Below are 57,671 nucleotides of genomic sequence, written 5' to 3' on the forward strand. Positions count from 1 at the left end.
CACAATAAATCAAGGTTATAACGAAGATTTGATCTGACAGATACCTTTATATCGGTGTCTGTCATATCGATTCAAAACTAATTCGGATAAAATTTTTTGAAAGAATTTAATAATAATTGCTATTGCTGGAATTAAACTTTCTAAAATTGTGTTTTTTGTTCACTGGGTTCCCACAATAGTAAAAGGGTAAAACGGTATCATGACGTGAATTTACGATTTATTAAAACAACCATAATTACGGTTAAAAAAATACCTACAAATGTTGTAAAAAAAACGATGCTTATGGAAAAAAAATAAGATATTGCGGAACCTATCAAAGGGCCAATAAACATGGAAAAACCAACAGAAATTGACGTTAAGCCAAATATTTTAGCCGAGTTATCATTAGTTGCGAATTTCTGCATATAAATGGTAACAATAATATTATTCATCGACGATCCTACTCCTATTATTGCCATTGCTAAAAATATAAAAAATAAATTGATTTTATCAGGAAATAAATTGTTAAATTGATTTGTTATTCCTATTAAAAGATACCCCGTTCCCCACAAAAAGAATGAAAATAACATAATATTTAAAGATATGTTAATTCTATACTTTCCAAATACTAAACCAATTAAAACACCTGAAACACCAGAAAGACACATAGCAAAACTATAATGACTGCCATTTAATCCCTGCTCCATAAAGCTAAGAGCTATTAAGCTATCTGATAGATAGCCAAAACAAGTTAAAGTGGAAATAACAATAAATGAAAACAATATTTTATTGTCTTTCATTATATTAAAGTAATTAATTAGTGATATCTTGTTTTTTTTGCGATTAACATTGATCAACGGTTCTGAAACAAAAATATATAAGACTGCTGAAATAAAATAAAGGATTGATATTAAAATAAGAATCTGTTTTGTTGAGTAATAAATGAGAACAAAACCTAAAAATAACGGGGCCAACATTTTATATATTTGAAATAAAACCTGCCAATAACTAAAGTTTTTTTCAAATTGATTGGTTGATATGTTTTTTAATATTTTAAAATTAGAAGGTCCTAAAAATAAACGAAGGATGTTTTTAATAAAAGAATAAAGAATATATATATTAATGTCATCAATATTGTATTGAAAAGTGGTAATAACACCGCAAAGTACCGTCGTTTTGGCAATACGAGCAGGCCCTAATAAAGGTATGGTTCTGGCCTTTGCAGAAACATTCAATAATCTGGGGATTTTGTGCTTAGTGCCATTAGCCACTATCGGGTTAGTCGCAGGAAGTTCAAGCACAGCAATGGCCGTGCTATTCGTCGGATTGGTCATCGGTCTTACATTGACAATATTAGATTGCTGGCTGACGCGCTCGGCAAATCCTTCTCTATGAATCTTCGCCCTCTGGCTTTATTTCCCCACCATATATTTGATGGGGATATTGAATAGTTATTGTATCCAGAGGGACATGAGTAAATTTTCAGTTACAGCCAGAATAACCAAGCAAACAGAGAGATGATAGCGATACTGGCAATATTCAGCACTATACCCACTCTGACCATTTCAGTCTGTTTAATATGACCGGAGCTGAAAACAATCGCATTAGGTGGTGTGGCAACCGGCAACATAAAAGCACAGGATGCCCCAAATCCGATAATAAGCGTCAGCGTCATTACCGGCATCCCCAACGCTTCCGCAACGGTTGCGAATATCGGTACTAGCAAAGCAGCGCTGGCTGTATTACTGGTAAATTCAGTCAGGAAGATAATAAACGCAGCTACCGCAACAATAATCACAAACCAGTGGCTTGCGCCAAAAGTAGCGGCATACCATTCGCCATGATTTCACTAGCACCTGAGTTTTTCAAAATAGCGCTTAAAGTCAGACCACCGCCAAACAGTATCAACACACCCCACTCGGTATTATTCTGAATCTGCGACCAACTCGCCCCCCCCGTTATACCAATCAGAACAGCAGCACTGACAGCAATAATGGTATCCAGATCTTTCACTCCCCCTAAGGCAGAACTGATAACCGAGCTAAATATCCAGCAAAATACGGTTAATAGGAAGATCAGCATGGTCATCAGACGCTTGCCAGTCCAATCCAGTTTTTCCAGCTTCATGTCGAATTTATGATTCAAATTCGGGCGCAGCATCAGATACATAACACCCACCATCATTGGCAGCAGAATAACCACCAACGGAACCCCAAACTTCATCCAATTGAAGAAATCGATACCCAGTTGCGCCGCTGCAATCGCGTTTGGCGGGCTTCCCACCAAAGTACCTAAGCCACCGATACTTGCACTATAAGCTACACCCAACAGCACAAATACAAACGTATGGCGTTCAGAACGTGCATCCAGATTAGACAAAATACCCAAGACTAATGGCAGCATCATCGCGGCAGTCGCTGTGTTACTGATCCACATGGAAAGGCCCGCCGTCACACCAAACAACAACATCACCGCTACAGACAAACGTCCACGGGCAATCATCAGCAGACGGTTAGCAATCAGTCTGTCCAATCCTTGGATGTGGAGTGCAGTTGCCAGAGCAAAGCCACCAAAAAACAGGAAGATGATGGGATTAGCAAAAGATTTCAGCGCATCTCCCGTATTCATCAATCCCATACCAACGGCCAGAATTGGAATACATAATGCAGTAATAGTGACGTGAATAGCTTCGGTAAGCCACAGCACGCCAACAAATACCATTAGTGCTAAACCTGCATTAGCTTTTTCACCAAACGGTAACGTATTAAGTAGAATAAATAGTAATGCGATATCAGCAGCCAGAATAATTAAGCCTTTTTTATTCGAAAAATTTGGCCTTATAGCTGTGGTTAAAGATTCAGAAACATCCATGGTGACTCCATTAGCGCCGGTGATATCTGATCCACCATTGCTACAATTGTTAAAAAAATACAAGGCGTGTGAATATAAGAAGTCTTCTCTGGGAAGCAAATGCAGTTCTTTAAATTTTGGGATCTAAAGCGCGATAACTAGCCGATTAAATCATAACAGATGGCATTTTATACAAATTTTTGTTGTTACATCACATTATTACATCTTTATAGGTATAGGAAATCGCTATGTTTTATGAAAGTTTTTTGGGCACAAAAACAGGAGAACTTTCCCTCTTCCAAGCTATTGACAAACCCATTTAAAAAACTAGGGGGATGTTTTCGAATCAACGATGATTAAAAATCTGGCGAATTAATTTACCAGAAAGGTTATAGATTTGACGGGTATTTAAACATTAACAAGGCTATTTTTTTCATTTTTCACCGATAGCTTTATGATGGTAGGTTTTAAATTGTTATTAAAAGCTACTATTTAAATTTCTGGTTTTAATCGTACAAAGTTTTAACCGTTTTTTAAAACCCAATGGTCTTTTTCGTTTCCTGAATAATATTTAATTTAACCGTTTTCATTAAACTAACACTTAGTTTTTCCTTCTTATATTTTTAGATTTAAAACTAAAGAGGGTAACAGGTATGCTAACGATTTTAAAACACCCCTCATTCCTTTAATCATTTCTAATGTGATTAAATAAAATTTTTTATTCCTTTTTTCGCAGCTAATCGGGTTAACCCTGTTAAATGTTTTGACTTCTGTTATTAGATTAATGCTGTCTATACCCGTTATCTTTCAAATGGCACTAAAAGCGATCATCCACATTATTTAACCTAAGAGAATAGGACCACGAGCTATAAAATTATTTTACTGCTCGGTTATAAACAAGAGCGAAAATCAATACACACGTCAGATTTTCACACTTAATTAAACCAATTACATGAACAGCGAATTTTTTCACATTCCATATTGTAATTCTTCATTAAAAAAATAATTACTCATTGCGTCGTAAAAGTGATAACCTTACATCGAAGTTTTTACAGTTTTACAGTTTTACAGTTTTACAGTTTTACAGTTTTACAGTTTTACAGTTTTACAGTTTTACAGTTTTACAGTTTTACAGTTTAATCATGATGGGTGAAATTATGAAAGATAAAACTATGAGTTTCTCTGTGAATAAAGATCTGGATGTTCATTCAAAAAGCTTTGATGCCTTCATCTCATATATGGAAAACAGCAACGATTTTTGGGCTATAAAAGACAACGAACATCGATTCGTCTATGCCAATGATACTATGCTTTATTACAGCGGTCTTCCTAAGGGTTTTAGCATAGAAGGGAGGCTTGTTAGTGAGTGTCCAGCTCCGTGGTCTGAGCTTGAAGATATTGTACATGCTAGTGATGGCAATGTAATGACGACTCAAAAGACTATTCCGGTATTAAACACCTTCACTTACGGCGGGAGAGAAAAAATAATCCAACCATTTTTGGTCGATGTTACACCACTAATGAAGGATGGAGAATGTATTGGGGTTGTGGGGCACGGTAGAAAACTTGAAATTTATTCCATGTATCATTTTGAAAACAACAGGCATCCTGAATCATTATCATTTGGCAACCCAACTGAGATTTTTACAGATAGAGAATTCGATATAGTATTTTTTGCTTTGCAATCATTAAGCGCTAAAGATATAGCGAGAAAATTAAGTATTACCTATAGAACGGTACAAAGCAGGCTACATGTCATTTACCAGAAAATAGGGATAAATTCATTAAGCCAGTTAAAAGAATATTGCAGGGGTAAAGGATATAATAACTATGCTCCTACCCGATTTATTAACCCTAATCCCTTTATACCTCTGGCATAACAATGAACCACATCGTTATTATCACTATGCCATTAGGGTTCTGCCAAGCAGAACCTTATGCTCCTGCCAAAACTCACTCAGCAGCGCGAAGGGTGATTTTACGGGATACCTCACATGGAGGTTATCACAGTTTTACAGTTCAATTATAATAGGTGAAATTATGAAAGATAACACTATGAGTTTCTCTGTAAACAAAGATTTGGATGTTCATTCAAAAAGCTTTGACGCCTTCATTTCATACATGGAAAACAGCAACGACTTTTGGATCATAAAAGACAACGAATCTCGATTCGTCTATGCGAATGATATTATGCTTTATTACAGCGGCCTCCCTAAGGGTTTTAACATAGAAGGCAAGCTTGATAGTGAATGTCCAGCACCGTGGGCTGAGTTTGAAGATGTTATACAAGCTAATGATAAAAACGTAATGACGAGTCAAAAAACCATTCCGGTACTAAACACTTTCACTTATGGCGGAAGACAAAAAATAATCCAGCCATTCATGCTCAATGTGACCCCCTTAATAAAGGATGGAAAATGTATTGGAGTTGTCGGTCACGGTAAAAAACTTGAAATTTATTCCATGTATCACTTTGAAAACAACATTCACCCTGACTCATTAACTTTTGGCAAACCAACTGATTTATTTACCGACAGAGAGTTCGATATAGTATTTTTTGCATTGCAATCGCTAAGCGCTAAAGACATAGCTAGAAAATTAGGTATCACCTATAGAACGGTACAAAGTAGGTTACAATTTATTTACCAAAAAATAGGGATAAATTCATTAAGCCAGTTAAAAGAATATTGCAGGGGTAAGGGATATGATAACTACGCTCCTACCCGATTTATTAACCCTAATCCCTATATACCTCTAGTATAACAATGAACCACACCGTTATCGTCATTATGCTATTAGGGTTCTGCTTGGCAGAACCTTAAGCCTTGTTTCTCTCACATTCCATCCAGCATATTGCAATTATTCATTAAGAACATAATTACTAATAAAAATTTTACACAATATAGAATATTAGCATATTGAAGGTGATTATAGAAACTGCTCCTCTGTAAAATCATCCGCACCAAATAGGTGCCAAAAACTCATAAATATAATTATCCATTGTGTTGTAAAAGTGATAATTTTACATGGGAGTTTTTACAATTTAATCATATAGGTGAAATTATGAAAGATAACACGATGAGTTTCTCTGTAAACAAGGATCTGGATGTTCATTCAAAAAGCTTTGACGCCTTTATATCATATATGGAAAACAGCAATGATATTTGGGCTATAAAAGACAAGGAACATCGATTCATCTATGCCAATGATACAATGATTTATTACAGCGGTCTTCCTAAAGGTTTTAATATAGAAGGGAGGCTTGATGGTGAGTGTCCAGCACCGTGGTCTGAGTTTGAAAATATTATACAAGCTAGTTGTGATGTTGTAATGACGAGTCAAAAAACCATTCCAGTATTAAACACCTTGACTTATGGTGGGAAACAAAAAATGATCCAACCATTTCTGACCAATGTTACACCGCTAATGAAGGATGGAGAATGCATTGGCATTGTTGGACACGGCAAAAAACTTGAAATTTACTCCATGTATCATTTTGAAAATAACATTCATCCAGAGTCATTAACTTTTGGCAAACCAACTGATTTATTTACCGACAGAGAGTTCGATATAGTATTTTTTGCATTACAATCACTAAGCGCTAAAGATATTGCCAGAAAATTAAGTATTACCTATAGAACGGTACAAAGCAGGCTACATATCATTTATCAGAAAATAGGGATAAATTCATTAAGCCAGTTAAAAGAATATTGCAGGGGTAAGGGGTATGATAACTATGCTCCTACCCGATTTATTAACACGAATCCCTATATAACTCTGGCATAACAATGAACCACTCCGTCACTGTTCCATTAGGGTTCTGCCAAGCAGAATCCTACCCACTTCCAAAAAAATTTTTGGTTTACCCGCTTTTGTAATATTACGCCTATCTGGCGATCCGTGAAATCAACAGAAATATAGAGAGGAATGTCAGCACAGTACAAAAGATTAAATAATTTATACAGAAAAATTAATTATGACAAACATCAAGGCAGGGAGTTAATCACTCCATTTTAATCATACCTGAAACTTTCCACAAAACACTAGAAAAGTTTCAGGTACTTAATCTCTTCTCATTGACTTTTTTTCGAGAAGTTTATTTTAATTCATTTTGAATATCTGCTTGGCCATATTTCAAAAGGCTCACAATTTAGAGCGGTAGCAATGAGTTTCTCACCTTTAGGCCACGGACGATGCAAAGCATTTGATAAAGTGGATGATGCAAGCCCCGCATCCCTTGAAACAGCAGCTAACGACGTTCCCCGTTTTTTAAGCCCTGCAATAATATCAGCCGGGTGCCAGTCGTTTTTTACAATCATTCCTTATTCTCCTTTCAGTTTGGTTATTCAAGGTGCTATATTCATACTTTCTTCAAATTTATATTTTTATACCCGTTATCTTTCAAGTTGCCTCTTTGTTGGCTGCACTCGCTCACCCCGGTCACATAGTTATCTATGCTCCCGGGGATTCGCTCCCTTGCCGTCGCGATGTATCTTGAAATCCATAGGGTATATATTGTTACAGCTTTTCCCCTGAGTCCGCACTGGTGCGGAATACTAAAAAATAACTGTACTAAAACGTTAAATCCCGCTAAGTACAGCCAAATATTCTCCGAATAAGAAAATATTATATCTAACGATTAAAAGTCATAAATGAATTTTAATCGTTAATAAATGTTCTTTTATGAATACTCGAATATTTAAAAAGTTTAGTTATTTTGGGAAATGTTGGAAGCTGCATTAAATACATTAATGAATGCCCTAAAAAAGCGCTTCAATTACGAGGAATAACACCCATTAAATACTTTATGTCCATCGAAAAGTTACTTGTGCAACGGCAAATCAGCCAGTCGATAATTATCGACTGGCTGAATGACTGTTAACGTGCTTCATTCTGTGCCGTTAACCTATCCTTAATGCGGCAAAACCATCTCCCTCCCAATAACGCCACCCCAAGTTCAAGAGAAGCTATTGCAGCTAGAGTGAGGATAAACAAGGTCTTGCCCGCACCCACTAATATCCATCCACCTATTGCAGGAAATCCAAATATCCCCACAAAGTAGGCGACAACGAACCAAGTGAGGGCAGCGTGACGATTCTCAAGCGCAGAATCGTTTACTGCCCATGTTTGAATAACGGGATACACCAATCCATAGCCTATTCCCGTTAACATGGCCGCCAAAACCTGGAACATGGGGTTAACTGGTATGCCTAACAGGGCCAGAATGCCCATGATTAAGAATAACATCAGCGCGATGACCAATGGGATACGGGGCATCATCGATAAACGCCGGGCTAACAAAAGCCGCGACACAACCACAGTCGCTGCATGTACAGCAAAGAATGTACTTGCATTTGCTTGAGTCCCTTCAACCAACGAACTTTGGAACGACATCATTCCAGAGAATACGCAGCCTCCCAGACCTACCATCACAATAGGACGGATCGCACTGCTGGCAGCAATCTTGGTTATTTTTCTCACCCAAGGTCTCAGTGATAACTCCCGTTGACCATGCGGTTCCCTGATCCCAAAGGTCGCCAGAAGTAGTGAGGCGAGGATGCCAATGACGCCAACAAAGAGAAACGTTGTTTGTATGGGCACTCCTGCCTGTTCAACCGCGGCGGCGAGGAGGATGGGACTGCCGCAAATTCCAGCCATTTGAAACGCGCTGAAACGGGTAAACCAGTGGCCCCTGTCAGCATCAGTGACACGCTCTGACAACGCCATAGGCCCACTGATATAGAACATTCCCCAACCAAGTCCAATCAAAAATGCTGCGATACGCGGGATGTAACTCAGTTCACCGCTGAAACCCCCTAAAAGAAAATAACCACAAGACATCGCCAGCGCCGCGAGGGCTGCAAGGCGTGATGCTTCCAGTTGCCCGGCAAACCATCCAACCAAAGGAACGCCAATCAAAGTGCCGACCAAGGCCACGCTAAGGGTCGTCCCAGTGTCAATGTCACTCCCCCCTTGTGAGCGAAAATACGCGGAAATAAGAAAGGTGGCACCATATCCCCCCGCAGTGAACAGGGTTCCGAACAGGAGAAAAAGTGCCGACATTGTTCGCATAAGTCAAACTCCATCTTAATTATTACAGGACGCCGAATGGCTTTGGCACCATCGACCTCAGTTTATTCACCGCTTTTTCCAGACGGAGACAAACATAGCGTATCTCGTCTTCATTATTAAATCTTCCTAACCCGAAGCGCACACTGGCTTGAGCCTGTGCATCACTGACGCCTATTGCCTTCAGTACATGTGACGGTGCCCTGTTAGCGGATGTGCATGCAGACCCAGAGGACAACGCAACTTCGGAAAGCTCCAGCAAAAGCGAATCAGCATCCAAACCGTTGAAGGAGACATTTAACAGACCGGGAAGGCATTCGGTAAGATGACCGTTTATCCGAACGTCAACCACATTCTCGATAATATACGAGCGAAGTAAATCCCGTAAATAACGTAACCTCATCGACTCATCAGGCAAGTTTTTAACCGACAGTTCGACGGCCCGCCCGAAGCCTACTATCCCCGGGACGTTAAGAGTTCCAGAGCGTAAGCCTCGCTCATGTCCCCCACCAACGATGAGAGGAGCGAGTGTTATATTCTTATTACGTGAATCGATATAAAGTGCACCGACCCCCTTTGGTCCATATATTTTGTGCGCAGAAAATGAGGCAAGGCTGATATTCATGCGCTGTACATCAAATTTTATTTTGCCGAGCGCTTGCGTGGCATCGGTATGAAGAGGAATGTCATGTTCCTTACAGATCGCGCCTATCTCTTCAATTTTTTGTATTGAACCAATCTCGTTGTTGGCGGCCATAATCGAAACGAGATAGGTATCATCTCTTATTGCACGAGATATTAAATCTGGGGATACGATGCCATCGCTTTGCGGCGGTAAGTAGGTCACCTCCGTTCCCATTGCTTCGAGCCTACTACAACAATCAAGGACAGCCTTATGCTCAATTGTCGATGTGATGACATGCCCCCTTTTGCCCCGATGTTGAAGGCCCGCGATTGCAAGATTGTTCGACTCGGTGGAACCCGACGTGAATATAATATCGGAATGACTCGTCGCATTTATCGATGTTGATATCAATTTTCTTGCATTATCAACAGCTTCCATAGCTTTCCACCCAAATGCATGGTGATTACTGGCAGCATTTCCATAAGCGCTGGTAAAATAGGGCATCATAGTTTGAAGCACGTCGGGATCTAATGGCGTTGTAGCATTGTTATCCAAATATATCGGCCGGGTTAAGTTGTACATAATTTATTTCCCCCACTAACAAACGAAGATGAAATTATTTTTTTATTATCTTGACTATATCTATACCCTATGGATTTCAAGATGCATCGCGGCGGCAAGGAAACGAATCCCCGGGAGCATAGAGAACTATGTAACCAGAGTGAATGCAGCCAACAAAGAGGCAACCTGAAAGATAACGGGTATATATCTGCTAGGCAGTAATTACATCACCTTGACTCACCTCCCCCTCTTCATTAACAAGATTAAGACGAATGGCGGTTGAAACACCGAGCATATGACTGAGTTGCAGCCCACGCACATAGGCCAAAGCTCTCGACCAAGCGCAATCCTCAAAGAACACCTCCAGAATAGTATCTGAGCCTTTGTGATCACCGGCAGCTTTCTCAAAGTACTCCTTCGTAATTGCTGCACAGGTGAGTTTCTGAGTCGGCTCTTCGTAAGCAGCATCTGATGTCGGTGGTTTGCCGTCAGCGAGGTTTTTGGACACCATCCGCCGTGTGATGATTTCGGGTATTTCTCCAGAGGCTAGGATGTGGACAAGGTGCTGCCTGGCTGAATCTTCGTGAATAACACGTATCTCACTGAGCGGAATCTGATATTTTTCTGCTACGGGCAAGAAGATATTCCTGATCGAGGCGTGGAGATGACTCAGACGAGGGTTCCGTTTTTGAGAATTAGTGAGATTATTTATCAGGAACTGGAGGCGGAATATCCCATGATGATCGAACGCCACGGATATCCTCGGTAATTGACCACATTCATCTTGGCTTCGTTTGGCGAACATCAGAGCAGCCTCAAAGGCTTTCAACTGAGCCTCGACAACTATCTCGCTATCCTTATTGAGATAAACTCGTGAATTCCCTGCCAATATGCTTACGTTAGTTTCTCGCTGATTCATTTTCATCAATATCCTTTTCCAAGATGGATCGTACGTATAAGGATGACCGCAAAAATCCATTAATTTTTAGATCGGGGAAGTTCTATAAAGAGTGGTCAATATAACGAATGGAAAATAAGGCGATCTTTATAATTTCACGTACGTTAAATATCTTTTTCTCTTGCGACCCCGGTTATGAAATAAATATGTCTGATATCAAGCAAAAGTATAATTGCCATAAAAAAGCTGAGTTCTGAGTTCTGAGTTCTGAGTTCTGAGTTCTGACTAAAGGTTAGCGTGTCTTTTCTATTAAAAAATAGATCTTCGTCTTGTTTAAATGTTTTTTTCTTTTTAACCTTGCAGTCGAGGCTCTGAGCCCGACCATCGGACATCATTTAGCTCTCAGCTTACCGGGTAATTCTGTCACACCAATACAAGGCTCTAGTTGCCAAGTATGGATATGTCCGAACTGTTGTTGAGACAGCTAACTAAAATCCGTTATATCAAGGTAAATCTTCTCAGCAACATTAAAGGGGGGATTCTCGCTATTAAGCCATCGGCGAAAAGTTTCATATGTGAAAACATGGCTGCACCGACCGACTGCCTCAGGAAAACTCAAAAATTGACGTTGTAGAAGTTATCAGGCTATTACCCTTATGAAGGAAGGTTTTAGCCTTTCATTTGGAAGAATAAAATTATTTCAGGTTTGTCATGCTCAAACATCAACCTATTACACACAGCTCAACTTAATTCTTTCTCTTCGAATCACAGCTAGCTCTCCGCTCAACAAACATATTTAAAAATCCATCAGTTATCCTCTTACTATCCGAATAAATCAGCATGGCTACCAACTCGATACAAGATCAATTCAGTGTCCGTACGTCGATAAATCAGTAGTAAATCCGGTGCTCCATGACATTCCAAATAACCAATATAGTTACCGCTCAGACGGTGTTCTTTGTACTTCGGTGGTAATGGCTGGCCGGTTTGCAAAAGCGCAAGAGTTTTCATAATGATTTCTTGCGCTTTTTTATTGTTAACGTACTTTTTGGCATCCCTTTTAAATCGGCTCTGATAAACGAAAATCAGCACTGTTACCAACCTAAATCACTTTTTAATTCATCAAGCGTGTTGGAACGGTGAACACCTATCCCGTTCTCTAGATCATGAATTGCCTGTAACGTCTCGCTATTCGGTTGCAGCAACCCATCCGGTAGCCGACCTTCTGCGGCTAATCGATTAATAACCATACGTATAACGGTAGATAAATCGAGCCCAAGTGCTTTGGCATTTGCCATTGCCGCCGCTTTGCAGGCTGGTGACACCCTGGCTCTGACAACAGTATCAGTCATAGTAAATGCTCCCCTGTGTGTTTGATTAGAACACCGTAGCCTTTTTGTAGCCACACGTCAAAAGATTATAAATATGACTTGGTAGCCAATTATCTGAGGAGGGTTTTACCCCTCCTGTTTAATTCTAATACTTAATTAATTACCTATTAAGCCTGACCTTTTACTTCTTTCAGGCCATAGAAAGGAGCGCGGTTACCCAAAGCTTCTTCAATACGGATCAACTGATTGTATTTAGCAACGCGATCAGAGCGACTCATAGAACCGGTTTTGATTTGACCTGCCGCGGTACCTACTGCCAGATCAGCAATAGTCGCATCTTCAGTTTCACCAGAACGATGAGAAATTACCGCCGTGTAACCTGCGTCTTTTGCCATTTTAATCGCTGCCAGTGTTTCAGTGAGAGAACCAATCTGGTTGAATTTAATCAAAATGGAGTTAGCAATGCCTTTCTCAATACCTTCTTTCAGGATCTTAGTATTGGTAACAAACAGGTCATCACCAACCAACTGGATTTTTTCGCCCAGCACTTTTGTCTGGTAAGCGAAGCCTTCCCAGTCAGATTCATTCAAGCCATCTTCAATAGAAACAATCGGATATTTTCTGGTCAAATCTTCGAGGTAATGAGTGAACTCTTGAGAAGTGAAAGTTTTACCTTCACCTTTCAGTTCGTAATTACCGGTTTCTGGGTTGTAGAATTCAGAAGCAGCACAATCCATAGCCAAAGTGACATCTTTGCCCAGAACATAACCCGCTTGTTCTACCGCTTCTTTAATAGCAGCCAGTGCAGCCGCGTTAGATTCCAGGTTAGGCGCATAGCCCCCTTCGTCACCAACCGCAGTACTCATGCCTTTTGCTTTCAGAACTTTAGCCAAGTTATGGAAAACTTCAGAACCGATACGAACCGCCTCTTTCAGCGTTTTTGCTCCAATCGGTTGAATCATAAATTCCTGGATATCAACGTTGTTATCCGCGTGCTCACCACCATTGATGATGTTCATCATCGGCAACGGCATAGAAAATTTACCCGGAGTGCCATTCAATTCAGCAATGTGCTCGTACAACGGCATGCCTTTCGCTGCTGCTGCGGCTTTAGCGTTAGCCAGAGAAACCGCCAGAATCGCATTAGCACCAAATTGAGATTTATTTTCAGTACCATCCAGGTCGATCATGATCCTGTCGATGTTAGCCTGATCTTTCGCATCCTGACCGATAACTGCCTGTGCAATCGAGCCATTTACTGCATCAACAGCTTTCAGTACACCTTTACCCATAAAACGGGATTTGTCACCGTCACGCAGTTCCAACGCTTCACGGGAACCGGTAGATGCACCAGAGGGTGCAGCCGCTAAACCCACAAACCCCCCTTCCAGATGCACTTCTGCTTCTACGGTTGGGTTACCACGGGAGTCAATGATTTCACGACCGATCACTTTAACGATTTTGGACATTAGGTTTTCCTCAGTACAAGTTACATTTCAGGTAAGTGACGGAACACGTCATACCGCCACTCACTGCACATCTTATTTGAGCTGGCCTTTCTGATATTTACCGGCGGCTTTAATAAAACCAGCAAATAACGGATGACCATCACGAGGAGTGGAAGTAAATTCTGGGTGGAACTGACAAGCCACGAACCAAGGATGCTCTGGAATCTCAATAATTTCTACGAGCTTATTGTCCACTGAACGACCCGCTACCCGCAGACCCGCATCTTCAATACGTTTCAACAATAAGTTATTCACTTCATAACGATGCCGATGACGTTCAACAATCGTATCTGCCCCATACAAGGTGCGCACTAAACTCTCTTTTGTCAGGTGGCATGGCTGACCACCCACACGCATCGTTCCACCAAGATCACTCTCTTCGCTACGCACTTCTAAATTACCGTCTTCATCTCGCCATTCAGTGATCAGACCAATAACCGGAAACCGGCAATCAGGTTCAAATTCTGTTGAGCTGGCTTTTTCCAAACCCGCAACATGACGAGAAAACTCAATCAATGCTACCTGCATGCCGAGACAGATCCCCAGATAAGGAATTTTGTTCTCACGCGCATAACGGGCTGTCATGATTTTGCCTTCCACACCACGACCACCAAAACCACCAGGCACCAGAATCGCATCCAACCCCTTCAATAATTCAACGCCACGGGTTTCAACATCTTGGGAATCAATTAGCTTGATATTCACCGTTAGACGATTTTTCAATCCACCGTGCTTCAATGCCTCAATCACGGATTTGTACGCATCGGGCAGTTCAACGTATTTACCCACCATCCCAATAGTGACTTCACCGGAAGGGTTAGCTTCTTCGTAAATGACTTGTTCCCATTCTGACAAATTTGCTTCCGGGCAATCGAGGCTGAATCGTTTACAAATATAATCATCTAAGCCTTGAGATTTCAATAGCCCTGGGATTTTATAAATGGAATCAACGTCTTTTAGGGAGATAACCGCTTTCTCCGGCACATTACAGAAAAGAGCAATTTTTGCCCGCTCATTAGCCGGAATGACGCGATCTGAACGACAAATCAGAATATCCGGTTGAATACCGATAGAAAGCAGCTCTTTTACCGAGTGCTGAGTCGGCTTAGTTTTGACTTCGCCAGCCGCTGCCAGATAAGGCACCAGTGTCAGATGTAGATATAAAGTGTGTTCACGACCAACTTCTACTGCCATTTGACGAATGGCTTCGAGGAATGGCAAGGATTCGATATCACCGACAGTACCACCAACTTCCACCAGTACCACGTCATGACCTTCACCACCACTGATGATGCGATCCTTAATTTCATTGGTGATGTGAGGAATGACTTGAACCGTCGCGCCAAGATAGTCGCCACGGCGCTCTTTACGCAAAACTTCGGAATAAACCCGACCCGTGGTGAAGTTATTGCGACGAGTCATTTTAGTGCGGATGAAACGCTCATAGTGACCTAAATCGAGATCAGTTTCAGCACCGTCTTCGGTAACGAAAACCTCCCCGTGTTGGATTGGGCTCATCGTACCTGGATCGACATTGATGTACGGGTCCAGTTTCATAATCGTGACATTGAGTCCACGGGCTTCGAGTATAGCCGCCAAAGAGGCTGCGGCAATGCCTTTACCCAGAGAGGATACGACCCCGCCGGTCACAAAAATATAATTAGTTTTCATGCTGAACCTGAAAGTTTAGGTTTAAAAGATGATGGATATAACCAAGACGGGAAAGCAGTATACCCGAACCTTAAATGCGCTACAAATAATCTGCGCATAAATAAGGTTATTTTCCCCTTCACCGCATTCTCAATGTAGACATGAAGTACATACACAAACTTCATTTTTCATGAAGCCAATCGTTATTGGCTCTTTTCAACGTCGAATGATTTTATTGCCTTAATTGATTAAAAAACAGTATGATTGCTTCCATTGAGATCATTTCGTCTGAATTTAACACAGATAGAAGACCCAATATAGATAATAGTAGCTTATGAGTTAAGGGGTGATGCCATGATTATACTGACTCAGGAACAATTCGATAAAATTATTGATATAGAGGACAATACTTATATTGAAAAAATCAGGCAATGCATTTTGTCAGAACATGCCGATTTGGTTGTGCATGAGGATGAGAAAAATTTGCATAAGCGACTTAAAGAAGCCTATCGGTATTTAATCGAAGACCTGGGCTTTAAAGATAAAAAGCTGATTAAATCATACCTTTATTTAACAGCATTTAATCGTGACTTCCACGGTGTACCAGAAATCAAAAATGCCCTTGAAGCAGGGGAAAACCCGGAACAACAATACAAAGATATCTTGAGAATAATAGATAACTTGTTGAAAAGGAGCAATTAACATGCCTTTACCTCTGGTAGTTCCGGTCGCCCTGACTGCGGCTGAATATGCAGCATCAGCCCTTACGGGCATATTAGTTGGCGTTGGTGTTGGCCTCGGTGTTGAGGAGATGACAAAAGAGGATGAAAAAGAGGAATCGCTAGCCCAAACAGATGAAATCAGTACAGCAAGGGAAGAATGCAAGGTGTGTCCAGCCACTGAGAAAGTAAGTTCTAGCTGGGAGAGTACCAGTTCATATTCGCAGGTTACCCTAGATTATCAACTCCAGATAGCTAAAACCGTTTACAAACCGGACGCCAAACTTATACAAGTTTGGGAATGCTTAGGCGTGAGTTTTGATGGTTGGCGCCCGGAATGGTGCCTGTTTCTGGAATCCAAAGCTAAGTATGATCAGTTTTTTAGGAATGGAGAACCGATGGGATGGTGGACAGGAAGTGAGCCTATGAAAGATCAAGGAAGGCGACAACAAGCCGTGTGTACTTCATTGAACGGCATTCCAAGTTCTCACTGGCATTTTATGGAGCCAGTTAGCGCTGCTTACTATTTACAGGAATTTTCTAGTTATCCCAATATTAAAGTATTTCATACTCCCTTATTTAGATAATCTGAGGTAATACATGGCTATTTTATCGCTAAAAATAAAACTATATTTTGACTGGAAAGAACCCTTGACTCCCCAAGTAGTACTTGCTGATTTATATAAAATAACACAACGGATTGACCTATTCTTCGGGCGTCATAAAACTTGGTATTTAACAGGTCATACTCGTAAAGAAGCATTGGAACACCTTGTTTTTGAAGAACAACACCCGACGGAGAAAGCGGCTCAAGAGTTTGAAAAAAGTTATAAAAAAAATTTCCCTTTTATAGGAAAACAAATCTGGGATGGTGAAGTTGATGATCTTGCCTGTTCCCTATTTTATGAGAACTATCGTATTGATAGACTAGGGCAAACTGAAATAACAATAAGACTCAATATTGACGAAAAAGAGTTTCAGTTTTCACGGTTGATTGATTTTATTACCTTTTTAGTTCTCAGCCATAATGCTCCCTACATTATGGTGGAAACTAACGGCTATACCTTGAAACGAAATCAGGTATTTCCCGACAGGTTAAGTGCAGGCTGGATGATTTATTTACCCTTCGTTATAGACCGCTCATTGTTACCAATGGCAGATGAAATCTTGCCTATTGCCAATGATAAAGAGCAATTGGGCACATTAATCATCACCAAAAAAGGCATTTTTGACGGTGAAAATCAGGACGATATTGATAAAGCCAATGATGTTGAAATTCAGTTGTTAAATCTGGGATTACTGCCATTAATGACTGAAGTTTAACGGCGACGAGATAATTTTCTATTCTTCATCATTCTTTTGATATCTCTTCGTGAATCAGCGCCACTTTCCATTTCCGCTTTTTTCGTGCTGATAACAGCCCCCTTGGGCTGTTTGCCATCCCTTTACTCAAAAAAATAAAAATTCCAGCTTTCATGCTACTCTTTCCGATTACTGTTTCTTAACCTGTTGCCATATTTGTTCCATTTCTTCCAATGTTGCCGCTTCCAAGGTATGGCCTTGGTTCAGGATCTGCTTTTCTACTTCTCTAAATCGGTTCTCAAACTTATTGCATGCTTTTTGCAATGCAATTTCCGGTTTGTATCCGAGATGGCGCGATAAATTCACAACGGCAAACAACAAATCGCCAATTTCCTCTTCCAGATGTTGTTGATCAACCACCGCCTGATAAGCTTCATCCATTACTTCGTCGATCTCTTCATAAACTTTGTCCAGCACCGGCCCCAAGGTATTCCAATCAAAACCGACCGCAGCACAACGTTTCTGTATTTTATACGCTTTCATCAATGCAGGCAGACCTGCCGGAATGTCATCAAGGATCGAATGCAAATCTTTTTGTGCTCTTTCCTGCGCCTTATGTTTTTCCCAACCACTGATAGCCACATCACCGCTGATATCCTGCTGCTGACCAAAAATATGTGGATGGCGACGTTCCAGCTTATCGCTAATTGCATTGCTGATATCATCAAAATCAAACAACTGTTGCTCTTTGCCCATTTCAGCATAGAACACTACCTGGAATAACAGATCGCCCAATTCTTCTTTTAGATCAGAAAAATCACCCCGTTCAATGGCGTCAATGACTTCATAAGTCTCTTCTAATGTATAAGGCGCGATAGTTTTGAATGTCTGTTGCTTGTCCCAAGGACATCCCTGTTGAGGATGGCGCAATTGCGCCATAATCCCCAGTAACCGTTCTATACCCGTCATCTTTCAAGTTGCCTCTTGGTTGGCTGCACTCGCTCACCCCAGTCACATAGTTCGCTATGCTCCCGGGGATTCTCTCCCTTGCCGTCGCGATGCAGCTTGAAATCCATAGGGTATATAGCAAATGATTTCATTTTTTATCCAAATTTTCCTGCTGTCAGTTGCCATGAAGACGTTTAGCTTCAATAATATCCGGTAACTGATTGATTTTCGCCAAAATCCGCCCCAGTACTTGCAGGTTATAAATCTCAATACTCATGTCAATAGTAGCAATCTGCTGTTTTATATCACTACGGCTACTCACCCCAAGTACGTTCACCTTCTCATTAGCCAAAATCGTGGTGATATCACGCAACAATCCACTGCGATCATTCGCAACAACACGCACAACCAGTGAGTAACCGCTGGAATAGCTCTCTCCCCAAACCGCATCCACCACCCTTTCCGGCGCATTTGCCTGCAACTCGGCCAGTTGTTCACAATCAACCCAGTGGATAGAGATCCCTCGGCCACGAGTGATAAAGCCGACAATCTCATCGCCGGGAATGGGCTGGCAGCAACGGGCAATGTGATGCATCAAATTACCCACACCTTCTACCACAATCCGCCCATCATCTTTAGCAGAACTACGCTGTGGATGTGATTTACTCTCTAAATTGCGAAGCGCTTCCCGATCTGCATCCTCTGCGGTGGTTTTCTTAAGTTTGCTTTGTAAGAAATTGACCAACTGGTTAATACGGATATCACCAACCCCAATGCCCGCCAGTACTTCATCAAGTGTATGGACGTTATAACGCGCAATGAGCAACTTTTCCGCTTCTTTTAGGCTGAGATCCAGATGTGCCAGTTCATTATCCAGCATCTGACGACCCGCGATAATGTTTTTATCCCGATCCTGTTTGCGGAACCAGTTATGGATTTTCGCCCGACCACGGCTTGTGGTGACATATCCCAAGTTTGGATTTAACCAATCACGACTTGGGTTCGGGTGTTTCTGCGTGATGATTTCAATCTGATCGCCCATTTCCAACTGATAGCTGAACGGCACAATGCGACCACTAATTTTCGCGCCAATACAACGATGCCCCACATCGCTGTGAATATGGTAGGCAAAATCCAGTGGCGTAGAACCGGCCGGGAGATCAATAACATCCCCTTTCGGTGTAAATACATATACCCGATCATCAAACACCTGGCTGCGAACTTCATCTAGCACCTCATCAGAATCAGCCATCTCTTCCTGCCATGCGATCAGTTTACGCAGCCATGCAATACGCCCTTCATATCCAGCACGATTGCCCGCTATTGCCCCTTCTTTATATTTCCAGTGGGCAGCAATTCCTAATTCTGCATCTTCATGCATCTGGCGGGTACGGATCTGAATTTCCAATGTCTTACCGCCCGGCCCAAGGACTACGGTATGAATGGATTGATAGCCATTAGGCTTCGGATTAGCAACATAATCATCGAATTCATCCGGCAAATGACGATAGTGAGTATGTACTATCCCCAGAGCCGCGTAACAATCCTGTAAACGTTCAACCACAATCCGCACAGCCCGAACATCAAACAGCTCATCAAATGCCAGTGATTTTTTCTGCATTTTGCGCCAGATGCTGTAGATATGTTTAGGGCGCCCGTATATCTCAGTCGTGACGCCCTCTTTGAGCATATGTTTACGTAATGTATTGACAAAGTGATCAATATACTGCTCACGATCAATGCGCCGCTCATGCAGTAATTTCGCAATTTTTTTATATTCATCAGGATGGAGATAACGGAAGCAGTAATCCTCAAGTTCCCATTTAAGTTGACCAATGCCCAGACGGTTAGCAAGCGGCGCATAAATATTGGAACACTCTTTCGCAGCCAGTACGCGCTCATCTTCAGTCGCCTCTTTAACTTCCCGCAAATGGGCAATCCGCTCTGCCAATTTGATAATGACACAACGAAAATCTTCCACCATTGCCAGTAGCATCCGGCGCACATTATCAACCTGTACAGAGCAGATTGAATCGTGATGAGTGGCTTTTAACTGGCGAATGGCATCCATTTCCATCACGCCTTTCACCAGATTGGTAATCGTGCTGCCAAACGCTTCGGTGACAGTTTCAGCACCGAGTAATTTTGCATCCATTAACGGGAACAGTAACGCCGCACGCATACTGTCGTTATCCATACTTAACGTGGAGAGAATCTCAACCATTTCTACGCCACGCCATAATAGAAGTTCTGAATCAGGATGATTTTGCGCTTTTTCGTGACAATAACGCCAGGTTTCGGCTAATTTCTCACCAATTTGAAGATTCGCTATATTTAAACTCGCGATCCACCGGTTTACTGCAAACTCTCCCGCAGGGGTTAAATGAGCACTTCTTACCGCAACCATAATCTCTCCCGACGACTTCATAACTTTCATCTAGCCATGATCTAACGGCTAAATAGCACCATTGACTCCAAATGGCTTGTATGTGGAAACATGTCCAGCATCCGCACACTGATAATATGATAGCCAGCCTCAAGCAGAATCTTACTGTCCCGTGCCAATGTTGTTGGATTACAAGAGACGTAGACCACTTTTTCAGGGGCCAGCTTGACAATGTGTGACATGACTATTGTCGCACCAGCACGCGCCGGATCTAATAGGACTTTATTAAACCCCAACTTTGCCCAAGGTTGATGACGTATGTCAGCTTCCAAATTTTCATGGCAGAAAGATAGGTTATCCAAATTATTTAATCTGGCATTATATTGCCCATTAGCTACCAGTGTGGCAACCCCTTCGACGCCAACCACCGACTGCACTATTTGACCAATAGGTAAAGTGAAATTCCCCATTCCACAGAACAGATCAAGCACGTTGTCGTTCGGTTGTAAATCGAGCCACTCTATCGCCTGAGCAACCATTTGTTGATTCACCTGATCGTTAACCTGAATAAAATCTCTTGGACTGAAAACCAGTTTCAGTCCACCTACCTGATACCAGGGTTCCGGCGGTTCATTCAGCGACTCAAGTGAAGTTTCATCCGCCGCCAGATAGACCGCGACATTATGTTGCACGGAAAATGTGCATAGTTTCTCTTTATCTTCCCATTTCAAGGGATCAAGATGGCGCAATATTATCAATGGACCATTATCTGCCAGCACCAATTCCACATGCCCCAACCGTTTAACCGCTTTCAAATTATTCAGACACTGAGATAATGGCCGCAATAACTGTTCCAATTCAGGCCGCAAAACAGGGCATTCTTTTATAGCAACTAATTCATTGGATTGATTTTGACGAAATCCCATCACCAGTTGGCGCTGTTTTATTTGATAATGTAAACCAAGCCTTGCCCGGCGCCGATAACCATATTCAGGGCCAAGAATCACCGGCTTAGCAGAAACCGTTACACCCGTTTCCCGCCTGATCAGGTGTTCGAGAACGTTGGCTTTACTTTCACGTTGTAAATCGGGTGCAACATGTTGTTGCTGACAACCGCCACATACTCCAAAATGAGGACAACGGGGATTCACACGATATGGACTGTCAGATAAACGCTTAACCAACTTTGCTTTTGCAAACTGTCGCTTCTCTTCCGTTAGTTGTACCTGTGCCTGTTCACCGGGCAATAACCCGGCGATAAAAATAGTTTTACCCTGATGGCGAGCTACGCCCTGCCCCTGGGCATCGAGATTATCAGCAGTAACTGTGATGATATGCCGATTTACTGTTCGGCGATTGGGGGAATAAAATTGCACCATGATTCTTACGGACTATGAATTATTAAGTTCTTATTTTCCCATAATGGACGATTATGACCAAATATAGCTTACGCATCCGCATGATGAGCCTGATCCTAGTTCCAATTTTACTGGTTGGCATGTTTTTCAGTATCTCATTTCTCTGTTATCACTATCGTGAACTGGAAAACCAAATTGTTCGATCTGGGATCAGTATTATTGAACCCCTGTCCATCGCCAGTGAAATTGGCATCAACCTGCATAACCGTGAACGTGTCAATTCATTGATCACCCGGCTTCACCGCAGAAATTCTGAGATAGTTCGGGCGATTGCCATTTTTAACGATGATAATCAGCTATTTGATAGCTCAAACTATAAATACAATTCAGCTCAACTACAGATCTCGCCAGATATGCCTCTTCCAACCACCTTGACAAAAATGGAGGTTAAAAACAGTATTATTTTACGTATGCCCATTATTTCAGAACACCATTTATCCCAGAATCAGCAGCATTCTGACTCCCCATCTTTACATCCGATTGGTTATATCGCCATTGATCTTGATTTACGGTCAGCTCACTTACAGCAATATAAAGAAATCGTTATTTTTATATTACTATTACTCATTTGCCTTGGTTGGGCATCGCTGTTCGCCTACCATTTGGTGCATAAGATCACAAAACCTATCAGCGATATCGTCAGTACTGTCGATAGAATTCGCCAGGGGCAGTTAAACAGCCGTGTCAGTGGGAAATATTTTGGTGAATTAGATACGCTGAAAAACGGCATTAACGCAATGGCAAAATCGCTTTCCCGCTATAAAGAAGATATGCAAAATGATATTGATCAGGCCACGTCGGATCTGCGGGAAACAATGGAGCAATTCGAAATTCAGAACGTTGAACTGGCAATAGCGAAAAAACGCGCACAGGAAGCAGCCAGAATAAAAACGGAATTTCTGGCAAATATGTCTCATGAATTACGCACACCACTTAATGGCGTCATTGGCTTTACCCGCCAAACACTGAAAACACCTTTAACAATACAGCAAACTGAATATCTGTATATTATCGAGCGCTCCGCTAATCATCTACTGAATATTATCAATGACATATTGGATTTTTCGCGGCTTGAAGCGGATAAATTGGTATTAGAAAACGTTCCATTTCTTTTACAGGATATGATTGATGAGGTCATGGTGTTACTGACACTCAGCGCCAAGAGTAAGAATATTCAGCTCACTCACCACATTGATCCCCAAATTCCCAGACTGGTCATAGGCGACCCTATGCGCCTCCAGCAAATACTCACCAATATTATCGGTAACGCGATTAAATTCACTGACCAAGGTTCTGTGGAGATAAAGATCAATCTGCTACAACAGCAACACCATAAAATCAATTTAGAGATTATTGTCAGTGATACAGGCATCGGTATCAGCCCTGAGCAGCAACCTCATCTATTTCAGGCTTTTCACCAAGCAGATGCCAGTATTTCTCGCCGTTATGGCGGTACCGGCCTCGGTCTGGTCATTACAAGGAAACTGATCCGAGAAATGGGCGGAAATATTAGTTTTACCAGCGAGCCAGAAAAAGGTTCTGTTTTCCATTTTGATTTATGGCTAGGGAAAGATGATTTCATTCTGACCGACTCAGAGGTACCACAAAAAGCACTTATCCACCTCCCTCGTTTACCCATGACAGTCATGGCCGTTGACGATAATCCAGCTAACCTCAAACTAATAGGTTCATTACTAGAAGAAATCGTGGAAAAAACCGTGCTATGTAACAGTGGAGAAGAAGCTTTGCAGTCAGCAACCTCTCACCATTTTGATCTTATTTTGATGGATATTCATATGCCAGGTATGGATGGCATCTGTACTTCCAACCGCATCCACCAGCTACCGCAACACCGCAGTACACCGATCATTGCGGTTACAGCTTATACCTGCCGACCAAAGAGCGATACAGATCAATCTCCATTTGAGGATTTCCTGACCAAACCTCTCGATGAAGATCGTCTGAGAGCAGTGTTAGATCGCTACGTTAAGACGACAGAATCACAACATATTAACTGGTCATTAGCGTTACAACAGGCCACCGGAAAAGAACAGTTGGCTGTAGATATGCTACAAATGTTGGTAGATTTACTGCCAACAATTAAAACAATCACAGAAAAAGTTTTGTCAGGGGAAACGGAGGAAGATTATCAGCAGCAGATCCATAAACTACACGGTAGCTGCTGTTATAGTGGCGTGCCACAACTTAAAGCTCTCTGCCAATTAATTGAACAACAATTACAACAAGGCGTTCAATTAACCGATATAGAACCTGAATTGTTGGAACTGACAGATGAAATTGATCATGTCCTTAGCGCCGCAAAAAAAATATTGAGTCGCGGCGAGAATCTTAACTACACACAATAAACTTACGATACTCTTCATAAGCATAATTATCTGTCATGCCACTGATGTAATCCTGAATAAGACGAGCGCGATAATAGAATTCGAGCAGGTCTTTTTCAGCTTGGTCAGTGGCAACAATTTTCTCTACTGCTTCACCATAAGCGAGACGATGCTTGGTGGAAAGTTTGTGTAGCAGCCGAGTTTCCATAAAATAATCTTTGTGGAAATTGTTCTGGTTCAGTTCCACAAAATCCTGACGGGGCATTTTCAATAACGGGCAATAAAAATCTAATAACCCATTAATGACTCGGTATCCCTGCAACTCTAATTTTTCAATCTCTGGATGATTAAATACTCTCTTACAAGCAATGTTTTTCAACGTCCTAAGCAACCGATGCTCCTCGCTCTTATCTTCAAGTAGTGCTTGATTAAATGAGCCCTCAAAAACAGCCGGCAGATGATCAATAAAACGACGAGCAGTATAAGGAACAAGTTTGCCGGTAATATAAACCCGCAAATACATAAAAAATTGATCCTGCTGGCTTCGACGTAATTCGTTACCGTGAGTTCCCTTGTACGCCTTTCTGACCGTTAAGTCGAATAGATCCCCGGCCCGATGACCGCCATTTTCTTGCCACTCCTGTTCCAAATATCCCATCAGTGTATCGACGCTGAAAATCTTTTTTTCAACAGCATCATCCAAATCAGCAATGCAATAAGAGATATCATCTGCTGCTTCCATAATATAAGTCAGTGGGAAGCGACAGAACTCACCCATTTTAAGCTCACGACGTAATTCGCGAACAAAATGCTCCTCCGACCAATAAAAACCTGGCTTTTTCATCAAATAATTAAATTGATTTGGTGTTTCTTCAAGACGAAAAGCAGGGCAAGTATATTTTAGAATACAACCAACCTGAGCATAAGTCAGATTGAGTTTTAATAAGCTATGCACCATACGGATAGCCTGAGCATTCCCTTCAAACTGACATAAATCTTTACGCAACTGGCGACGAAAGAGATCTTTTTTCACATCACCACATAAACGCAATTCGAAGATTTCGCATCGATCTTCTCGCTTAATATTTTCCAGGGAAAAATTAAGATCGAGCTTTTTGGCAAACCAATCTTTAATTGCCGCTTCACCAAAATGACCAAATGGTGGATTACCAATATCATGCATTAAACAAGCCATTTCAATCAAACTTTCAAATGATAATAGCCGTTTATCCAACCCGTAATCGGCCAGCAAATTACGCGTTTTCAATTCATTAATAATCGTTTTCGAAATATAGCGCCCAACCTGTTGCACTTCCAATGAATGCGTCAAGCGACTGCGGACAGCGGCATTATTTTCCAGCGGAAAAACCTGTGTTTTTTGCTGTAAACGACGAATAGCCGCTGAATTCATAATCCGCCCACGATCACTTTCAAACTGGCGAATAACCTGCTCTTCATCATTAGAATCAACATGATACTGACGGTATTTACGCTGATAGTTAAGCTTCTGACTAAAGTCTATCCCGGACATTTATCCTCCGACTTGTGAGATAGCACTGTTTTACATCACAGATTATCTGATTGTTCCGTATTAGATGTTAAACTCAAACACGGAATGATTTTATATGATTAATTAATCAACAGCGAGTATGACATCATGAAAGTAGGCGTGATAGGTGCTATGGAGCAAGAAGTGACTTTATTGCGCGATCAAATTGAAGATCGCCAAACATTGTCACGAGGTGGCTGCGAAATCTATACCGGTAAACTCAACGGCGTGGAGATTGCACTGTTAAAATCCGGTATTGGTAAAGTTTCTGCTGCAATTGGTACAACTTTACTGCTTGAACATTGTCAGCCTGATGTGATTATTAATACCGGATCTGCCGGTGGCCTTGATCCGAAATTACAAATCGGTGATATCGTGGTATCCCGTGAAGTTCGCTATCACGACGCTGATGTTACCGCTTTCGGTTATGAACCCGGTCAAATGGCGCAATGCCCTGCGGCTTTTGTGGCGGATGACCAGCTAATTGATCTGGCAGAAAAATGTATTCATTCACTGAATCTGAATGCAGTACGTGGGCTAATTTGCAGTGGTGATGCATTTATTAACGGCGCAGAACCACTAGCGCGTATCCGAGCCACTTTCCCACAAGTGACGGCGGTAGAAATGGAAGCCGCAGCAATAGGGCATGTTTGCCATCAATACAACACCCCATTTGTAGTGGTACGTGCTATCTCTGATGTGGCGGATAAAGAATCTCATATCAGCTTTGATGAATTTCTTGCCGTGGCGGCTCGCCAATCTACATTAATGGTCAACGCAATGCTGACAACTCTGAATAAAGACAAATAATATACCCGTTATCTTTCAAGTTGCCTCTTTGTTGGCTGCACTCACTCACCCCGGTCACATAGTTACCTATGCTCCCGGGGATTCGCTCCCTTGCCGTCGCGATGCATCTTGAAATCCATAGGGTATATATTACTGAAAGAATCACGCCCTGATAAATATTTTCGGGCGTGTTTGCGGGCGACATATTTAATGTTTTAAAGAGCACCCTTCAATGAAATGGATAAAAAGCACGGGTTCAATTGGATTATCGCTTTTACTGTTTCTCAGTAGTGTCAGCTATTCTCTGTATGCAGCTCCCTTACGGGTAATCAGTTTATCTCCATCAACGACAGAATTAGCCTATGCCGCCGGGCTAGGTGACAATCTGATTGCCGCCAGCGCCTACTCTGATTATCCCCCTCAAGCCCGTAAACTTGAGCAAGTAGCTAACTGGCAAGGCATCAATCTGGAACGCATTATTACCCTTAAACCTGAGCTGATTCTGGCATGGCGTGGCGGTAATCCCCAACGTCCACTGGAACAACTTGCTACTTTTGGCATTAAAATCTTTTATTCCGATCCCACCACCACCGAACAGATAGCGCAGGATTTAGAACGACTCGCTGAATATAGTCCTCACCCAGAACAAGCAAAAAAATCCGCGACTGAACTTCGCCAACGATTTGCCAATTTGCAACAAAAATATGCCACTACAACCCCCAAACCGGCCTTTTTACAATTCGGCACTTATCCTCTGTTCACTGCTTCAGGACATACACTGCAAAGTGAAGTGCTTTCTATCTGTGGCGGCAGAAATATTTTTGCCAACAGCCCTGTTCCCTGGCCTCAAGTCAGTCGTGAACAAGTACTCATCAGGAAACCTGAAATAATTGTTATCAGTGGTGGACAAGAACAGGTCAAATTAATTGAAAATTTCTGGCATCCACAATTGCGTGCCAAAGTCATTACATTACATGAAGATTGGTTTCACCGCGCGGGACCGCGCATCATTCTGGCAGCCGAACAGCTATGCCAGCAATTGAATGACAAGGATTCTTGATAAAGCAAAATCGTTTAATAGGATTGCAAGAGGATTCCCGAAGATGGGTCATAATATTCAGACCCATTACGGGAAATCGCCTGGAATCAGATACTGAAAGAAGAACCACAACCACAAGTTGTCTTAGCATTAGGGTTCGTGACGATAAAACGTGAACCTTCCAAACCTTCGGTATAATCAACACAACCGCCAACCAAATATTGTAGGCTCATCGGATCAACAACCAACTCCACACCTTGTTTCTCAATGGTCATATCACCTTCATTTATTTGATCATCAAAGGTAAAACCATACTGAAAGCCACTGCATCCACCACCGGTGATATAAACCCGTAAACGCAAGTTTGGGTTTTCTTCATCCGAAATCAAAATTTTCACTTTGTTAGCTGCGGCATCCGTAAACTGCAAAGGTAATGCGATATTATCGCTCATCATTTTTACTCCAGACTGGAACTCGGCAAAAATATTCAGAAGACAGCAAAAATTTGCCGATCATTAATAACTCGAATTATCCAATACCTGATTGGTTCATTCAAGTATTGTCATTTTGACAACACACGAACCGCCAAAAAATTATCACACATTTGTTTACCATCACTGCTACCTTAGCGACAAACGCTGGCTTTTTACGATAGCTTCAAAGATCAGTAAACCGTCACGTGTAGTTAAACCCTCCGTCAATCAATTAACAATTAAGAAAGAAAAAATATTGATTTATCATCATAATTAGTTACTTTATTGAATATTTTTCAAAGTAGCCATATGGAGTTCCTATGCGAAAAATGTTGCCACTGATGCTTGCTGTCACCTTGACAGGTTGTGCCGCTCATAGCAAACAAGCCGATATTGACAGCTATAGCTCGAAAAAAATTAATGAAATTATAGAAAACCAAGTAAAACCGGGAAACAAAGATAATCCCGGAGAAATAATAAAAAACGTCTCTTATCAATTACTGGGCACACCTTATGCCGCAAATAAACTTATTGGCTCCCCTACTGAACCTGAAAAATTAGTTATAGACTTCAACGGGCTAGACTGTTTTACTTTCCTTGATTATGTAGAATCGCTAAGAAAATCCAACGACCAAAGTGATTTTGTAAAAAATCTCATCCAGACAAGATATATCGACGGAAAGATTAGCTTTTTACAAAGAAAACACTTCTTTACAGATTGGTCAATCAGAGAAAAATTAAATGCCAAAGATGTAACGGATGAAATAAGTTCTTCTTACATAAAAATCACAAAAAGCCTGAATAAAAAGGCTGATGGTAGCGAATATATCCCCGGACTGGGTGTTACCAAAAGAGATATCAAATATATTCCAGGCGATAAAGTCAACGATGCCGTTATTAAAAACCTAAAAACGGGTGATTATATAGGAATATATACCCATCTTGCCGGATTGGATGTCACACATACAGGGATTTTTATTATGACAGATCATGGCCCAATGCTGAGGAATGCATCCTCACTTGCTGCGAATAAAAAAGTTGTCGATTCACCATTTCTTGATTACGTGAAGAATAAACCCGGAATTATCGTTCTAAGAGCATTATAATCCGAGGGGCAAGCGACAACCCCACTTAAAAATAGATTCAGGAGCCTTTCATGAGCCAATCCGACATCCTCTATTCTCAGGCAAAGCAACTTATTCCCGGTGGCGTCAACTCTCCGGTACGTGCATTTAATGGTGTTGGCGGTACTCCGTTGTTTATCAAACATGCTGATGGCGCTTATCTCTATGATGTTGATGGTAAAGCCTATATCGATTATGTCGGTTCCTGGGGGCCAATGGTACTGGGACATAACCACAGCACTATCCGTAATGCTGTCATCAAAGCCGCAGAACAAGGATTGAGTTTTGGCGCACCAACTGCCGCCGAAGTAGAAATGGCACAGTTGGTGACTGAACTGGTGCCATCAATGGATATGGTGCGCATGGTTAACTCAGGCACAGAGGCGACCATGAGTGCTATCCGTCTGGCCCGTGGCTATACCCATCGCGATAAGATCATCAAATTCGAAGGTTGCTATCACGGCCATGCTGATTGCTTGCTGGTGAAAGCCGGTTCTGGCGCATTGACCATCGGCCAACCAAATTCGCCAGGCGTTCCGGTTGATTTCGTCAAACATACGCTGACCTGTACCTATAACGATTTGAGTTCAGTTCGAGAAGCGTTTGAACAATATCCCGAAGAGATCGCCTGTATTATCGTCGAACCGGTTGCGGGCAATATGAACTGCGTACCGCCACAACCAGAATTTCTACCCGGTTTGCGCGCGCTGTGTGATGAGTTCGGTGCTCTGTTGATTATTGATGAAGTGATGACAGGTTTCCGCGTCGCCCTCTCCGGCGCACAATCTCATTACGGTGTCGAACCCGATATAACTTGCCTTGGCAAAATCATTGGCGGCGGTATGCCCGTTGGCGCTTTCGGTGGACGCTATGAAGTGATGGAGAAATTAGCGCCAATTGGCCCCGTTTATCAGGCGGGAACTTTATCCGGCAACCCGATTGCAATGGCTGCCGGCCTTGCTTGTCTGAAAGAAGTTTCTCAACCCGGTGTACATCAACGCTTGACCGAGCTAACAGATAATCTGGCTGCCGGCCTGACGGAAGCAGCAAAAGCGGCCGGTATTCCTCTGGTGGTTAACCATGTCGGCGGTATGTTCGGCATTTTCTTTACCGATGCAGAAACCGTCACTTGCTATCAGGATGTGATGAATTGCGATATTGAGCGTTTTAAACATTTCTTCCACCTGATGCTTGATGAAGGAATTTATTTAGCACCTTCTGCATTTGAAGCGGGTTTTATGTCTATTGCTCATACTGATGAAGATATTCAGCGTACTGTTAATGCAGCCGCTCGCTGCTTTGCCAAGCTAAAATAATTTCTTTTTTTCAAATAATAGCGCCGTATTTTTACGGCGCTTATTCTTTCCATCCTTCGAATGGATCACAGGATTGTTCTTGCTGACACCACTCTTCTTTATTCAGAAAATCATCAGCAACAGTTGTTCCCTTCAATGCCGCAAAAAATCCGGTCCAATCGTGTGGCTTACAGGACAGTATTACATCTCCTGTTTCAGGATCTTTTCGAATAAAAACTTTATTAGAGTCAAACCAATAAGCTGCTGGCAAGCATACCGCTTGACTCTTCCCATCCATAAATAATTTAGCTTTATGGCTCATACAACCTCCTGATATTGATTGGAATACCCCAGAGCTTATCACAAATATTAATACATAAATCAAAAGAGATTTGATAATCATGAAACAGATGTCACGATTGGCTTCATCCCTGAGGCCAATCTCTTCATATCTTAGAAAAAGTCACCCATAAAACTGACTAATACTCTCTTTTTCTTGGCCGGATACGATGACATTTAACAACCGTTCATAATATGTAGCCATCCTATCAATGACTGATTCTGTATACAGTTCAGGATTGTAATTGAGTTCACAACTGATATTTTGTGGCATGTATAAGAAATTCATCCCAAGTGATTCAAAAGGAATTATTTCGGTCTCTATCACTTCCACATCAAGATTTGGCAGTGATAATTTTTCATCTTTAGACATGTCGATAAAATCATAGAAACTTTGTGCATCCAAATAGTTAAACAGAACGTTAAATATATTATCTCTCGCCTTTTCTCCCACCGCGTCAATTACGACAGACATGTGGATATTAGAATTCTCTATGGCGCGATGAATAGACTGACTAACCTGCTTAATGATTCCTTGTAGGCTCATTTCCTTACTGATATTTGATTTTACTATCAAGTCACCCAAGAATAATCCTATTGTTTGATGGCTTTCTATGCGAGTTCGGTCAGCTTTTGGTGAGGTAACAATATGTTGTGATTCACCAGAGTGCATAAAAAGACAAGTGTGGAACAAAGCCATAAATAACATATAAGGTGTGATCTTCTGGGTTTCACAATATTGCAAAACAGCTTTATCCAGCGAATCTGGTATTTTGATATGACGGGCGTGAGACCGATATTTTGAAGCCAGATGTTTTCTGAAAGAAACAGGAAAATCGCGTTCTGGATTAACATCATAAAATTGTTGTTGCCAGAATTTAATTTGTTTTTTAGCTGCCTCAGTCGCATGGATTTCTTGCAAGTCATAAACATAACCAGAATATTGCATGGCAACGGGTAGCAATGTGTTTTCTTGCCCCTGTGAATAAGCCGTATATAACTGTTTAAATTCATTCATAATGATATTGACAGACCACCCATCGGAGATAATATGGTGTACGTCAATAAATAATACCGTGATTGTTTCCGAAACAGGCAGTAGGAATGTCTTGATTAGCGGGCCATTATAAACATCAAAAGGTGTTCTTAATTTCTCTTCCCAGAGCTTATTAATTTCAATAATGATTTGTTCTCTCTCGATTCCTCTTGGTAACGCTTCAATAACTTGAAGATTAATTTTAATACTGTTATCAGGCTGCATGAAAATTTGCCCATTTTCTTTATAAAACTTAAAACGCAAACTTTCATGTCGCGCTAAAATGGTATTTAAACTTTTTTCCAACGCACTGTGATTCAATTCTCCTTCCATCAGCAAAGTAATGGGTACGTGGAAACTGTCCTCCAACAATGCTTCTTGAATAAAATACCAATACATTTTCTGACAATAAGAAATAGGCATTTTTCCATCAAATGTATTGTGATCAGATATATTGTGTGTTGTCTTCGGCGCGGATATTTCATGCTTATGACTGTGACGAATTACACTGGCAATCTGAGCAATGGTTGGATTTGCAAATAACTCATGCATACTGAAATTATTGGTCAAAGTATTTCTTATGGAAGCGGTTATTTTAACTGCCAAGAGTGAGTGACCACCGAGTGAGAAGAAATTATCATAAATACCAATTAGATTGATTTTTAGATGTTCTTGCCATAACTGACAAAGTTTTTCCTCGATTTCATCTCTCGGTGCAATATAAGCCTGACGACGTAAGTCATTTTCATCTGGAATGGGTAACGCTTTTTTATCCACTTTATTATTCAAATTCAGTGGAATACGTTCCAATGGGATATAGAGACTGGGCACCATATAGTCAGGTAGTTGTTTTTTCAAGGCGGATTCCAGTAGCTCTGCAAGTTCTCCACTAATAGCAGGAAGTAGCAGGTAATCAGCTAAATGCGTTTGGCTGTAATCTGCATTAAAAGCGGCTGCTTTCTCCGCCAGCCAATTCGTACTCGGGCAAACATAAGCAATGAGTTTCCTATCCTCACTGTCATAACCATCAGCGATCACGGCAGCATTACTTAAAATCTCCTGCCCCGCCAACACCGATTCGATTTCCCCCAATTCAATACGATGGCTGCGAATTTTAACCTGCGAATCCAGGCGGCCAATGAATTCCAACTCACCTTCTGGCGTCCAGCGTACTAAATCACCAGTACAGTAAAGTCGGTCTGCCGGGTCGGTACTGAAGGGATCTCGGATAAATTGTTTTTCCGTGATATCCGGTGCATTCCGGTAACCGCGTGCCAGTTGAATGCCACCGATATGCAGTTCCCCGACAGCCCCAAGAGGCACCAGATTACCGTCGGAATTCAGGATACGCATCACAGTATTAGGCAACGGTTTTCCAATCGTCACTCGCTTATCTGCTGTTAATAAGGCGGAGGTCACAATCGAAGTACATTCTGTTGGGCCATAAACGTTAAACAGCTTTCTGCCCTGCGACCACTGCGCGGCAATATGCGGCGCCACAGCCTCCCCTGCCAGCAACAAGGTTGAAATTGTGCGCCATTTGTTAAAATCCAAGTGAGGTAACAGCGCCGGCGGGAGTACAGCGTGGGTAATGTGGTGTTTTTCAACCATCTCATCCAGCCATTCAGGCGAACGGCGGTGTGTTTCTGAAATCAAATACAATGTGGCGCCATAGGCCAAGGTCATTGCCATTTCCAACACTGCGGCGTCGAAGCTCCAGGAAGCAAACTGCAACCCGCGAATATCAGCATCCGCACCAAATAACGCGGCTTGTGCTTGCGCCAGATTCACCCAACCCTTGTGCTCCAGCATCGCTCCTTTTGGTCGGCCAGTAGAACCAGAGGTATAAATGACATAGGCCAGATGATTTTCTGTCAGGGGCACTGAACGATGAACGATATTGCCAGTGGGCAGGTTCTGCACATGTGACTGTACCGTTTCAGCATCCAGACAGATAACGCGTTGCTGGCTGATAGGCAATTTATCAACCAGCGGTGTTTCGGTCAGGATAAATTCAGCGCCGCTATGCTCCAACATGTATTGCAGGCGGGCTTGCGGATAACTGGCATCCAAAGGCACATAAGCTCCACCCGCTTTGAGGATGCTCAGCAGTGCAATCACCGTTTGCAATGACCGGGGAAGGCAAATTGCAACCAGAATATCTGGCTGGATACCCTGCTCAATCAAGTAATGCGCCAACTGATTGGCCTGAGCATTAACAGCCTGATAACTTAAAGACTCTTCACCAAAAACCAACGCGGTTTTTTCAGGATTCAGTGCCACCTGTTCTTCAAACAACTCATGAAAGCAGCGCCCTTGTGGGTAATGGTTCTGTGGCCCATTTAATTCATGCAGTAAGGTATGCTGTTCAGCTTCTGTCAATAATGGGAGTTCATGAATGGAGGGTTCTTTATTTACTGAATCATCTGTCATCACCTCAACAATGCCAGAAAGCAAGGTTTCGTAATTGGCGATAAATCTTTCAATGGTACTGCTATAAAACAGACTCGTATTTGAAATCCATATTATAGATAATTCGCCCGTCTGTTCTTCCTCAAAAACATGGATTTCCAAATCAAACCGAGTCGTTCTAAGTAAATTATCCTCGGATTCAATAATATTATCCTGTTCCAGTATTGTGTCACGTTGGTTATTCTGTACTGCAAACATGATTTGGAAGATGGGGTTATGGTTTGGGTTCCGTTCCGGACTGAGCTTTTCTACCAACATCTCAAACGGCAAATCTTGATGTTCGTAAGCATCCAGAATGGTACGGCTGTTTTGTTTTAATAATTCACTGAACGTCGGCTGACCGGATAAATCTGTTCTGATAACCAATGAATTAACAAAAAAACCGATCAGCGGTTCAATATCAGGATGTTGTCTGCCGGCAATTACTGTTCCAACCAGAATATCTTTCTCATTACTATAGCGGCTCAGCAATACAGTAAAAGCCGTTTCCAGAAACATGAATAAGGTAACGTTATGCTTAGCACACAGTCCTCTAATTGCTTGGGTTAACCGCGAGGAAATATGTTGTGTATGAAAACACCCTTCGATATTTTGTTTCTCTGGCCGTGGATTATCCAGCGGCACACGGTGGACTGGTGAAATTCCGGCTAACTGCTTCTGCCAATATATCAGCTGTTTTTTCAGCATATCACCTTGCAGCCAGCCCTGTTGCCACTGGGCATAATCGGCATATTGAATTTTCAGCGGCGGTAGCAGATTTGTCTCACCCTGACAATAAGCTTTGTATAACGTGAAAAATTCATGGAGAAATATTGCCATCGACCAGCCATCGAAGGCGATATGATGTATCGTATAAATAATAAGGTAATCATTTTCTGCCAATTTTATTAACCTAATGCGCAGCATCAAATCTGTATTAAGGTTAAAAATCAGATTCTCTTCTTCCTTACTGAGTTGTTTTACCTGATCGTTTTTTTCAGTTTCAGGTAACGCAGATAAATCATGATGTGTAATAGGTAAATCGAAATCCGTGGCAATAAATTGCCGCGGCTCGTTATTGATGATTTTAAAATGGGTACGCAAGACTTCATGGCGTTCAAGTAATGCCTTAACGGCTGCCTCAAACGCCTTTATGTTAATGGATTCCCGCAGCCTGAAATCCCCCATACAGTTATACTTGGGGCTGCCTCCATCCAGCTGATCAATAAACCATAAACGCTGTTGAGCAAATGAAAGCGGATAATGTTCTGCTTTGCCATCACGCCGAATATCTTGCAAAAAGTGATGCGTTTTAGTTTGCTCTTCTGAATCGAGCTGGTTCAGAAAATCAATCAACTCCTGTTTATGCCATTTCCATTCACTGAGCAAAGCGGGTGAAATACTGCTGCGGCTGGTCTCGTATTGTAAACGGTTATCAGTAACGAACAGCGTAATTCCCTGATCTAAAGCCTCATTGACAATTCGCGCTGCATTTTTCATATATCACCTTTCAACAGTTCTTGTGCTGTTTCTTTCCCAGCCTGAAAATGTTTTCTTTTTTCTTTGATAAGATGAATAGTGACAACCTGTGATAGCTGCTCAAGTGTCGGGTGTTCAAAAACACTTCTCAACGGAACTTCTATTTCTAATTCGTTACGTATTGAACTAATAAGGCGCGTTGCCTGAAGTGAATGTCCACCCAAGGTGAAGAAATTGTCATAGATGCCTACTTGGCTGACATTCAATAACCGCTTCCATAACTGGCCGATCTTAATTTCTATTTCATTTCTTGGCGCCACATAGTTTTGTCGGCGTAAATCGTCTTCATTTGGGATCGGTAACGCTTTTTTATCCACTTTATTATTTAACGTGAGTGGCATTCGTTCCAAAGGAATATAGAGACCTGGAACCATATATTCTGGCAATTGTTGTTTCAGTGCGGATTCGAGTAATTCTGAAAGTTCCCCACTAATGGCCGAAATTTGCGGATAATTAGCTAAATGGGTTTGATTATAGTCAACACGTGCTTGTACAGGTGGTAACTCTCCACGACTAAAAATCACATCCAGTAAATCAGGTTGCTGTTGTGACCATGTAATGCCGCATTGATAACCACATTGTTCAGCATATTGCAGTAAGGATTCGAATTCCTGAACCTGTTGTAATGCCTGTGGGGAGAAACTACCGACATTTGCTGGTGGCGTTATCATCTGATTGGCTGACCAGTGACGCAGACCTTCTGCCAAAGTGAGGTCATCTTTAATTCTGGCGTTGGGGATACCTGAAATACCCAATATATCCTCCGTGCCCATCTGCAACAAATTACGCAGACTTTCAAAAGAATCGAAATTATGCCAATTTGAAAGCAATTCATTACAAGATTTGGTATTTTCACCTCTTTTGTGCAATATGACATCATAACGATAACGCAACATTTCATTGTCGCCGATGCCACGTTTAACCAGAATATCAACCCGGCCAATTTCAGGGTAACGCTCCGGTAATTGGGCAAAATAAGTTGGACTGAGTAAAAACTCGGGTTCTTGTTGTAAACGCCGCTGAATACGGTTCGCCAGCGCCCCTACCTGAATACGTTGCCCGTTAAGATGACTTTGCTCTATCGCTGTAGCATGGGCGGTTAATAGATCTAAGTTGCGGATATCTCCCAACAAAATTTTCCCACCCGCTTCAACCGCCGGTATTAACTGTTCAAGTACTCTTTCCAGATATTGAACATTAGGGAAATATTGGACAACAGAGTTAATCACGACAGTATCAAATTCATCAGCACTCAATGTTCCTAAGTTGAGTGCATCTCCTCTTCTGAGCTGCACATGTGACCAGCCACGTTGTTGCAGAATATGTTGATGCCGATTTAAAACCTCAGCCGAAATATCGGTCGCCACCACTGATTCGCACCATTCAGCATAGCGATACAACAATAATCCGGTACCACAACCAATTTCCAGTAAGCGATGAGGATGCAGGGCTTTAATCCTGTGCATGATTCCTGCTAACCATTCCTCCATTTGCTCAAGGGCAATCGGCTGTTCAGTATAGCTGTTCATCCAGCCGCCGAAATCACTGTCTAATGCGACTACATCACCTTTCTGAGCGCTCCCTTTTTGAGTATTAGCCGTTGTGGGTTGACGGTACTGCTCATCAAAAATTTCTGTCCAGTTCTCAACGCTGCTTGCGTTAAATTCAACAGCTTTTTCACCTAACCACCCTGTACTTGGGCAGACATACGCAATGAGTTTTTTATCTTCATCTTGACCATAAGCGATCACAACAGCACTACTTAAAGCATCATGCCCGGACAAAACTGTCTCGATTTCACCCAACTCTATGCGGTGACTACGGATCTTAACCTGAGAGTCAACACGGCCGATAAATTCCAACTGACCATCCGGTGTCCAGCGTACTAAATCGCCGGTTCGATAAAGCCTGTTTTCCCTGCCATCCGTTGAGTGTGAGCTGAATGGATCACGGATAAACTGCCTTGCTGTGATTTCCGGTGAGTTTCGGTAACCGCGTGCTAACTGAACACCGCCAATATACAGTTCCCCGATAACGCCCATCGGAGCCAAATTACCTTCCGGATCAAGAATACGCATCACAACGTTAGGCAAAGGTTTTCCAATCGTAATCTTCTCGTCAGTTAATAAAGCTGTGGTGACAATGGATGTACATTCTGTCGGGCCATATACGTTAAACAGGTTTCTATTCTGTGACCAACGAACAGCAATCTGTGGTGGCACGGCTTCACCCGCCAAAAGCAAAGTTGAGACAGAACGCCATTTGTTAAAATTCAGATGAGGAAGTAGCGCCGGGGGTAGTACAGCATGAGTTATCTGATGTTTTTCAACCACTTCATCCAACAATTCAGGGGAACGCCGTTGGGTTTCGGAAATCAAATACAGTGTTGCGCCATAGGCCAATGTCATAGACATCTCTAAGATCATGGCGTCAAAACTCCAGGAGGCAAACTGCAACCCCCGGCAATGTGAGTCAATGCCAAATAAATCTGCTTGCGAGAATGCCAGATTAACCCACCCTCTATGTTCCAGCATCACCCCTTTCGGTTTACCAGTAGAGCCGGAAGTATAAATCACATAAGCCAGATGATTTTCCGTGAGCGGAAGTGGACGCTCAGTAATATTATCTGTAGGCATATGTTGTAGCTGAGACTGTACTATCTCTGTATCCAGACAAATCACTTTCTGCTGGCTAATTGGCAGTTTTTCAACGAGGTGAGTTTCGGTCAGGATGAATTCGACTTCACTGTGATCCAACATATATTGGAGGCGGGCTTTCGGATAACTGGGGTCTAACGGTACATAAGCGCCACCCGCTTTAAGAATACCCAATAATGCCACAACAGCTTGCAATGACCTTGGTATGCAAAGTGCAACCAACGTGTCCGGTATGATCCCTTGTTCAAGCAGATAATGTGCCAATTGGTTAGCTTGCTCATTTAATGACTGATAGCTCAGGGTGTCATCGCCAAGAATCAGGGCATTTTTTTCAGAGTGTTGTGATACCCGCTCTTCGAAGAGTTCATGGAAACATTTCCCGGTCGGATAAGGAATTTGTGGCCCGCTCCATTCATGCAGTAAGGTATTCCGTTCAGCATCTGCCAATAATGGAAGGTCATGAACGGACGGCTCACTGATACCAGCATGATGCTTCATCACATCAACAATATTGGTCAGCAAAATTTCGTAATTGGTGATTAATCTATTAATGGTCGCATTTCTGAACAGGCTGGTGTCAGAGATCCATCCAATAGATAACTCACCTTCGTCTTCTTCATAAATATGGACTTCCAAATCAAATCGGGTGGTCAGAAGGGAACGTTCTTTAGATGTAACAATGCTATCCTGCTCCAGAGTTGTATCCCGTTGATTATTCTGTACTGCAAACATGATCTGGAAAATAGGATTATAATTTAAATTCCGTTCTGGACTGATTTTCTCCACCAGCATCTCAAAAGGCAGGTCTTGATGTGCATAAGCATCCAGGATCGTACGACTATTTTGTTTTAATAGTTCACTGAATGTAGGCTGACCGGATAAATCCGTTCTTATCACCAGTGAATTGACGAAAAATCCAATCAAAGGCTCAGTGTCACGGTGTCTTCGCCCTGCAAGCGGCATGCCAACCAGAATATCCTTTTCACTACTGTAACGACTCAACAACACAGCAAAAGCCGTTTCCAGAAACATAAATAACGTCACTTCATGTTTGGCGCACAGTGCTCGTATTTCTTGAGTCAAAGCTTTTGAAATACGTTGTGGATGAACATTCCCTTCAAAATTTTGTTTTTCTGGCCGTGGATTATCCAGTGGAAAACGGTGAAGTGGTGAAATACCTGATAATTGGTTTTGCCAGTAATCCAGCTGTTTTTCCAGAATATCCCCTTGCAGCCAGTCCCGTTGCCATTGGGAATAGTCAGTATATTGAACTTGTAATGGCGGCAGAGGATTACCCTCGCCCTGGCAATAAGCACGATATAATGTCAGCAGCTCACTGATAAAGATTGCCAGCGACCAGCCATCACAGGCGATATGATGAATCGTATAGAGAATGAAATAATCATCATCTGTTAATTTCAGCAACCGAATACGCAGCATCAGGTCAGTGCTGAGATTAACAGCTTGTTTCCACTCCTGCTCACCGAGTTGTTTAAGCTGTTGTTCCTGCTCAAATTCTGAAAGTGTGGACAGATCATGTACTGTAATAGGCAAATCATAAGAAGTCGCAATAACCTGCCGTGGCTCATTATCAATAATTTTGAAATAAGTACGCAGCGATTCATGGCGTTCAAGCAATGTTGCTATAGCCGCCTCAAAAGCGTTGAGATTAAGCGACTCTCTCAACCTGAAATCACCTGTGCAGTTATACTGCGGACTACCTTCGGTAAGTTGATCGATTAACCACAAACGCTGTTGAGCAAATGAAAGTGGGTAATGTTCCGCACGATCATAACGCGGAATACCTTGCAGTCGGTGAGTGTCCGAATCCTCTTCTGAATCGATTTGCTTCAGGAAATCAATCAATTCTTGTTTATGTTGTTTCCATTCACTGAGCAGTTCCGGAGGAATGCTATCTCGGCTGGTTTTATATTTCAGTTTGTTATCAATAACAAACAGAGTAATCCCTTGATTTAAAGCTTCATTGATAATTTGTGCCGCATTTTTCATATATCACCTTCCAATAGTTCTTGTGTTGTCTCTTGCCCAGCCTGGAAATGCTTTCTTTTTTCCTTAACCTGATGAATCGTGGCGATTCGTGCTAATCGCTCAAGTGTTGGATACTCAAAGACACTGCTCAACGGTATTTCAATGTTTAGATCATTGCGTATTAAGCTGATAAGGCGGGTTGCCTGAAGAGAGTGACCACCCAACATGAAAAAGTTGTCATAAATGCTGACTTGGCTAACGCCCAACACTTCTTGCCATAACTGGCTAATTTTTCTCTCCACTTCATTTCTTGGCGCAACATAACTTTGTTGTCGGAAATCATTTTCATTTGGAACAGGCAACGCTTTTTTGTCCACTTTGTTATTTAACGTGAGTGGCATTCGCTCTAGCGGAATATAAAGGCTTGGAACCATGTATTCTGGTAATTGTTTTTTCAGTGCTGATTCAAGTAGCTCCGAAAGTTCAATTTTAATATCGGAAGACTGAGATGCGTTGTCGGCATTAAATTTCAGCCCTTTTTTATCCAGCCAATCTTTGGTTGGACAAACATAGGCAATCAATCTTTTATCGTTCCCATAAGTAATAACCGCAGCACTGCTTAAGGCGTCATGTCCGGCCAATGCAGTTTCGATTTCTCCCAACTCAATCCTAAATCCTCTAATCTTGACTTGAGAGTCAATCCGACCAATAAATTCCACACTACCATCAGGCAACCAACGGGCTAAATCTCCCGTTCGGTATAAACGTAAGGATTGGGAATTGTCCGTTAAATCAGTAATAAATTTCGTTACGTTTGTTTCAGGGGCATTCAAGTACCCACGCGCCAGTTGGATGCCACCAATATATAATTCCCCGGCAACACCAATAGGTACTAGATTGCCTGATGGATCAAGAATACGAATAACGGTATTGGGCAATGGTTTCCCAATCGTAATTTTGTCATCAGTTAATAAGCCCGAAGTCACAATGGCAGTACACTCTGTCGGGCCATATACATTGAACAGTTTTCTGCCCTGTGACCAACGAACAGCGCTCTGTGGTGGTACAGCTTCCCCCGCTAAAAGCAAGGTTGAAACGGAACGCCATTTATTAAAGTCCAGATAAGGCAGCAAAGCAGGAGGTAATACAGCATGGGTAATCTGATGTTTATCAACTAACTCATCCAAATATTCAGGGGTATGCTGTTGGGTTTCTGAAATTAAATAAAGTGCTGCTCCATACGCCAATGTCATAGATATTTCTAAGATCATGGCATCAAAACTCCAGGAGGCGAACTGCAATCCCCGGCTATATGAATCAACACCAAATAAACCCGCCTGTGAAAGTGCCAGATTTACCCACCCCTTATGTTCCAACATAACCCCTTTCGGTTTACCCGTAGAACCAGAGGTATAAATGACGTAAGCCAGATTATTTTCCGTTATTGGGAATGAGCGTTCAGCGATATTGTCCGTAGGCATGTGCTGCAATTGTGATTGCATTGTTTCCGTATCCAAACAGACGACTTTCTGCTGGCTGATTGGGAGTTTTTCTATCAAATCTGTTTCGGTCAGAATGAACTCAGCTTCGCTGTGTTCCAACATATATTGAAGACGAGGTTTCGGATAGCTGGGATCTAACGGCAAATAAGCTCCCCCTGCTTTAACAATCCCCAGTAGCGCTACTACAGCGCGTATTGAACGAGGAATACAGAGTGCGACCAATGCTTCTGGTTTGATATTTTGCTCTGTCAAGTAATGAGCGAGTTGGTTAGCTTGTTTATTTAATTCCTGATAGCTTAATGAATTGCCGTCAAAAATAACTGCTGTTTTTTCAGGATATAGAGCAGCTTGTTCCTCAAACAGTTCATGAAAACAGCCGCCATGTTGGCTATGATCCGGCAGGCCATTCCATTCATGTAACAAAGTGTGTATTTCAGCCTCTGCTAATAGTGGAATGTCATGGACAGAAGGTTCCCTGTGTATCAGATCGGAGCCAATACATGGCTTCATGACACTAACAATATTAGCAAGCAAGGTTTCATAATTAGCGAGCAATCTTTCAATAGTCATATTTCTGAATAAGTTGCTGTCATAAACCCATAAAAGGGATAATCCTCCCTCTTCTTCTTCATAAATATGAATTTCCAAATCAAATCGGACTTTCAAAAGCAGACGTTCTTCAAACTCAATATTATTATCCTGCGCCAGTATCGTATCACGCTGAGTATTCTCCAGAGTAAAAGCGATTTGAAATATAGGGTTATAATTTAAGTTTCGTCCCGGACTCATTTTTTCCACCAGCATTTGAAATGGCAGATCTTGATGTGCATACGCATCCAGGATAGTACGACTGTTCTGCTTTAATAACTCACTGAAAGTGGGCTGACCGGATAAATCCGTTCTGATCACCAGAGAGTTAACAAAAAAACCAATCAAAGGCTCAATATCATGGTGTCTTCTCCCTGCAAGTGGTGTTCCGACCAGAATGTCTTTTTCATTACTGTAACGACTCAACAATACGGCAAAGGCTGTCTCCAGAAACATGAATAATGTGACTTCATGTTGGTGACATAATGCTCTTATTTCTTGTGTTAAATCCTTTGAAATACGTTGATCATTAAGATGCCCCTCAAAATTCTGTTTCTCTGGTCGTGGGTTATCCAGTGGAAGACGGTGAAGTGGAGAAATACCTGATAACTGGGTTTGCCAATAATCCAATTGTTTTTTGAGAATATCACCTTGCAGCCAATTTCGTTGCCATTGAGCATAATCGGTATATTGGATTTTAAGTGGCGGTAATGGGGCTATTTCTCCTTTATTATACGCGCGATATAGGGTAATAAGTTCATTGATAAAGATTTCTATTGACCAACTATCACAGGCAATATGGTGAATGGTATAGATAATCACATAATCATTTTCGGCCAGCTTTATCAGGCGAATACGCAACATCAAATCAGTACTAAGGTTAAAAACCAAGTTATCTTCTTCTTTACTGAATCTTTTGATTTGAGATTCTTGCTCAGTTTCAGAGAATGCAGTCAGATCATGTAGTGTAATGGGTAAATCATAGGAATGTGTTATGACTTGCCGTGGCTCATTATCAATAATTTCAATATGGGTACGTAACGCCTCATGACGCTCAAGCAACGTTTTTACCGCAGCCTTAAAAGCATTGAAATTCAGTTGTTCCCGTAATCTCAAATATCCGGGACAATTATATTGGGGACTACCTTCGGTAAGTTGGTCGATAAACCACAGGCGTTGTTGAGCAAATGAGAGTGGATAATGTTCTGCATGACCATCACGTTGGATATTCTGTAATTGATATGTTTGAATTTCTTCTTCTGCATCTATCTGGCTCAAGAAGTCGATCAACTCTTTTTTATAATTCTTCCATTCACTGAATAATTTCGCTGGAATACTATCACGGCTAGTTTCGTATTGTAATCGGTTATCAGCAACAAACAGAGTAATTCCTTGATTTAAAGCCTCATTTACAATTTGCGCTGCATTTTTCATATATCTCCTTGAAAATATAATATCAAATTATTTACACACGTGATTATTTATTATGTCCATAATTATATACCCTATGGATTTCAAGTTGCATCGCGACGGCAAGGGAACGAATCCCTGGGAGCATAGATAACTATGTGACCGGGGTGAGTGAGTGCAGCCAACAAAGAGGCAGCTTGAAAGATGACGGGTATAAAATAACAAATTTTTAATCATGTTAACATATGGGCATCGAAAATCATTAATAACGTTGTTTGATCTTGTTATCAAAATAGCGAAAAAAATAAATCATTTTTCATAATTATAACCACACCCTATTTTATTATTATCTGTTATTCCTATAGGAAATGAATTCAAAAATATTTTCACTTTTTCGCGCAACTGCCACATATACTGGCAGAATGATTTCGTGTCACCGTTTCATACAGAGATTGCACAGGCGTTCAAATTTATTCAGCTAAGGATAATAAACATATAAAATAATAGGTTAATAGGATGACGGGCCAGACAATCATTGACCAGTCGGATTTTATGAATACTGTAATTATCCAAAATTAACGTTAGAGTTTCAGTGTGACAATATTCACCCAAGATATTGATAAATACTTAAATATTCATTACCATTATTTACACAACCTCTTTATTCATTATATATACCCTACGGATTTCAAGATGCATCGCAACGGCAAGGGAGCGAATCCCCGGGAGCATAGCGAACTATGTGACCGGGGTGAGTGAGTGCAGCCAACAAAGAGGCAACTTGAAAGATGACGGGTATATGTAAATTCACTATAAATTACGTTGATAACTTCCATTACCATTCTGGTGTATCCTCTTCAATATGTTTTTTTCTAAGACCAGATGCTCGTTGTCGTTTTTTTCCTTGAAGTTTAGCGAGTTGGATAGGAGATATGCTTTGTTTAGGAAGAAAAAGATTTAATTGTTCGGTTAAGTTTAATGCTGCCATAACGGCAACAAAAATCTCTAATTGGACTTTACCTTTTTCAGCATTCAGTACAGTTTTTCTTGTGACGCCTAAAAGCTTAGCAATTTCAGCTTGAGTCAGATCATTGTTTAGTCGAGCTTGTTTCAAGCGCTCTCCCAATTCTTCTGCAATTGCTAAAGCTGTTTTTTCATGTGATATCATAAAGACCCCAAAATGACACATTAAAACCATTATTATCTATAATGGTCAATTATAAGCACATTATATATCAATCGTAACTTTGTATACTAATGTCCTATTAAAAAGACATTATAGACTTTAATAGTGATAAAATCCTATATACCCTATGGATTTCAAGATGCATCGCGACGGCAAGGGAACGAATCCCCGGGAGCATAGATAACTATGTGACCGGGGTGAGTGAGTGCAGCCAACAAAGAGGCAACTTGAAAGATGACGGGTATATATGGAACATTATGAGATGAGTTGATATAGGTAGAAACTGAATGCACACGTCATTGGATTAACCCGAGGGAATGGCAATTGATTTAGATAAACATAACTAGGCCGTTACTTCATCGATCAATGTCAGAGTAACAGGTGTTAATTTCTTACTGGTCCGGTTAAAAGCCAGAAATATCCCCTCTTTCTGCATATCTAGCGACACATAATAGTCACCAGAATCTCCTCTAGGCTTACTCTTATAAGGAGTTAAACCTTCATTAAAAATTTCCTGATAAGATTTACCCAGGCTATTTATTAACGCTTCAATATTGATCGCCATTACTTATATAACCTCTTAACTCATATCTAACCTCTAGTATATAAACATGGATAATGGTTTATTAACTGCTATCAAATGAAAGTAGAAAAATATTCCAGAAAGCGTTTATACAATATGCTCAAAGATTAATGCATGTACCCGTAAATCAGCCAAATAGAGAAAACGAATTTCTGTATTAGGATATTGCTCACTCAACTTATGTGTATAAGAATCATATCCACCAACAATGCCAATAACAGGGATTTTTTCTGGGCCACCAGCAGAATCTGGTTCCCCCATAAGGGCTCTAACAATTGCTCTATCCATTGAATGTAAAAATGGGTAAGGCAATTCTCCATTATATTCTCCACTACCTTCATAAGCGTTAACAAGTGTAATTTGTACAGATTCTAATATACTTGAATCAGCGTGAAACACTAATGTAAGGCCAACGTCAGGTCCACAATTGAACGTATCAGCATTCTCAAACAGAAACTCAAACTTTCCGGCTGGAATAAGTTTTTTTTCAACTAATTGCTCCACCGTTTGTCCTAAACTTTTAATCATCGTCATAATATCTGCCATTATTCCCCCTTTTTCAGATAGTGTTGAAAGTAAGTGCTCTCACTCGATAATAAGCATCATAAATAAAAATGACTTCCACGTTTGGATAAGATTTTATACTATTTATATAAGCATCGTATCCACCAATAACACCTATAACCGGTGCTTCTATCATATCTTTTGACTCCGTAGGTTCTCCATATTCAGCTCTTATCATTGCCTTATCCATTAAAGGTAAAAATGGATAAGGCAAACTACCATTATATTCATCATGATCACCATGTATATCAATTAGAGTTATCTGGACTGAATTCAATTGCCTAGATTTAGAATCAAAAACTAATGTGATTCCTTTTTCAGGCTCGCAATTGAACGACTCATCCCCTTCAAAGTGAAACTTAAATACTCCTTTAGATATCTCACCATCCTCAACTAACGTTTCCGCGGTTTTTCCAAGATATTTAATTAATTTCGTAATATTAGTCACTATTACTACCCTTATTCTTCATTCAATTAGTGTAGTTCTTCCAATATCTTATATCACTTCTGCTTATTCCGCCTTTGAGATATCTCTACCATGTCACACTTTCAGAACGAAGGATAACGGGGCCGTTCTTCATCGATCAATGTCAGCGTGACATGTGTTAATTTCTTGCTGGTCCGGTTAAAAGCCAGAAATATCCCCTCTTTCTGCATATCTAACGACACATAATCGTCACCAGAATCTCCTCTAGGCTTACTCTTATAAGGAATTAGTCCTTCATCATAAATATCTTGGTAGGCTCTACCTAAGCTATTAATTAACACTTCAATGTTTGTCGCCATCATTTATCCCAAAAATCCAGTGTACAATAGCACAAAATGTCGATATTGAACATGGGTAGTGGTTTATTGGCCTCTACCCAATCGAAGCAAGGAACTGGAAAAAGAATTCCAGATTGAGTTTCCAAAAGAGAACTAATTCTTCCTTTACTAACTCCGTTTTTAAGATGTCTCTATCACGTCACATTTTCAGCACCAAGGAAAGTTATTGTCTCAACTTGCCCAAATAAATCATGAGAGAATTGTATATAAATCATTTCTTCTGATTCAGGTACATTGTAGCGATAGAGGTCTTTCCAACCATATTGACAGTTAAACACCTGACATGGCGGAAAGGACTTAATTGCCGCCCCAAAATACTCCTCAACCCATTCACGCGTCATTGGATTAACCAAAGGGGATGGCAATTGATTTGGATAAACATAACCGGGCCGTTCTTCATCGATCAATGTCAGAGTAACATGTGTTAATTTCTTACTGTTCCGGTCAAAAGCCAAAAATACTCCCTCCTTCTGCATATCTAACGACACATAATCGTCACCAGAATCTCCCCTAGGTTTACTCTTATAAGAAATTAGACCTTCATCAAAAATTTCCTGATAGGTTTTACCCAAACTATTAATTAATGCATTAACATTGATCGCCATTATTTATATAACCTCTGTTTCTGATTTATATCGTGGATCTTCTGGTGAGCACTCTCCAGCTCCTGCTCACTAAACCCTTCTTCCTCTAGGTAGGGTTTTAAGGTATTAAAATTATTGTCTACAGCTTGTTTTAAATTTTCTGCATCCTTCGCTATTTGCTCCGGTGTATTCCGCCCACCAAAGGTTTCACTGTAAATAAGATTCCAAAATAGTGCCGCATTTTATACCACCAATAATTCCATGTATAACAATGTGTTGAAGAAGGTTATGTGTAGCAGAATTATGAAACGTTATTTACTTCTGATGTACTTTCGAGGGAATGATAATAGCTGCAACATCTTTTACTTGTTTGTTTAGTTCTTTTGGTCTCAACATGGGATTTAACCTTTTTGCAGCTGCTTTTATAGCAGCAGCCGAAGGCATATGATCAGCATGCGTTCCATTCCTTAGTCTCCCCGTAAAGTTTCTATATAAATCCACCTCTAACAATTTCACCGGTGGTTTACTCAAATACACATACACCGGCGGCATATTAGGAACGGGGAGGATCAGAATATAATCACGAAAATCCTTCTCTTCCGGCATCAGCAGCGACTCAATATCGCTGCATACTTTATCTGAAACAAATAATAAGAAATTACTCCTCGCTAAAAATTTAAGTGATTATTCCATTTTGGTTAAACCAATTCATCTTCAATTTAACTTCTCAAACTACTGATTGATGAATTGGCTCTTAAGCAAAACCTCCTCTTTATATTAACTACCAACGTACTTCTGAGGTGGGTAAGAATGTCACTGATATAACTTGCTCCAATAAATCATAATCAAATTTCATACCGGTCGGAATACGAAAATCCAGCAATGTATATAACTCAGTCCAGCCAATGTCTTTTTTGAGCCTTTTTCTCGGTGGAAGAAATTTTTCTGGTTTGCCAAATTGTTCATGAACCCACTGTCGGCACATCAATGGAATTAATGGTGAAGGCAGCTCATTAGTAAACTGGTATAAAGAATTCTTCTCGTCAAACAAAGTTAATGTAATTTCTTTTAATCGCTTTCCTTCCCGATGGAAAGACAGAAAGACGCCTGCTTTAACCATATCCAAGCACACTACACTATCACCGGCAAAACCACTTGGTTTCGTTTTATAAGGGATTAACCCTTCACCAAAAATTTCCTGATAAGGTTTACCCAAACTGTTTATTAATGCCTCTACATTGACTGTCATTATTTTTATAGCCTCTTCTCTGATATATCTTCCACTTAGGTTTTCAAATTTTTTACAGGAAAAAATCATATTTTCCTCTCAAAAACCAATCCTCGAACACGCAAATCCTTTAAATATAGGACACGAATATTTGTATCAGGGTATATAGATTGAAGTTTGCGAATATAACAATCATGTCCGCCGACAACACCAATAACAGGAACTTTTGTTTCCTCTGAGGTAACATCAGGTTCGCCTAGCAAAGCTCTAACAGCAACTTTATCCATTGATAGAGTAAACGGAGGAGGCATTTCCCCATGATACATTTCACTATTTCCAGAATGTCTAGAAGTACTAATCAGTGTAAATTCAACTGACCTTAATTTTCTCGATTTATCATCGAATACCAAGATAAGACCAGCCTCAGGTTCATAATTAAACGTATCAGCTCCTTCAAAAAGATATTCAAATTTTCTATCAGAAATAAGTTTTTTTTCAACTAATTGCCCCGCTGTTTGACCCAAATTTTTAATCATCGTCGTAATATCTACCATTATTCATACCACCCTTTTTCTTTATTCAGTCGGTGTAGTTGTCCTAGCGCTTTATCCAACTGCTCATCAGTATAGCCTTCTTCCCGTAGGCCAGGAGCTTGGGCATTAAAATTACTATCTACGGCAGCTTTTAGATCCATTGAATCTTTTACCGTTTTATCTGGAGTATTCCTACCACCATAGGTTTCACTATATTTTTGGTGTACTCGCTTAGGAATCGCAATCGAGATACCCTCTTTTAAAGCATTTTTAATATCTTGCTCTTGAATTTCTTCTCCGTATGTTTTTATTAAAAACTCTCTCAATGCCGCCTGAGAAGGAATATGATCAATATCCAACCCATCATTACGGCTACGTCCAGCCAGATCCTGATATTCTCCCACTTCCAACGGTTTCACCGGTGGTTTACTCAAATACACATACACCGGCGGCATATTAGGAACAGGGAGGATCAGAATATAATCACGAAAATCCTTCTCTTCCGGCATAGGTAACGATTCAATATCGCTGCCCACTTTATCCGGGATCGGCAACACGGTTATTTGCGACGGAATAAACGGCTGTTCTTCATTCCCGGTATGGGCTGGAACCTTGAATTCCTGTTCGTTCGGCGTCCATAAAATTATCGGCCGGTATTCTCCCGGTTCCCAAAACTCGTAATTACCGGTGGTCCGATTCAGCGTCATCATGCGAACCGGCACTTTATCCAGACCACCTTCCGGGCTGACGTGATATCCCTGAACCGTCATCCTGCCGCTTTTTTCATCTCTGATCCAGCGAAAACGTACACGAGTTGGTGCTTTACCGTACTGTTCCGCTATCTGTCTCAGGCGATACGGATCTAAGTAATCCTCCTCACCTTCATTCAGCTTAGGTGAATAAAACAGCCCCATTAACCCAACTGTCACCGGATTCGGTGCCGCCAGCCAACGTCCAGCACTGATAGCGCCGCCGCCAATGTAACGCATCACCAGCGTTTCCCCTTCCGCTACCGCGCTACGAGCAGTGGCGGCCACGGCGGTAGCGGCTACTTCGGCTTTATCTTCACCACTACGGAACCACCGTTTATACCACGGTAATTTTTTATCCTGCGGTTTATCCGGTTCAGGCGGCTGTTTCTTACCTTGCGGAGGCGGTTCTGGTTTTTGCGGCGTCACCGGAGTGGGAGATGACGGAACCTGATATATCGCCATTCTGCCGAAGTTATCCGCCGGTTCGGCTTCGGTTCCGGCATCGGTACAACCTTTACCCCGTAAGCAGGATTTCGCAAACACCGGTATCGGAGGCTCTTTAGTCACAGGAGGTGCGGGCTGAACGTTTCTCGCTTCCTCCACCGGCGACGAGAAATTCTGGGCCGCCATATTAACAGGGGCTGTAGCCCGATTATTGGGCTGCTCCTGCTTCTCATAGCTGTCCATCTCCGAATTGATAAAACTAGCCCGACAGGGGCAAGTACTGACACTATCCAATGTGCCAGCCAACTTACGTCCCATATCAAACACATCTGATACACCACCGACAATCGTATAACTACCGGGATGTTTGCCACAGGTGACCTTATCTCCTTCACGAGCGGTTGCCCGTCCATTAAATGTCATGGTGTGGTCACCGGTAATAATCTGCCCGCCACAGGTTGTCTTATCACCAACGAGCAAGAAATATCCTATTGCCATCTATTCATCTCTCCATTGATTTATAGTATGGAGAGTGGATCTAATTGAAATTATCGTCATATCATTATCACCATGAGTTAATACACATGATTAATAATTCACCATATTTCACTTAAAAAACATATAGAAATATTCTGAAAATTGCTTATTTTATTGTCTCTAACAGGTGTAAAACATCATTTTTTTGCAACAACTTATATGCAATTAAATAACAATTATGGGTATCACCGCCATTGCGATGATCATATATACCCTATGGATTTCAAGATGCATCGCGGCGGCAAGGGAGCGAATCCCCGGGAGCATAGATAACGATGTGACCGGAGTGAGTGCAGCCAACAAAGAGGCAACTTGAAAGATGACGGGTATAAAGTCGAAAAGATAATGGCGCGGTATGTTTAGGAAACCGGTAAACTCAGAAAATCAAAACGCTGACCAGAAGATCAGCGCTTTGTCATTCATCTCATCAAATAGTTATTATTGACCAAACATCTCTCGCAACCAGCCCGGTGCTTGTTCTTGCTGTTGAACAGGTGCTGATACCGCTGTTTGTTGGCACAAACTCTGTGGGTCATAAGTCCAAACCGGTAATGTTCTCCAGCCACTGCCACTACAGCTAAAACTACCATCCTGATTAACCACCATATCGACAATGCCTTCCGGTGGAATGTTATTCAACATCAACGGCGTCTGATTTTCCAGATAACGGCGATACACATTCAACGCCCCTGTAGCACCTGTCAGATTGGTCGGTTCATTGTTATCTCGGCCAACCCATGCTATCACTACCTCTTTACCATCGATTCCGGCAAACCAGCTATCACGCAGATCATTGGTGGTACCCGTTTTACCCGCCAGATTATAACGACCAAACTTAGCGTTCAGAGAACGAGAAGTTCCATTCGCTACAACCTGCTGCATACCATACAGCGTCAGATAAGCCGCCTGAGCCGGTACAGCCCGTTCAGCCTGTGGGTAACTTTGATATATCACGGTGCCATCTTCCGTGATGACAGAACGTAACGCGGAAAGCGTCGCGCGGTTGCCGCCACTCGCCATCGTCTGATATTCCTGCGCCACTTCTAACGGTGTCAAGCTGAGAGAACCCAGTAACATGGCCGGAACCTGCTGAATTACTTCCTCCGGTACGCCAAGCCGGATTAATGTGTTGCTAACATGATCAAGACCAACCGCCAATCCAAGATTCACCGTAGGAATATTCAATGAACTTGCCAGCCCATCTATCAACATGACACGCCCACGGAAACGACGGTCATAATTTCTCGGTTCCCAAACCTTGCTGTTCGGCTGTTTTACCGCAAGGGGTTCATCCGCCAGCCAGGTATTCAACCGATATTGATCCGGTTCACTCAATGCCGCCAAATAAGTAGAGGGTTTTGCCAGTGAACCAATTGAACGACGCGCCATCATTGCTCGGTTAAATCCAGCATATTGAGGTTGAGAACCACCAACCATCGCCCTGATTTCACCACTGATGCGATCGACAATCACCATTGCCCCTTCAAGGTCAGCAATTTTGCGGGTTTTTCTCAGGCTGGCAATCCCCTCTTCTACTGCGTTTTCAGCCGCATCCTGAGATACCGGGTCCAAAGTAGTGAAGATTTTCACGCCGGACAGATCATTTACTCGATCGCCAAGTCTATCCTGCAATTCCTTACGAACTAGCTGCATAAACGCCGGTTGTGGGGTGATAACACCACCTTTCGGTTTTACCCCCAGTGGACGAGCGCTCAATAACTTATAAAGATCTTCATCAATAATTTGCTGGTTTTGTAACAGTTTGAGCACCACATTACGACGCTGGAGAACGAGTTTAGGATTACGCCACGGATTATAGAGTGAAGCTCCTTTCACCATACCTACCAGCAACGCCTGTTGATCTAAACTCAATTCATCTACGGGACGACCAAAATAATAGAGGCTCGCCAGCGGGAATCCTCGGATCTCCCCATCACCACTTCGGCCTAAATAAACTTCGTTCAGATACAGTTCGAGAATCCGATCTTTGCTGTAACGATAATCCATCAGCACAGCCATATAAGCTTCATTGGCTTTGCGCACCAAAGTGCGCTCATTGGTCAGGAACAAGTTTCTAACCAATTGCTGCGTCAGGGTACTTCCCCCCTGAACGGTACGCCCGGCAGTCAAGTTAGCCAGTGCTGCACGCCCAATGGAAAGAATACGAATACCATCATGTTGATAAAAATGACGATCTTCGGTCGCCAGCAAGGTGTTAACCAGTAAATCGGGGAAACCAGAACGTGGCACAAATAACCGCTGCTCCCCATTAGGAGACTGCAACATGGTAATCAGCTTCGGATCAAGGCGGAAGAACCCAAATTGACGCTGATTTTCCAGATTTTCGATCCCTGCCAGACGGTTATCGCTGAACGTTAGCAAAGCGTGGATCTGCCCCTCTTTACTGTCAGGAAAATTAAACGGGCGGCGTAACATTTCAATGGTTTCACCTCTAACAGAAAACTCCCCAGGACGGGTAATTTTCGTCACCTGGCGATACTGCATCCCTTCCAGCAGATATACCATCTCTTTCTTACTGTAGTTCATGCCCGGTTCAAGATTAACCATGCGACCATAGACTGCCGCAGGTAACTCCCAAACTTTTCCATCAATGCGATCGCGGATTTTAGCATCCAGATAGACACCATAAGCCGCCAGTAATACGGCAAAAATAATAAATATTTTGAATAACAACCAGAACCAACGCCACTTTTTCTTAGGTGGACGGGAATACATTCCTTTCTTTGTCATGGGTTGATCCTCTTCATCATCGTAGTCCTCATCTTCATAGCCATTATTATCATCATCCAACAGATACCGTCTTTTTAATGGCCGTTTACGGCGGGATACCAACTTTTTGCCTTTACGTCCGATTGGTTGACGATCTTCACCAGACATTCCAAAATTCTCCAAAACCGCTCAGATGCTATTAATGGGTTTTCATATTTTTTAATGAATTTATTCACTTACAAAAACAAAGGTTAAATTCTATTATGAATATTTTTTTGTCCGCCGAGTAGGTACCGTATTTGCCGGATCATCCGGCCATAAATGTTTTGGGTAACGCCCTTTCATCTCTTTTTGTACTTCACGATAGGAGCCTTGCCAAAAAGCAGCCAAATCCTGCGTGATCTGCAATGGCCTTTGGGCTGGTGATAAGAGTTCAAGCACCAGCGTTACCCGCCCTTTTGCCAGAGATGGGCTTTGCTGTTCACCATACATTTCCTGCATCCGAACAGATAATACAGGTGGTTTATCACTGAAATAACGGATTGCTATCCGGCTGCCAGTAGGGACAGTGTAATAAATAGGCAGTTCATTATCCAGACACTGTTGTTGTTGCCAATCCAGTAAATTTTCCAGTGCTGGCAACAAATCAATCTGTTTCAGCCCTTTCAAATCACGCACACCAGTAAGGAACGGCATCAACCAATCATCAAGAGAAGCCATTAATGCATCATTATCTACTGCCGGCCACTGCATTTCAGGCAACCATTTAGCCGCGCATTGGATACGGATGCACAACTGAACTGCCGCAGGCGACCAGTTGAGCTCATGTAATCCCTCATTGCGTAACCAGTTTAGCAGGGCCTGTTGTAATTGCTCATCTGAAAGCTTTGCCAATCGTTGGGCTTTTACTGTCAAGCACCCACATTGCAGTCGTTTCCATGCTCGCAATGTCCCTTTGTTATCATCCCATTCAACGACACTCTGCTCGCTAAATAAATTCGGTTGCTGTTGTATCAGTCGTTCAATATCAAGAGGGCAAGCCAGCAAAATACGCGCATCAGGATTTCTGCTGTTTTGTAATAATGAAGGAGCCACCAGCCACGATTCGCCAGATAACTTTTCTTCATCATCGATCATCACCCCCAAACCATTAGCCAGTTGAAAACGCCCTCCCTTATCCCGATTTTTGGCTATTCTGTCAGGGAAACCTTGGGCTAATAGCATTGCAACAAATCCACCGTCTGGCTCACCAAAATGATCGCCCATATTCCTAGCTAACTGCTTTGCCCGCCGTAACCAATGAGCTTGTCGCTGCTCAACCCAATAAGTGATATCCGGCTGACCACCACGGGGCGGTTCTTCCAGAATCGCGGTCAGCATAGCAGCGGTTGCCAGCATATCGGCCCCTTGTTCCAACCCTGCACATAATATTGCAGCCAAGCGAGGATCACTGCCGGATTCCGCCATTTTTCTGCCTCTGGACGTTAACTGACCATTGTTATTGACTGCACCTAACTGTAATAACAGCGATTTGGCTACTGCCAGCGCTGCGTCAGGTGGCATATCTAGCCAGTACAATTGGGAAATATCATGACATCCCCACTGCAATAAGGAGAACCATAAACCACTGAGATCAGCATTCAGAATTTCGGGCTCACTATACTCTGCCGCTCTTTCTGCCTGTTCTTGGCTGAATAGATGCCAACAAACACCGGCTTCCAACCGTCCCGCTCGACCAGCTCGTTGTGTCATAGAAGCTTGACTGATGCGTTGAGTGATCAGGCGAGTCAATCCATTTTTGGGTTCAAAACGCGTCGTGCGTTCAAGACCACTATCAATCACCAGTCGAATACCTTCAATCGTTAAGCTGGTTTCTGCAATGTTAGTCGCCAAAACAACTTTACGGCGTCCACGTAATGAAGGTTCGATAGCTTTTTGTTGTTCAGCCAATGACAACGCACCGTACAACGGGCAAAGATCGGTATCCTCAGCAACTATCTCTTTAAGAAGTCCAAACACCCGTTGAATTTCCCCGCTGCCCGGCAAAAACAACAGCACAGAACCTTGCTCCTGTTGGAGTAACCGCAATACGACGGTGGCTACACTCTGTTCAAAAGGTTGATGAGCAGGCAAAGGACAATAATGTCTGGTCACAGGAAAGCTTCGCCCTTCTGAAATAATCACTGGCGCATCAGGTAATAAAGAAGAGAGCCGCTGATTATCCAGCGTCGCTGACATGATCAAAATTCGCAGATCATCCCGTAGCCCTGCCTGTACATCCAGCAACAATGCCAACGCCAAATCAGCCTGCAAGCCGCGCTCATGGAATTCATCCAGAATCACCAGAGAAACCCCTGTCAGCATGGGGTCCTGCTGTAACATTCGGGTTAAAATGCCTTCTGTTACCACTTCAAGGCGAGTAGTTGCACTCATTTTCGTTTCTGAACGCATCCGGTAACCCACGGTCTGCCCGATATTTTCATTCAGTTGAGCGGCAAGACGATTTGCGACACTGCGAGCAGCAATCCGCCGTGGTTCCAACATTATGATACGCCCAGAGAAATCGGCTTTTTTCAGAATTTCCAATGGCAAAGCCGTCGATTTACCGGCACCCGCCGGAGCATGAAGCAGGACCTGTTGTGAACTTTTCAACGCACTCAGGACAGGCTCGACGACCTCATATACAGGCAATAAAGACACAAACACTCCATACAAAGAAAGTTAACTTTCAACTGTCGGCATTGTAGCATTGCCCGCTTCAATCTTATGCCATCCGTCATTCAGGAGTTTTTATGGAATTCTATCCGCCCTTACAATCCGCCACACTAGTTCGTCGCTATAAACGTTTCCTGGCTGATGTCATCACACCGGAAGGCGAAACACTGACTATCCACTGCGCCAATACGGGCGCAATGACCGGCTGTGCGATACCGGGAGAGACGGTTTGGTACTCCACCTCTGATAATCCCAAACGTAAATACCCCAACAGTTGGGAATTGACAGAAACACAGGATGGTCACTGGATTTGTGTTAATACGCTCAGAGCAAATGATCTCGTCGCTGAAGCCATTGCACAAAATGCTATTCCAGAATTTTCTGAATATAAAAAAATCAGTCGGGAAGTGAAATATGGCGAAGAGAACAGCCGGATAGATCTGCTATTACAGGCAGAACAGCAAGTTAATTGCTACATTGAAGTGAAATCAGTGACCCTTCTCCAGGAAAATTGTGGCTATTTCCCTGATGCTGTCACGACTCGCGGGCAAAAACACCTACGGGAATTGCAACACATAGCAGAACAAGGGCAAAGGGCTGTTTTATTTTTTGCGGTCTTGC

At 42.0% G+C, this 57,671-nt stretch carries 47 protein-coding genes and 2 pseudogenes (1 of these 49 running past the window's edge); 14 read left to right on the forward strand and 35 right to left on the reverse strand.

Translation table 11 applies throughout. The annotated features are described in order from the left end of the window. Window positions 1-197: 197 nt before the first annotated feature. Together LGZ98_RS03600 and LGZ98_RS03605 are read right to left on the reverse strand one after the other, a co-directional pair. Complete coding sequence (locus tag LGZ98_RS03600) at window positions 198-1,313, reverse strand: MFS transporter (RefSeq protein WP_240002836.1); 1,116 nt, start codon at window positions 1,311-1,313, stop codon at window positions 198-200. A 152-nt stretch (window positions 1,314-1,465) separates the two neighbouring features. Then, window positions 1,466-2,850, reverse strand: a pseudogene (locus LGZ98_RS03605) (SLC13 family permease). Window positions 2,851-3,986: 1,136 nt separating this feature from the next. Between LGZ98_RS03605 and LGZ98_RS03610 the strand changes: the two are divergent. The 3 genes from LGZ98_RS03610 to LGZ98_RS03620 all read left to right on the forward strand — a co-directional run bounded on the left by LGZ98_RS03610 (window position 3,987) and on the right by LGZ98_RS03620 (window position 6,615). Next, window positions 3,987-4,709 (forward strand): helix-turn-helix transcriptional regulator, encoded by a 723-nt coding sequence (locus tag LGZ98_RS03610; protein WP_113042256.1) that lies wholly within the window; start codon window positions 3,987-3,989, stop codon window positions 4,707-4,709. A 160-nt stretch (window positions 4,710-4,869) separates the two neighbouring features. Beyond that, complete coding sequence (locus tag LGZ98_RS03615) at window positions 4,870-5,592, forward strand: helix-turn-helix transcriptional regulator (RefSeq protein ID WP_262977733.1); 723 nt, start codon at window positions 4,870-4,872, stop codon at window positions 5,590-5,592. Between the two features lie 300 nt (window positions 5,593-5,892). Continuing rightward, complete coding sequence (locus tag LGZ98_RS03620; RefSeq protein WP_229015599.1) at window positions 5,893-6,615, forward strand: helix-turn-helix transcriptional regulator; 723 nt, start codon at window positions 5,893-5,895, stop codon at window positions 6,613-6,615. A gap of 320 nt (window positions 6,616-6,935) precedes the next feature. On the opposite strand, the gene LGZ98_RS03625 is transcribed toward LGZ98_RS03620, so the two are convergent. The 3 genes from LGZ98_RS03625 to LGZ98_RS03635 form a co-directional block, all read right to left on the reverse strand. Further along, window positions 6,936-7,145: a helix-turn-helix domain-containing protein gene (locus LGZ98_RS03625; protein WP_125026268.1), complete on the reverse strand. Its 210-nt coding sequence runs from the start codon at window positions 7,143-7,145 to the stop codon at window positions 6,936-6,938. Window positions 7,146-7,707: 562 nt separating this feature from the next. After that, the gene (locus LGZ98_RS03630; protein WP_011145281.1) at window positions 7,708-8,901 is read right to left on the reverse strand and encodes an MFS transporter; all 1,194 of its coding nucleotides are present in this window, start codon (window positions 8,899-8,901) and stop codon (window positions 7,708-7,710) included. A 22-nt stretch (window positions 8,902-8,923) separates the two neighbouring features. Next, entirely contained in the window at window positions 8,924-10,105 is a 1,182-nt protein-coding gene (locus tag LGZ98_RS03635) for a cysteine desulfurase family protein (protein WP_113042261.1), read from the reverse strand. A 28-nt stretch (window positions 10,106-10,133) separates the two neighbouring features. Between LGZ98_RS03635 and LGZ98_RS03640 the strand changes: the two genes are divergently transcribed. Next, on the forward strand, window positions 10,134-10,274 hold the full coding sequence (locus LGZ98_RS03640; protein WP_158536555.1) for a hypothetical protein: 141 nt from the start codon (window positions 10,134-10,136) through the stop codon (window positions 10,272-10,274). 21 nt (window positions 10,275-10,295) lie between these two features. On the opposite strand, the gene LGZ98_RS03645 is transcribed toward LGZ98_RS03640, so the two are convergent. From LGZ98_RS03645 to pyrG, 5 genes are all read right to left on the reverse strand, one after another. Continuing rightward, window positions 10,296-11,003, reverse strand: coding sequence for a hypothetical protein (locus tag LGZ98_RS03645; RefSeq protein WP_041380620.1), 708 nt, complete (start codon window positions 11,001-11,003; stop codon window positions 10,296-10,298). 801 nt (window positions 11,004-11,804) lie between these two features. After that, a complete protein-coding gene (locus LGZ98_RS03655; protein WP_110091105.1) occupies window positions 11,805-12,074 on the reverse strand; it encodes a type II toxin-antitoxin system RelE/ParE family toxin in 270 nt (89 codons plus the stop codon). A gap of 2 nt (window positions 12,075-12,076) precedes the next feature. Then, window positions 12,077-12,334 (reverse strand): type II toxin-antitoxin system RelB/DinJ family antitoxin, encoded by a 258-nt coding sequence (locus tag LGZ98_RS03660; protein ID WP_113042263.1) that lies wholly within the window; start codon window positions 12,332-12,334, stop codon window positions 12,077-12,079. A 146-nt stretch (window positions 12,335-12,480) separates the two neighbouring features. After that, window positions 12,481-13,782, reverse strand: coding sequence for a phosphopyruvate hydratase (gene eno, locus LGZ98_RS03665; protein ID WP_112876847.1), 1,302 nt, complete (start codon window positions 13,780-13,782; stop codon window positions 12,481-12,483). A 72-nt stretch (window positions 13,783-13,854) separates the two neighbouring features. Then, window positions 13,855-15,492: a glutamine hydrolyzing CTP synthase gene (gene pyrG, locus LGZ98_RS03670; RefSeq protein ID WP_113042264.1), complete on the reverse strand. Its 1,638-nt coding sequence runs from the start codon at window positions 15,490-15,492 to the stop codon at window positions 13,855-13,857. 333 nt (window positions 15,493-15,825) lie between these two features. Between pyrG and LGZ98_RS03675 the strand changes: the two genes are divergently transcribed. The 3 genes from LGZ98_RS03675 to LGZ98_RS03685 are packed head-to-tail and all read left to right on the forward strand — an operon-like array spanning window position 15,826 to window position 17,513. After that, the gene (locus tag LGZ98_RS03675) at window positions 15,826-16,173 is read left to right on the forward strand and encodes a hypothetical protein (protein WP_113042265.1); all 348 of its coding nucleotides are present in this window, start codon (window positions 15,826-15,828) and stop codon (window positions 16,171-16,173) included. 1 nt (window position 16,174) lies between these two features. Beyond that, window positions 16,175-16,777 carry a restriction endonuclease fold toxin 5 domain-containing protein gene (locus LGZ98_RS03680; RefSeq protein WP_113042266.1) on the forward strand — a complete coding sequence of 201 codons (603 nt, stop codon included), beginning with the start codon at window positions 16,175-16,177 and terminating at the stop codon, window positions 16,775-16,777. A 13-nt stretch (window positions 16,778-16,790) separates the two neighbouring features. Next, window positions 16,791-17,513: an immunity 52 family protein gene (locus tag LGZ98_RS03685; protein ID WP_262977734.1), complete on the forward strand. Its 723-nt coding sequence runs from the start codon at window positions 16,791-16,793 to the stop codon at window positions 17,511-17,513. Window positions 17,514-17,541: 28 nt separating this feature from the next. Here the strand turns inward: LGZ98_RS03685 and LGZ98_RS03690 are convergent, their stop codons facing one another. The 5 genes from LGZ98_RS03690 to rlmD are packed head-to-tail and all read right to left on the reverse strand — an operon-like array spanning window position 17,542 to window position 22,205. Beyond that, a complete protein-coding gene (locus LGZ98_RS03690) occupies window positions 17,542-17,667 on the reverse strand; it encodes a hypothetical protein (RefSeq protein ID WP_262405144.1) in 126 nt (41 codons plus the stop codon). Window positions 17,668-17,681: 14 nt separating this feature from the next. Then, window positions 17,682-18,431, reverse strand: a complete 750-nt coding sequence (gene mazG / locus LGZ98_RS03695; protein ID WP_228900732.1) for a nucleoside triphosphate pyrophosphohydrolase — start codon at window positions 18,429-18,431, stop codon at window positions 17,682-17,684. Next, window positions 18,337-18,582, reverse strand: a complete 246-nt coding sequence (locus tag LGZ98_RS03700; RefSeq protein WP_228900718.1) for a hypothetical protein — start codon at window positions 18,580-18,582, stop codon at window positions 18,337-18,339. Before LGZ98_RS03700 ends, mazG begins: the two co-directional genes overlap by 95 nt. A 33-nt stretch (window positions 18,583-18,615) precedes the next feature. After that, window positions 18,616-20,847 (reverse strand): GTP diphosphokinase, encoded by a 2,232-nt coding sequence (gene relA, locus LGZ98_RS03705; RefSeq protein WP_113042269.1) that lies wholly within the window; start codon window positions 20,845-20,847, stop codon window positions 18,616-18,618. A 41-nt stretch (window positions 20,848-20,888) separates the two neighbouring features. Continuing rightward, window positions 20,889-22,205 (reverse strand): 23S rRNA (uracil(1939)-C(5))-methyltransferase RlmD, encoded by a 1,317-nt coding sequence (rlmD, locus tag LGZ98_RS03710; RefSeq protein WP_113042270.1) that lies wholly within the window; start codon window positions 22,203-22,205, stop codon window positions 20,889-20,891. 53 nt (window positions 22,206-22,258) lie between these two features. Here rlmD and LGZ98_RS03715 point away from each other — a divergent pair, with 53 nt between their 5' ends. Next, window positions 22,259-24,610, forward strand: coding sequence for an ATP-binding protein (locus tag LGZ98_RS03715; RefSeq protein WP_113042271.1), 2,352 nt, complete (start codon window positions 22,259-22,261; stop codon window positions 24,608-24,610). Here LGZ98_RS03715 and dgt read toward each other — a convergent pair. Then, entirely contained in the window at window positions 24,594-26,120 is a 1,527-nt protein-coding gene (gene dgt / locus LGZ98_RS03720) for a dGTPase (RefSeq protein ID WP_113042272.1), read from the reverse strand. The two genes, LGZ98_RS03715 and dgt, sit on opposite strands and share 17 nt — an antisense overlap. Before the next feature lie 126 nt (window positions 26,121-26,246). Here dgt and mtnN point away from each other — a divergent pair, with 126 nt between their 5' ends. Next, a complete protein-coding gene (mtnN, locus tag LGZ98_RS03725; protein ID WP_113042273.1) occupies window positions 26,247-26,948 on the forward strand; it encodes a 5'-methylthioadenosine/S-adenosylhomocysteine nucleosidase in 702 nt (233 codons plus the stop codon). Here mtnN and LGZ98_RS03730 read toward each other — a convergent pair. Next, window positions 26,911-27,132 (reverse strand): hypothetical protein, encoded by a 222-nt coding sequence (locus tag LGZ98_RS03730; protein ID WP_158536556.1) that lies wholly within the window; start codon window positions 27,130-27,132, stop codon window positions 26,911-26,913. The two genes, mtnN and LGZ98_RS03730, sit on opposite strands and share 38 nt — an antisense overlap. 27 nt (window positions 27,133-27,159) lie before the next feature. Between LGZ98_RS03730 and btuF the strand changes: the two genes are divergently transcribed. Continuing rightward, window positions 27,160-27,987 (forward strand): vitamin B12 ABC transporter substrate-binding protein BtuF, encoded by an 828-nt coding sequence (gene btuF / locus LGZ98_RS03735; RefSeq protein ID WP_113042274.1) that lies wholly within the window; start codon window positions 27,160-27,162, stop codon window positions 27,985-27,987. An 86-nt stretch (window positions 27,988-28,073) separates the two neighbouring features. Here btuF and erpA read toward each other — a convergent pair whose 3' ends face one another. Next, complete coding sequence (gene erpA / locus LGZ98_RS03740) at window positions 28,074-28,418, reverse strand: iron-sulfur cluster insertion protein ErpA (protein ID WP_113042313.1); 345 nt, start codon at window positions 28,416-28,418, stop codon at window positions 28,074-28,076. A gap of 341 nt (window positions 28,419-28,759) precedes the next feature. Between erpA and LGZ98_RS03745 the strand changes: the two genes are divergently transcribed. Together LGZ98_RS03745 and hemL are read left to right on the forward strand one after the other, a co-directional pair. After that, window positions 28,760-29,545: a DUF1460 domain-containing protein gene (locus LGZ98_RS03745; RefSeq protein ID WP_113042275.1), complete on the forward strand. Its 786-nt coding sequence runs from the start codon at window positions 28,760-28,762 to the stop codon at window positions 29,543-29,545. A gap of 50 nt (window positions 29,546-29,595) precedes the next feature. Further along, window positions 29,596-30,879 (forward strand): glutamate-1-semialdehyde 2,1-aminomutase, encoded by a 1,284-nt coding sequence (gene hemL / locus LGZ98_RS03750; protein WP_113042276.1) that lies wholly within the window; start codon window positions 29,596-29,598, stop codon window positions 30,877-30,879. Window positions 30,880-30,919: 40 nt separating this feature from the next. On the opposite strand, the gene LGZ98_RS03755 is transcribed toward hemL, so the two are convergent. From LGZ98_RS03755 to LGZ98_RS03825, 15 genes and pseudogenes are all read right to left on the reverse strand, one after another. Then, a complete protein-coding gene (locus LGZ98_RS03755; RefSeq protein WP_113042277.1) occupies window positions 30,920-31,180 on the reverse strand; it encodes an antitoxin in 261 nt (86 codons plus the stop codon). Window positions 31,181-31,321: 141 nt separating this feature from the next. Further along, a complete protein-coding gene (locus tag LGZ98_RS03760; protein ID WP_113042278.1) occupies window positions 31,322-36,184 on the reverse strand; it encodes a non-ribosomal peptide synthetase in 4,863 nt (1,620 codons plus the stop codon). Next, on the reverse strand, window positions 36,181-40,890 hold the full coding sequence (locus tag LGZ98_RS03765; RefSeq protein ID WP_113042279.1) for a non-ribosomal peptide synthetase: 4,710 nt from the start codon (window positions 40,888-40,890) through the stop codon (window positions 36,181-36,183). The genes LGZ98_RS03760 and LGZ98_RS03765 overlap by 4 nt, the downstream gene beginning before the upstream one ends. Beyond that, window positions 40,887-44,393 (reverse strand): non-ribosomal peptide synthetase, encoded by a 3,507-nt coding sequence (locus tag LGZ98_RS03770; RefSeq protein ID WP_262977735.1) that lies wholly within the window; start codon window positions 44,391-44,393, stop codon window positions 40,887-40,889. Before LGZ98_RS03770 ends, LGZ98_RS03765 begins: the two co-directional genes overlap by 4 nt. A gap of 285 nt (window positions 44,394-44,678) precedes the next feature. Then, window positions 44,679-44,996, reverse strand: a pseudogene (locus LGZ98_RS03775) (hypothetical protein); the annotation flags it as partial. 208 nt (window positions 44,997-45,204) lie between these two features. Further along, window positions 45,205-45,537 (reverse strand): helix-turn-helix transcriptional regulator, encoded by a 333-nt coding sequence (locus LGZ98_RS03780; protein WP_240002839.1) that lies wholly within the window; start codon window positions 45,535-45,537, stop codon window positions 45,205-45,207. A gap of 361 nt (window positions 45,538-45,898) precedes the next feature. Continuing rightward, on the reverse strand, window positions 45,899-46,120 hold the full coding sequence (locus LGZ98_RS03785) for a DUF6392 family protein (RefSeq protein WP_262977736.1): 222 nt from the start codon (window positions 46,118-46,120) through the stop codon (window positions 45,899-45,901). 105 nt (window positions 46,121-46,225) lie between these two features. Next, entirely contained in the window at window positions 46,226-46,684 is a 459-nt protein-coding gene (locus LGZ98_RS03790) for a DUF6392 family protein (protein ID WP_262977737.1), read from the reverse strand. 13 nt (window positions 46,685-46,697) lie between these two features. After that, entirely contained in the window at window positions 46,698-47,150 is a 453-nt protein-coding gene (locus tag LGZ98_RS03795) for a DUF6392 family protein (RefSeq protein WP_262977738.1), read from the reverse strand. 101 nt (window positions 47,151-47,251) lie between these two features. Continuing rightward, on the reverse strand, window positions 47,252-47,488 hold the full coding sequence (locus LGZ98_RS03800) for a DUF6392 family protein (RefSeq protein ID WP_315901976.1): 237 nt from the start codon (window positions 47,486-47,488) through the stop codon (window positions 47,252-47,254). A 173-nt stretch (window positions 47,489-47,661) separates the two neighbouring features. Beyond that, entirely contained in the window at window positions 47,662-48,132 is a 471-nt protein-coding gene (locus LGZ98_RS03805; RefSeq protein ID WP_262977739.1) for a DUF6392 family protein, read from the reverse strand. 294 nt (window positions 48,133-48,426) lie between these two features. After that, the gene (locus LGZ98_RS03810; RefSeq protein WP_387489698.1) at window positions 48,427-48,717 is read right to left on the reverse strand and encodes a hypothetical protein; all 291 of its coding nucleotides are present in this window, start codon (window positions 48,715-48,717) and stop codon (window positions 48,427-48,429) included. Between the two features lie 175 nt (window positions 48,718-48,892). Beyond that, entirely contained in the window at window positions 48,893-49,360 is a 468-nt protein-coding gene (locus tag LGZ98_RS03815; protein ID WP_262977740.1) for a DUF6392 family protein, read from the reverse strand. 65 nt (window positions 49,361-49,425) lie between these two features. After that, the gene (locus LGZ98_RS03820) at window positions 49,426-49,893 is read right to left on the reverse strand and encodes a DUF6392 family protein (RefSeq protein WP_262977741.1); all 468 of its coding nucleotides are present in this window, start codon (window positions 49,891-49,893) and stop codon (window positions 49,426-49,428) included. Next, window positions 49,893-51,566: an S-type pyocin domain-containing protein gene (locus LGZ98_RS03825; RefSeq protein ID WP_262977742.1), complete on the reverse strand. Its 1,674-nt coding sequence runs from the start codon at window positions 51,564-51,566 to the stop codon at window positions 49,893-49,895. Before LGZ98_RS03825 ends, LGZ98_RS03820 begins: the two co-directional genes overlap by 1 nt. Window positions 51,567-51,783: 217 nt before the next feature. On the opposite strand from LGZ98_RS03825, the gene LGZ98_RS03830 reads away from it, so the two are divergent. Continuing rightward, window positions 51,784-51,921 (forward strand): hypothetical protein, encoded by a 138-nt coding sequence (locus LGZ98_RS03830; protein ID WP_262977743.1) that lies wholly within the window; start codon window positions 51,784-51,786, stop codon window positions 51,919-51,921. Window positions 51,922-52,043: 122 nt separating this feature from the next. Here LGZ98_RS03830 and mrcB read toward each other — a convergent pair whose 3' ends face one another. After that, on the reverse strand, window positions 52,044-54,503 hold the full coding sequence (gene mrcB / locus LGZ98_RS03835; protein WP_113042289.1) for a bifunctional glycosyl transferase/transpeptidase: 2,460 nt from the start codon (window positions 54,501-54,503) through the stop codon (window positions 52,044-52,046). A gap of 93 nt (window positions 54,504-54,596) precedes the next feature. Then, the gene (gene hrpB / locus LGZ98_RS03840; protein ID WP_113042291.1) at window positions 54,597-57,035 is read right to left on the reverse strand and encodes an ATP-dependent helicase HrpB; all 2,439 of its coding nucleotides are present in this window, start codon (window positions 57,033-57,035) and stop codon (window positions 54,597-54,599) included. 92 nt (window positions 57,036-57,127) lie between these two features. On the opposite strand from hrpB, the gene sfsA reads away from it, so the two are divergent. Then, window positions 57,128-57,671, forward strand: the 5' portion of a protein-coding gene (gene sfsA / locus LGZ98_RS03845; RefSeq protein ID WP_113042292.1) for a DNA/RNA nuclease SfsA. The gene runs 164 nt beyond the window's last position; the window shows 544 of its 708 coding nt (coding positions 1-544); the start codon lies at window positions 57,128-57,130; its stop codon lies beyond the right edge, outside the window.

This window comes from Photorhabdus kayaii (genome assembly GCF_025384895.1).
GTDB classification, from domain to species: Bacteria; Pseudomonadota; Gammaproteobacteria; order Enterobacterales; family Enterobacteriaceae; genus Photorhabdus; species Photorhabdus kayaii.

Coding starts and splice junctions, on each gene's coding strand:
- LGZ98_RS03680 (WP_113042266.1), top strand. CDS start 16,175: ATGCCTTTACCTCTGGTAGTTCCGGTCGCCCTGACTGCGGCTGAATAT.
- LGZ98_RS03715 (WP_113042271.1), top strand. CDS start 22,259: ATGACCAAATATAGCTTACGCATCCGCATGATGAGCCTGATCCTAGTT.
- pyrG (WP_113042264.1), bottom strand. CDS start 15,492: ATGAAAACTAATTATATTTTTGTGACCGGCGGGGTCGTATCCTCTCTG.
- dgt (WP_113042272.1), bottom strand. CDS start 26,120: ATGTCCGGGATAGACTTTAGTCAGAAGCTTAACTATCAGCGTAAATAC.
- LGZ98_RS03685 (WP_262977734.1), top strand. CDS start 16,791: ATGGCTATTTTATCGCTAAAAATAAAACTATATTTTGACTGGAAAGAA.
- relA (WP_113042269.1), bottom strand. CDS start 20,847: ATGGTTGCGGTAAGAAGTGCTCATTTAACCCCTGCGGGAGAGTTTGCA.
- LGZ98_RS03800 (WP_315901976.1), bottom strand. CDS start 47,488: ATGGCGACAAACATTGAAGTGTTAATTAATAGCTTAGGTAGAGCCTAC.
- mazG (WP_228900732.1), bottom strand. CDS start 18,431: ATGGCGCAATTGCGCCATCCTCAACAGGGATGTCCTTGGGACAAGCAA.
- LGZ98_RS03640 (WP_158536555.1), top strand. CDS start 10,134: ATGAAATTATTTTTTTATTATCTTGACTATATCTATACCCTATGGATT.
- LGZ98_RS03825 (WP_262977742.1), bottom strand. CDS start 51,566: ATGGCAATAGGATATTTCTTGCTCGTTGGTGATAAGACAACCTGTGGC.
- LGZ98_RS03660 (WP_113042263.1), bottom strand. CDS start 12,334: ATGACTGATACTGTTGTCAGAGCCAGGGTGTCACCAGCCTGCAAAGCG.
- LGZ98_RS03745 (WP_113042275.1), top strand. CDS start 28,760: ATGCGAAAAATGTTGCCACTGATGCTTGCTGTCACCTTGACAGGTTGT.
- erpA (WP_113042313.1), bottom strand. CDS start 28,418: ATGAGCGATAATATCGCATTACCTTTGCAGTTTACGGATGCCGCAGCT.
- hemL (WP_113042276.1), top strand. CDS start 29,596: ATGAGCCAATCCGACATCCTCTATTCTCAGGCAAAGCAACTTATTCCC.
- LGZ98_RS03815 (WP_262977740.1), bottom strand. CDS start 49,360: ATGACAGTCAATGTAGAGGCATTAATAAACAGTTTGGGTAAACCTTAT.
- LGZ98_RS03690 (WP_262405144.1), bottom strand. CDS start 17,667: ATGAAAGCTGGAATTTTTATTTTTTTGAGTAAAGGGATGGCAAACAGC.
- LGZ98_RS03810 (WP_387489698.1), bottom strand. CDS start 48,717: ATGCCGGAAGAGAAGGATTTTCGTGATTATATTCTGATCCTCCCCGTT.
- LGZ98_RS03675 (WP_113042265.1), top strand. CDS start 15,826: ATGATTATACTGACTCAGGAACAATTCGATAAAATTATTGATATAGAG.
- mtnN (WP_113042273.1), top strand. CDS start 26,247: ATGAAAGTAGGCGTGATAGGTGCTATGGAGCAAGAAGTGACTTTATTG.
- LGZ98_RS03645 (WP_041380620.1), bottom strand. CDS start 11,003: ATGAATCAGCGAGAAACTAACGTAAGCATATTGGCAGGGAATTCACGA.
- mrcB (WP_113042289.1), bottom strand. CDS start 54,503: ATGTCTGGTGAAGATCGTCAACCAATCGGACGTAAAGGCAAAAAGTTG.
- LGZ98_RS03730 (WP_158536556.1), bottom strand. CDS start 27,132: ATGTCGCCCGCAAACACGCCCGAAAATATTTATCAGGGCGTGATTCTT.
- rlmD (WP_113042270.1), bottom strand. CDS start 22,205: ATGGTGCAATTTTATTCCCCCAATCGCCGAACAGTAAATCGGCATATC.
- LGZ98_RS03785 (WP_262977736.1), bottom strand. CDS start 46,120: ATGGCGATCAATATTGAAGCGTTAATAAATAGCCTGGGTAAATCTTAT.
- LGZ98_RS03635 (WP_113042261.1), bottom strand. CDS start 10,105: ATGTACAACTTAACCCGGCCGATATATTTGGATAACAATGCTACAACG.
- btuF (WP_113042274.1), top strand. CDS start 27,160: ATGAAATGGATAAAAAGCACGGGTTCAATTGGATTATCGCTTTTACTG.
- LGZ98_RS03615 (WP_262977733.1), top strand. CDS start 4,870: ATGAAAGATAACACTATGAGTTTCTCTGTAAACAAAGATTTGGATGTT.
- eno (WP_112876847.1), bottom strand. CDS start 13,782: ATGTCCAAAATCGTTAAAGTGATCGGTCGTGAAATCATTGACTCCCGT.
- LGZ98_RS03600 (WP_240002836.1), bottom strand. CDS start 1,313: ATGACCAATCCGACGAATAGCACGGCCATTGCTGTGCTTGAACTTCCT.
- LGZ98_RS03760 (WP_113042278.1), bottom strand. CDS start 36,184: ATGAAAAATGCAGCGCGAATTGTCAATGAGGCTTTAGATCAGGGAATT.
- LGZ98_RS03620 (WP_229015599.1), top strand. CDS start 5,893: ATGAAAGATAACACGATGAGTTTCTCTGTAAACAAGGATCTGGATGTT.
- LGZ98_RS03805 (WP_262977739.1), bottom strand. CDS start 48,132: ATGGCGATCAATGTTAATGCATTAATTAATAGTTTGGGTAAAACCTAT.
- LGZ98_RS03765 (WP_113042279.1), bottom strand. CDS start 40,890: ATGAAAAATGCGGCACAAATTATCAATGAAGCTTTAAATCAAGGGATT.
- LGZ98_RS03770 (WP_262977735.1), bottom strand. CDS start 44,393: ATGAAAAATGCAGCGCAAATTGTAAATGAGGCTTTAAATCAAGGAATT.
- LGZ98_RS03820 (WP_262977741.1), bottom strand. CDS start 49,893: ATGGTAGATATTACGACGATGATTAAAAATTTGGGTCAAACAGCGGGG.
- LGZ98_RS03780 (WP_240002839.1), bottom strand. CDS start 45,537: ATGATATCACATGAAAAAACAGCTTTAGCAATTGCAGAAGAATTGGGA.
- LGZ98_RS03630 (WP_011145281.1), bottom strand. CDS start 8,901: ATGCGAACAATGTCGGCACTTTTTCTCCTGTTCGGAACCCTGTTCACT.
- LGZ98_RS03610 (WP_113042256.1), top strand. CDS start 3,987: ATGAAAGATAAAACTATGAGTTTCTCTGTGAATAAAGATCTGGATGTT.
- LGZ98_RS03830 (WP_262977743.1), top strand. CDS start 51,784: ATGGGTATCACCGCCATTGCGATGATCATATATACCCTATGGATTTCA.
- LGZ98_RS03790 (WP_262977737.1), bottom strand. CDS start 46,684: ATGGCAGATATTATGACGATGATTAAAAGTTTAGGACAAACGGTGGAG.
- LGZ98_RS03755 (WP_113042277.1), bottom strand. CDS start 31,180: ATGAGCCATAAAGCTAAATTATTTATGGATGGGAAGAGTCAAGCGGTA.